This window comes from Micromonospora sp. L32, assembly GCF_052068055.1.
Lineage (GTDB): Bacteria > Actinomycetota > Actinomycetes > Mycobacteriales > Micromonosporaceae > Micromonospora > Micromonospora purpureochromogenes.
The window spans coordinates 616,040-671,941 of the sequence record NZ_JBQHDD010000001.1 but is presented as its reverse complement, the minus strand read 5'-3'; the positions used below and the strand labels follow the sequence as shown (position 1 = coordinate 671,941).

General features: G+C 73.9%; 54 protein-coding genes (2 of these 54 only partly in view). 23 read left to right on the top strand and 31 right to left on the bottom strand.

Annotated features, from left to right (window positions below; genetic code table 11):
• From ACTMTB_RS03340 to ACTMTB_RS03330, 3 genes are all read right to left on the bottom strand, one after another.
• A protein-coding gene (locus tag ACTMTB_RS03340) for a CDP-alcohol phosphatidyltransferase family protein (protein WP_441142628.1) crosses the window boundary here: on the bottom strand, positions 1–408 show its 5' portion. 423 nt of this gene lie to the left of the window's left edge; 408 of the gene's 831 nt are visible here — the first part of the coding sequence; its start codon is at positions 406–408; its stop codon lies off the left edge, out of view.
• Between the two features lie 436 nt (positions 409–844).
• Entirely contained in the window at positions 845–1,756 is a 912-nt protein-coding gene (locus ACTMTB_RS03335; RefSeq protein ID WP_441142381.1) for an NUDIX hydrolase, read from the bottom strand.
• Positions 1,757–1,866: 110 nt separating this feature from the next.
• Positions 1,867–2,814, bottom strand: a complete 948-nt coding sequence (locus ACTMTB_RS03330; protein ID WP_154941892.1) for an NUDIX hydrolase — start codon at positions 2,812–2,814, stop codon at positions 1,867–1,869.
• 144 nt (positions 2,815–2,958) lie between these two features.
• On the opposite strand from ACTMTB_RS03330, the gene ACTMTB_RS03325 reads away from it, so the two are divergent.
• Entirely contained in the window at positions 2,959–3,327 is a 369-nt protein-coding gene (locus ACTMTB_RS03325; protein WP_280836895.1) for a PspC domain-containing protein, read from the top strand.
• A gap of 10 nt (positions 3,328–3,337) precedes the next feature.
• On the opposite strand, the gene guaA is transcribed toward ACTMTB_RS03325, so the two are convergent.
• On the bottom strand, positions 3,338–4,894 hold the full coding sequence (gene guaA / locus ACTMTB_RS03320; protein ID WP_441142380.1) for a glutamine-hydrolyzing GMP synthase: 1,557 nt from the start codon (positions 4,892–4,894) through the stop codon (positions 3,338–3,340).
• Positions 4,895–5,040: 146 nt separating this feature from the next.
• Complete coding sequence (locus ACTMTB_RS03315) at positions 5,041–6,738, bottom strand: FAD-dependent oxidoreductase (RefSeq protein ID WP_441142379.1); 1,698 nt, start codon at positions 6,736–6,738, stop codon at positions 5,041–5,043.
• Between the two features lie 137 nt (positions 6,739–6,875).
• On the opposite strand from ACTMTB_RS03315, the gene ACTMTB_RS03310 reads away from it, so the two are divergent.
• On the top strand, positions 6,876–8,006 hold the full coding sequence (locus tag ACTMTB_RS03310) for an LCP family protein (protein WP_441142378.1): 1,131 nt from the start codon (positions 6,876–6,878) through the stop codon (positions 8,004–8,006).
• Here the strand turns inward: ACTMTB_RS03310 and ACTMTB_RS03305 are convergent.
• From ACTMTB_RS03305 to guaB, 4 genes are all read right to left on the bottom strand, one after another.
• The gene (locus tag ACTMTB_RS03305; protein WP_441142626.1) at positions 8,003–9,451 is read right to left on the bottom strand and encodes a M1 family metallopeptidase; all 1,449 of its coding nucleotides are present in this window, start codon (positions 9,449–9,451) and stop codon (positions 8,003–8,005) included. The genes ACTMTB_RS03310 and ACTMTB_RS03305 overlap by 4 nt on opposite strands.
• A gap of 61 nt (positions 9,452–9,512) precedes the next feature.
• Positions 9,513–10,922 carry a M1 family metallopeptidase gene (locus tag ACTMTB_RS03300; RefSeq protein WP_441142377.1) on the bottom strand — a complete coding sequence of 470 codons (1,410 nt, stop codon included), beginning with the start codon at positions 10,920–10,922 and terminating at the stop codon, positions 9,513–9,515.
• Positions 10,923–10,972: 50 nt separating this feature from the next.
• A complete protein-coding gene (locus tag ACTMTB_RS03295) occupies positions 10,973–12,091 on the bottom strand; it encodes a GuaB3 family IMP dehydrogenase-related protein (protein WP_238451094.1) in 1,119 nt (372 codons plus the stop codon).
• A 28-nt stretch (positions 12,092–12,119) separates the two neighbouring features.
• Positions 12,120–13,682, bottom strand: a complete 1,563-nt coding sequence (guaB, locus tag ACTMTB_RS03290) for an IMP dehydrogenase (RefSeq protein ID WP_357918528.1) — start codon at positions 13,680–13,682, stop codon at positions 12,120–12,122.
• A 196-nt stretch (positions 13,683–13,878) separates the two neighbouring features.
• On the opposite strand from guaB, the gene ACTMTB_RS03285 reads away from it, so the two are divergent.
• Positions 13,879–14,289 carry a DUF5319 domain-containing protein gene (locus ACTMTB_RS03285; protein WP_154941884.1) on the top strand — a complete coding sequence of 137 codons (411 nt, stop codon included), beginning with the start codon at positions 13,879–13,881 and terminating at the stop codon, positions 14,287–14,289.
• A gap of 35 nt (positions 14,290–14,324) precedes the next feature.
• On the opposite strand, the gene ACTMTB_RS03280 is transcribed toward ACTMTB_RS03285, so the two are convergent.
• The gene (locus ACTMTB_RS03280) at positions 14,325–15,149 is read right to left on the bottom strand and encodes a response regulator transcription factor (protein WP_441142376.1); all 825 of its coding nucleotides are present in this window, start codon (positions 15,147–15,149) and stop codon (positions 14,325–14,327) included.
• Between the two features lie 254 nt (positions 15,150–15,403).
• Here ACTMTB_RS03280 and ACTMTB_RS03275 point away from each other — a divergent pair, with 254 nt between their 5' ends.
• A complete protein-coding gene (locus ACTMTB_RS03275) occupies positions 15,404–15,787 on the top strand; it encodes a WhiB family transcriptional regulator (RefSeq protein ID WP_441142375.1) in 384 nt (127 codons plus the stop codon).
• Between the two features lie 274 nt (positions 15,788–16,061).
• On the opposite strand, the gene ACTMTB_RS03270 is transcribed toward ACTMTB_RS03275, so the two are convergent.
• From ACTMTB_RS03270 to groES, 3 genes are all read right to left on the bottom strand, one after another.
• Complete coding sequence (locus ACTMTB_RS03270) at positions 16,062–17,741, bottom strand: molybdopterin-dependent oxidoreductase (protein WP_441142374.1); 1,680 nt, start codon at positions 17,739–17,741, stop codon at positions 16,062–16,064.
• Between the two features lie 129 nt (positions 17,742–17,870).
• Positions 17,871–19,517, bottom strand: a complete 1,647-nt coding sequence (gene groL / locus ACTMTB_RS03265; protein ID WP_350800240.1) for a chaperonin GroEL — start codon at positions 19,515–19,517, stop codon at positions 17,871–17,873.
• Positions 19,518–19,587: 70 nt separating this feature from the next.
• On the bottom strand, positions 19,588–19,902 hold the full coding sequence (gene groES, locus ACTMTB_RS03260) for a co-chaperone GroES (protein WP_088960325.1): 315 nt from the start codon (positions 19,900–19,902) through the stop codon (positions 19,588–19,590).
• Positions 19,903–20,189: 287 nt separating this feature from the next.
• Between groES and ACTMTB_RS03255 the strand changes: the two genes are divergently transcribed.
• The 8 genes from ACTMTB_RS03255 (at position 20,190) to ACTMTB_RS03220 (ending at position 27,756) form a co-directional block, all read left to right on the top strand.
• The gene (locus ACTMTB_RS03255; RefSeq protein ID WP_441142373.1) at positions 20,190–21,377 is read left to right on the top strand and encodes a class I SAM-dependent methyltransferase; all 1,188 of its coding nucleotides are present in this window, start codon (positions 20,190–20,192) and stop codon (positions 21,375–21,377) included.
• 28 nt (positions 21,378–21,405) lie between these two features.
• Positions 21,406–21,885 carry a Cys-tRNA(Pro) deacylase gene (gene ybaK, locus ACTMTB_RS03250; protein WP_441142372.1) on the top strand — a complete coding sequence of 160 codons (480 nt, stop codon included), beginning with the start codon at positions 21,406–21,408 and terminating at the stop codon, positions 21,883–21,885.
• 244 nt (positions 21,886–22,129) lie between these two features.
• Positions 22,130–23,227: a sugar ABC transporter substrate-binding protein gene (locus tag ACTMTB_RS03245; RefSeq protein WP_441142371.1), complete on the top strand. Its 1,098-nt coding sequence runs from the start codon at positions 22,130–22,132 to the stop codon at positions 23,225–23,227.
• Positions 23,228–23,260: 33 nt separating this feature from the next.
• Positions 23,261–24,085: an ATP-binding cassette domain-containing protein gene (locus tag ACTMTB_RS03240; protein ID WP_441142370.1), complete on the top strand. Its 825-nt coding sequence runs from the start codon at positions 23,261–23,263 to the stop codon at positions 24,083–24,085.
• On the top strand, positions 24,082–25,341 hold the full coding sequence (locus tag ACTMTB_RS03235) for a sugar ABC transporter permease (RefSeq protein ID WP_441142369.1): 1,260 nt from the start codon (positions 24,082–24,084) through the stop codon (positions 25,339–25,341). Before ACTMTB_RS03240 ends, ACTMTB_RS03235 begins: the two co-directional genes overlap by 4 nt.
• Before the next feature lie 19 nt (positions 25,342–25,360).
• Positions 25,361–26,542, top strand: coding sequence for an ROK family protein (locus tag ACTMTB_RS03230; RefSeq protein WP_154941874.1), 1,182 nt, complete (start codon positions 25,361–25,363; stop codon positions 26,540–26,542).
• Positions 26,543–26,586: 44 nt separating this feature from the next.
• Positions 26,587–26,883: a DUF1707 SHOCT-like domain-containing protein gene (locus tag ACTMTB_RS03225; protein WP_441142368.1), complete on the top strand. Its 297-nt coding sequence runs from the start codon at positions 26,587–26,589 to the stop codon at positions 26,881–26,883.
• A 135-nt stretch (positions 26,884–27,018) separates the two neighbouring features.
• Positions 27,019–27,756: a DUF4142 domain-containing protein gene (locus ACTMTB_RS03220; RefSeq protein ID WP_441142367.1), complete on the top strand. Its 738-nt coding sequence runs from the start codon at positions 27,019–27,021 to the stop codon at positions 27,754–27,756.
• Between the two features lie 67 nt (positions 27,757–27,823).
• On the opposite strand, the gene ACTMTB_RS03215 is transcribed toward ACTMTB_RS03220, so the two are convergent.
• From ACTMTB_RS03215 to tsaB, 4 genes are read right to left on the bottom strand one after another with little or no spacing between them, the layout of a single operon-like run.
• On the bottom strand, positions 27,824–28,078 hold the full coding sequence (locus tag ACTMTB_RS03215) for a hypothetical protein (protein ID WP_179805953.1): 255 nt from the start codon (positions 28,076–28,078) through the stop codon (positions 27,824–27,826).
• 23 nt (positions 28,079–28,101) lie between these two features.
• Positions 28,102–29,148, bottom strand: a complete 1,047-nt coding sequence (gene tsaD, locus ACTMTB_RS03210; protein WP_441142366.1) for a tRNA (adenosine(37)-N6)-threonylcarbamoyltransferase complex transferase subunit TsaD — start codon at positions 29,146–29,148, stop codon at positions 28,102–28,104.
• Positions 29,148–29,624: a ribosomal protein S18-alanine N-acetyltransferase gene (gene rimI / locus ACTMTB_RS03205; RefSeq protein WP_441142365.1), complete on the bottom strand. Its 477-nt coding sequence runs from the start codon at positions 29,622–29,624 to the stop codon at positions 29,148–29,150. Before rimI ends, tsaD begins: the two co-directional genes overlap by 1 nt.
• The gene (gene tsaB, locus ACTMTB_RS03200; protein ID WP_441142364.1) at positions 29,621–30,298 is read right to left on the bottom strand and encodes a tRNA (adenosine(37)-N6)-threonylcarbamoyltransferase complex dimerization subunit type 1 TsaB; all 678 of its coding nucleotides are present in this window, start codon (positions 30,296–30,298) and stop codon (positions 29,621–29,623) included. The genes rimI and tsaB overlap by 4 nt, the downstream gene beginning before the upstream one ends.
• Positions 30,299–30,564: 266 nt before the next feature.
• On the opposite strand from tsaB, the gene ACTMTB_RS03195 reads away from it, so the two are divergent.
• On the top strand, positions 30,565–30,837 hold the full coding sequence (locus tag ACTMTB_RS03195; protein ID WP_441142363.1) for a helix-turn-helix domain-containing protein: 273 nt from the start codon (positions 30,565–30,567) through the stop codon (positions 30,835–30,837).
• 99 nt (positions 30,838–30,936) lie between these two features.
• Positions 30,937–31,272: a hypothetical protein gene (locus ACTMTB_RS03190; RefSeq protein WP_441142362.1), complete on the top strand. Its 336-nt coding sequence runs from the start codon at positions 30,937–30,939 to the stop codon at positions 31,270–31,272.
• On the opposite strand, the gene ACTMTB_RS03185 is transcribed toward ACTMTB_RS03190, so the two are convergent.
• From ACTMTB_RS03185 to ACTMTB_RS03160, 6 genes are all read right to left on the bottom strand, one after another.
• A complete protein-coding gene (locus ACTMTB_RS03185; protein ID WP_441142361.1) occupies positions 31,261–31,962 on the bottom strand; it encodes a uracil-DNA glycosylase in 702 nt (233 codons plus the stop codon). The genes ACTMTB_RS03190 and ACTMTB_RS03185 overlap by 12 nt on opposite strands.
• A 53-nt stretch (positions 31,963–32,015) precedes the next feature.
• Entirely contained in the window at positions 32,016–32,498 is a 483-nt protein-coding gene (gene tsaE / locus ACTMTB_RS03180; protein ID WP_210775394.1) for a tRNA (adenosine(37)-N6)-threonylcarbamoyltransferase complex ATPase subunit type 1 TsaE, read from the bottom strand.
• Positions 32,495–33,586, bottom strand: a complete 1,092-nt coding sequence (locus tag ACTMTB_RS03175) for an alpha/beta fold hydrolase (protein ID WP_441142360.1) — start codon at positions 33,584–33,586, stop codon at positions 32,495–32,497. Before ACTMTB_RS03175 ends, tsaE begins: the two co-directional genes overlap by 4 nt.
• Positions 33,583–34,701: an alanine racemase gene (gene alr, locus ACTMTB_RS03170; RefSeq protein WP_441142359.1), complete on the bottom strand. Its 1,119-nt coding sequence runs from the start codon at positions 34,699–34,701 to the stop codon at positions 33,583–33,585. The genes ACTMTB_RS03175 and alr overlap by 4 nt, the downstream gene beginning before the upstream one ends.
• Positions 34,702–34,789: 88 nt before the next feature.
• Positions 34,790–36,262, bottom strand: coding sequence for an NAD(P)H-hydrate dehydratase (locus ACTMTB_RS03165; protein ID WP_441142358.1), 1,473 nt, complete (start codon positions 36,260–36,262; stop codon positions 34,790–34,792).
• 55 nt (positions 36,263–36,317) lie between these two features.
• The gene (locus tag ACTMTB_RS03160; RefSeq protein ID WP_088960309.1) at positions 36,318–36,686 is read right to left on the bottom strand and encodes a holo-ACP synthase; all 369 of its coding nucleotides are present in this window, start codon (positions 36,684–36,686) and stop codon (positions 36,318–36,320) included.
• Between the two features lie 145 nt (positions 36,687–36,831).
• Here ACTMTB_RS03160 and ACTMTB_RS03155 point away from each other — a divergent pair, with 145 nt between their 5' ends.
• A complete protein-coding gene (locus tag ACTMTB_RS03155; protein WP_441142357.1) occupies positions 36,832–37,149 on the top strand; it encodes a hypothetical protein in 318 nt (105 codons plus the stop codon).
• Complete coding sequence (locus tag ACTMTB_RS03150; RefSeq protein WP_441142356.1) at positions 37,146–38,861, top strand: alpha/beta hydrolase; 1,716 nt, start codon at positions 37,146–37,148, stop codon at positions 38,859–38,861. The genes ACTMTB_RS03155 and ACTMTB_RS03150 overlap by 4 nt, the downstream gene beginning before the upstream one ends.
• Before the next feature lie 147 nt (positions 38,862–39,008).
• Here ACTMTB_RS03150 and glmS read toward each other — a convergent pair whose 3' ends face one another.
• Positions 39,009–40,922 (bottom strand): glutamine--fructose-6-phosphate transaminase (isomerizing), encoded by a 1,914-nt coding sequence (gene glmS / locus ACTMTB_RS03145; protein WP_441142355.1) that lies wholly within the window; start codon positions 40,920–40,922, stop codon positions 39,009–39,011.
• A gap of 243 nt (positions 40,923–41,165) precedes the next feature.
• Here glmS and ACTMTB_RS03140 point away from each other — a divergent pair, with 243 nt between their 5' ends.
• The 4 genes from ACTMTB_RS03140 to ACTMTB_RS03125 all read left to right on the top strand — a co-directional run bounded on the left by ACTMTB_RS03140 (position 41,166) and on the right by ACTMTB_RS03125 (position 45,922).
• The gene (locus ACTMTB_RS03140; protein WP_441142354.1) at positions 41,166–42,266 is read left to right on the top strand and encodes an MmpS family transport accessory protein; all 1,101 of its coding nucleotides are present in this window, start codon (positions 41,166–41,168) and stop codon (positions 42,264–42,266) included.
• A 30-nt stretch (positions 42,267–42,296) separates the two neighbouring features.
• Complete coding sequence (locus tag ACTMTB_RS03135) at positions 42,297–43,487, top strand: pyridoxal phosphate-dependent aminotransferase (protein ID WP_441142353.1); 1,191 nt, start codon at positions 42,297–42,299, stop codon at positions 43,485–43,487.
• Positions 43,487–44,596, top strand: coding sequence for a threonine aldolase family protein (locus ACTMTB_RS03130; protein WP_441142352.1), 1,110 nt, complete (start codon positions 43,487–43,489; stop codon positions 44,594–44,596). The genes ACTMTB_RS03135 and ACTMTB_RS03130 overlap by 1 nt, the downstream gene beginning before the upstream one ends.
• 366 nt (positions 44,597–44,962) lie before the next feature.
• Entirely contained in the window at positions 44,963–45,922 is a 960-nt protein-coding gene (locus tag ACTMTB_RS03125; protein WP_441142351.1) for an aldo/keto reductase, read from the top strand.
• A 198-nt stretch (positions 45,923–46,120) separates the two neighbouring features.
• On the opposite strand, the gene glmM is transcribed toward ACTMTB_RS03125, so the two are convergent.
• From glmM to ACTMTB_RS03090, 7 genes are all read right to left on the bottom strand, one after another.
• The gene (glmM, locus tag ACTMTB_RS03120; protein ID WP_238449061.1) at positions 46,121–47,476 is read right to left on the bottom strand and encodes a phosphoglucosamine mutase; all 1,356 of its coding nucleotides are present in this window, start codon (positions 47,474–47,476) and stop codon (positions 46,121–46,123) included.
• 113 nt (positions 47,477–47,589) lie between these two features.
• Positions 47,590–48,054 carry a 30S ribosomal protein S9 gene (gene rpsI / locus ACTMTB_RS03115; protein ID WP_088998399.1) on the bottom strand — a complete coding sequence of 155 codons (465 nt, stop codon included), beginning with the start codon at positions 48,052–48,054 and terminating at the stop codon, positions 47,590–47,592.
• Between the two features lie 20 nt (positions 48,055–48,074).
• Entirely contained in the window at positions 48,075–48,518 is a 444-nt protein-coding gene (rplM, locus tag ACTMTB_RS03110) for a 50S ribosomal protein L13 (RefSeq protein WP_154941857.1), read from the bottom strand.
• A gap of 191 nt (positions 48,519–48,709) precedes the next feature.
• Complete coding sequence (locus ACTMTB_RS03105) at positions 48,710–50,092, bottom strand: nitrate/nitrite transporter (protein ID WP_441142350.1); 1,383 nt, start codon at positions 50,090–50,092, stop codon at positions 48,710–48,712.
• Between the two features lie 124 nt (positions 50,093–50,216).
• Positions 50,217–50,510, bottom strand: a complete 294-nt coding sequence (locus ACTMTB_RS03100; RefSeq protein ID WP_088960296.1) for a type II toxin-antitoxin system PemK/MazF family toxin — start codon at positions 50,508–50,510, stop codon at positions 50,217–50,219.
• On the bottom strand, positions 50,500–50,757 hold the full coding sequence (locus ACTMTB_RS03095) for a DUF6364 family protein (RefSeq protein WP_154941856.1): 258 nt from the start codon (positions 50,755–50,757) through the stop codon (positions 50,500–50,502). The genes ACTMTB_RS03100 and ACTMTB_RS03095 overlap by 11 nt, the downstream gene beginning before the upstream one ends.
• Positions 50,758–51,108: 351 nt before the next feature.
• Positions 51,109–51,810: a class I SAM-dependent methyltransferase gene (locus ACTMTB_RS03090; RefSeq protein WP_441142349.1), complete on the bottom strand. Its 702-nt coding sequence runs from the start codon at positions 51,808–51,810 to the stop codon at positions 51,109–51,111.
• Between the two features lie 146 nt (positions 51,811–51,956).
• Between ACTMTB_RS03090 and ACTMTB_RS03085 the strand changes: the two genes are divergently transcribed.
• The 3 genes in view from ACTMTB_RS03085 to nirB are tightly spaced (at most 55 nt apart) and all read left to right on the top strand, a layout consistent with a single transcriptional unit that may run on beyond the window.
• Positions 51,957–54,065 carry a molybdopterin oxidoreductase family protein gene (locus tag ACTMTB_RS03085; protein WP_441142348.1) on the top strand — a complete coding sequence of 703 codons (2,109 nt, stop codon included), beginning with the start codon at positions 51,957–51,959 and terminating at the stop codon, positions 54,063–54,065.
• Positions 54,062–55,492, top strand: a complete 1,431-nt coding sequence (locus tag ACTMTB_RS03080) for an FAD-dependent oxidoreductase (RefSeq protein ID WP_441142347.1) — start codon at positions 54,062–54,064, stop codon at positions 55,490–55,492. The genes ACTMTB_RS03085 and ACTMTB_RS03080 overlap by 4 nt, the downstream gene beginning before the upstream one ends.
• A gap of 55 nt (positions 55,493–55,547) precedes the next feature.
• Positions 55,548–55,902, top strand: partial view of a nitrite reductase large subunit NirB gene (nirB, locus tag ACTMTB_RS03075; protein WP_441142346.1) — the start only. Its footprint extends 2,177 nt past the window's final position; the window shows 355 of its 2,532 coding nt (coding positions 1–355); the start codon lies at positions 55,548–55,550; its stop codon lies beyond the right edge, outside the window.

Genomic DNA, 55,902 nt, shown 5'->3' with positions numbered 1-55,902 from the left:
GGCGGCCAGGCCGAACGAGCACATGTCGGCCAGCGAGTCCATCTGGGCACCGAACGGGCTGGCCACGCCGAGCTTGCGGGCGAGCGCGCCGTCGAGGCCGTCGAAGACGACGCAGGCGATGAGCAGGAGCGCCGCGACCCGGGCCTCGCCGGCCATGGCCACGAAGATGGCGTTGATGCCGAGCATCAGGCTGGCCAGCGTGCAGGCGTTGACCAGCGCGAACTTCATCCGGCGCGACGCGGTGCGCTCGCCGGGGAGCAGCGGGATCGACATCGCCGACGCATCGTCGTCCACCGACGGAGCGGGGGCGAGGGCCGGGCTGACCGGCATGACCGCCTCGATCTCCGCGCGGCGGGCGCGGTCGAAGCCGTACCGGCGGGGCCGGTCGACGAGGTGCTCGGGGACCACCAGCTCGGCGCCGATACGCGGGTCGCCGTCACGGCGGCCCACCCGGACCAGCAGCACCTGCCGGGCGAACGTGCTGCTGCGGCGCAACCGGCCCGCCCAGCGACGCCCGGCGGGGCGCGGACTGTCAGTCGTACGACGCCGGCGCCATAGGGCTCTCGGCACGTTTCCTCCATCACCGGATCGACTGGCCGCCCACGGGGGGCGGGTGTCCGGCTGTCTCGTGCCGGACCGCTCTTGGCCCGGCAGCCCGTTCAAACGGTGTACACCATTGCACAGGGAAGTGGCGGTTGGCGATAGCTGCCGGCGGTACTTATATCTCCGTTAAACCGCGCGAACCGCTGTCTTATTCCCATCTCGGGCGTCATCGCCCGTTTTCTCCGCCAACCTCACTTACGACTGTACCGGAGCACCCTCACGACGGCCCGGCGAGCGAGGGCTATCGCCCCCGACGTCCGGTTGCCAGGGCGGCGACCTCGGTCAGCGACAGCGTCGCCAGCTGCGCGGACGTGAACCAGCCCGCCGCCGCGGTCGACCCGCCGGCCAGCTCGGTCACCTCCGGCTCGGTGGGCGCCGAGACCAGCACCCGGTAGACCACCCGGACGGCATGCCAGTCCAACGGGCGCCCCTCCGGCCCGAGCGCCGCGGGGTTGTGCAGATTGTCGACCGTCAACAGGTCGACAACGGTCCCGAGCTGCCCGGACTCCTCCACCAGCTCGCGCAGCAGCCCGGCGGCCGGCTGCTCGCCGTGATCCGTGCCACCGCCGGGCAGGTGCCACCGGCCCGCGCCCGGGTAGCCCGGTGCGATCCGGGTCAGCAGGATCCGGTCAGCGGGGTCGGTGACCAGCCCGTACGCGGCGAACCGCTGGCGCCGGTCGGCGGGCGGGGCGGCCTGCCCGGCCGGCAGCGCGCCGGGCAGGCCGGCCGGCAGGGGCGTGACGGGCAGGCCGAGCAGCTCGGCGGTGAACGGCATCAGCGGCAGCGCGGCGGCCTCGTCCGGCGTGCACCAGGCCAGCTCGTCGCTGCCGCCGGCCGGCTCCGGGCGCAGCCCGCCGCCGTGCTGCTCGACGTCGTAGACCAGCCGGTCGGTGTGCACGGCGACGCGCTCGGCGCGGAAACTGGTGACGTCGGCCAGGGCGGCCCGCACCCCGGTCACCTCGACGGCCAGCCCGGTCTCCTCGGCGAACTCGCGGACCACCGCCCGCGCCGGGTGCTCCGCGTGCTCGACGCCACCCCCCGGCACCTGCCACACGCCGGGAAACGGACAACGGGCGGATCCCCGGGCCAGCAGCACCCGCCCCGAGGCGTCCCGCAGCACCCCGTACGCCCCGACCCTGCGCCGCTGTTCCACGCCCACCACGCTCCCCCGCCGCCCGGCCAACCGGCCGTCGATCATGAGGTTAGCGGCAGGAGGGAGCGGTATCAGGCGGTCGACGCCCAGGATCGACGGCGGAGCGAGCGTCAGGTGAGGCGGGCGGCCTGGACGGCTTCGGCGGTGACCTCGGTGAGCCGGTCGGTGGGGAGGGCGCCCAGCTCCTCCCGGGCGAACCAGCGGGCCTCGCAGGTGGAGCCGCCGACGTCGGCGACGGTGGGCGGGGCGGGCTGGTCGACCACCACCCGGTAGAAGGCGCGCACCCCGTGCCAGTCGATCGGGTAACCCTCGGGGCCGAGCGAGGCGGCGTCCCGGTGGCTGGCCACGCCGAGCAGCTCGACCAGGCGGCCGGTCTGGCCGGTCTCCTCCACCAGCTCCCGGATCAGCGCGGCGCCGGGCTGCTCGCCGTAGTCGGTGCCGCCGCCGGGCAGGTGCCAGCAGCCGGCCCCCGGGTACCCGTCGGAGACCCGGGTCAGCAGCACCCGGTCGTCGGGGTCGGTCACCACCGCGTACGCGGCGAAGCGCTGCGCCCGGTGCAGGCCGTCCGGGCCGGGGACGGCGTAGAAGGAGGGGAACTCCGGCGGCTCGTCCGGGACGACGTCGGCGGAGGAGGCGGGCAGGCCCAGGGCACGCGCGGTGAACGAGCGCAGCGGCAGCGCGCGGGCCTCGTCGAGGGTGTACCAGCGGGCCAGGTCGGTGGGACGCTCCACCCGGTCGGTGAGGGTGCCACCGCGCACCGAGACCCGGTAGAGCAGGCGGTCGGTGTGGATGGTGATGCCCCGCTCCGGCAGGGCCCGCATGTCGGCGAGGACGTCCTCCAGCCCGGAGACGGCGACCGAGAGCCCGGTCTCGGCGGCGGTCTCCCGGACGACGGTGTGCTTCGGGTCCTCACCGTGGTCGACCGCCCCGCCGGGCAGGGACCACACGCCGGGGGTGCCGGAGCGCTCCGATGCGCGGACCAGCAACACTCGGCCGACTGAATCAGCACAGACTGCGTATGCCGCGATCCTGCGGAGCGGCTCCAGCAAGGTGGTCACGGAGCCAAATTCTCCCCGCCCAGGGTTACCTGGATCGAAAAGAGTCAGATTCCTGACTCATGACTGGCAGGTCAGGGATCGGTCAGGGTAGGGATCCGGGCGGTCACCGAGGTCGCCCGGCCGCCCCGCGCGGAACGTGGAGACATGACCTCGACGAGCACCCCCCAGGCCCCGTACAAGCAGCTCCGCCGACCCACCACCGACCGGATGGTGGCCGGCGTCGCCAGCGGCCTCGGCCGCTACTTCGCCGTCGATCCCACCCTGGTCCGGGTGGTCTTCGCCGTGGCGACCCTGCTCACCGGCGGCTTCGCCGCGCTGGCGTACCCGATCATGTGGTTCCTGATGCCGGAGGAGCCGGCGGGCGCGCCCGCCTGGCCGCACCCGACGGGCGCCGCGCCGCACGGCACGCCGCCCACCCCGGGGTACGTCCCGCCGCCGGCCCCGACCACGCGGCCCGAGCCGCCGACGGTCGCGCAGCCGACCTACCCGCCGCAGCAGCCGCCGACGGCGTGAGCCGACCGGCTCACTCCCACTCGATGGTGCCCGGCGGCTTGCTGGTCACGTCCAGGACCACCCGGTTGACCTCGGCGACCTCGTTGGTGATCCGGGTGGAGATCCGGGCGACCACCTCGTAGGGCAGCCGGGACCAGTCGGCGGTCATCGCGTCCTCGCTGGAGACCGGGCGCAGCACCACGGGATGCCCGTAGCTGCGCCCGTCACCCTGCACGCCGACGCTGCGCACGTCGGCCAGGAGGACCACCGGGAACTGCCAGACGCCCCGGTCCAGGCCGGCGGCGGAGAGTTCCTCGCGGGCGATCAGGTCCGCCTGCCGGAGCAGGTCCAGCCGCTCCTGGTCGACCGCGCCGATGATCCGGATGGCCAGACCCGGGCCCGGGAACGGGTGCCGCCAGACCATCGCCTCGGGCAGGCCGAGCTGGAGGCCGAGCGTCCGGACCTCGTCCTTGAACAGCGTGCGCAGCGGCTCGACCAGGGCGAACTTCAGGTCCTCCGGCAGGCCGCCGACGTTGTGGTGGCTCTTGATGTTGGCGGTGCCGGTGCCGCCGCCGGACTCCACCACGTCCGGGTAGAGGGTGCCCTGCACCAGGAACTCGACGTCGCCGTGCGAGGCGATCTCGCGGGCGGCGGCCTCGAAGACCCGGATGAACTCCCGGCCGATGATCTTGCGCTTCTGCTCCGGGTCGGTGACCCCGGCCAGCGCGCCGAGGAACCGCTCCTGCGCGTCGACCACCTTCAGCTTGATGCCGGTCGCCGCGACGTAGTCCTTCTCCACCTGCTCGGCCTCGCCGGCCCGCAGCAGGCCGTGGTCGACGAAGACGCAGGTGAGCTGGTCACCGACCGCCTTGTGCACCAGCGCCGCGGCCACCGCGGAGTCCACGCCGCCGCTCAGGCCGCAGATGACCTCCTTGTCGCCGACCTGCTCGCGGATCCGGGCGACCTGCTCGTCGATGATGTTCTCGGGCGTCCAGGTCGGCTCGATGCCGGCGATGTCGTACAGGAAGCGGGTCAGCATCTCCTGGCCGTGCGCGGTGTGCCCGACCTCCGGGTGGAACTGCACGCCGGCCCGGCGGCCGGCCAGGTCCTCGAAGGCGGCGACCGGGGCGCCGGCCGACTCGGCGGTCACCGTGAAGCCCGCCGGGGCCTCGGTCACGCAGTCGCCGTGGCTCATCCAGACCGGCAGGTCGGCCGGCAGATCGCGGAGCAGCACACCGGGATCGAGGAGGCGGGGGCGCAGCGGGGTGCCGCCGTACTCGCGGTTGCCGGTCTTCGCGACCGTGCCGCCGAGCGCCTGGGCCATCGCCTGGAAGCCGTAGCAGATGCCGAAGACCGGCACGCCGGAGTCGAACATCCCCGCGTCGATCTGCGGGGCGTCGGGCGCGTAGACGCTGGACGGGCCGCCGGACAGGATGATCGCGGCCGGGTCCTTCGCCAGCATCTCGGCGACCGGCATCGAATGCGGGACGATCTCCGAGTAGACCTTGGCCTCGCGCACCCGGCGCGCGATGAGCTGGGCGTACTGGGCTCCGAAGTCCACCACCAGGACGGGGCGAGGCGTGCTCATGTGCAGAAAGCCTACCGACAGTCACCCCCGGCCCGGGCACTGGCCGGGCTCCGGGCGTGCCGCGTCACGTCCGGAGCCGGTCAACCGGCCCGCCCGCGCGCCACCGGCCGGCCGCGCTCCCGGTGCCCGCGGTCCGGCCGGGGCGGTCAGCCGCGCAGCGCGGCGGGGGCGTCCGCCGGCACCGCCGGGCGCCCCGGGGGTACGGGCGCCACCCGCCGGTACGCCTCGCCGAGCGGCGGACGGGGATCGTCCTCGCCCTTGTTCGGCCAGAAGGACATCGCCCGCTCCGCCTGGGCGGTGATCGTCAGCGACGGGTTCACGCCGAGGTTCGCCGAGACCGCCGCCCCGTCCACCACGTGCAGCCCCGGGTGGCCGTAGATCCGGTGCCACGGGTCGATGACCCCGTCGGCCGGGGACGCCCCGATCACCGCCCCACCGAGGATGTGCGCGGTCATCGGGATGTTGAACGGCTCGGTGAGCGCGCCGCCCGGCGTACCGCCGATCTCCTCGGCGAGCAGCCGGACCGCCTGGTTGCCGGCCGGGATCCAGGTCGGGTTGGGCGCGCCGTGACCCGGCCCGGAGACCAGTCGCCGGCCGAAGAGGCCGCGCCGGAACCGGGTGGTCAGCGAGTTGTCCACCGACTGCATCACCAGGGCGATCACCGTCCGCTCCGACCAGCCGCGCACCGACAGCATCCGGGCCGCCAGCCCGGGTTGCCGGACGATGCTGCCCAGCCAGCGTCGGACCCGGTGCGGGCCGCCGTCGACCAGCAGCGACTGGAGCAGCCCCATCGCGTTCGAGCCACGGCCGTAGCGCACCGGCTCGATGTGGGTCTGCGGGTCGGGGTGGAAGGAGCTGGTGATCGCCACCCCCTCGGTGAAGTCCACCCCCTCGGCGCGGGCCCGCGCGCGGGGCACCGAGGCGCCGAGGATGGCCTCGGAGTTGGTGCGGGTCAGCTCGCCGAGCCGGTCGGAGAGGCCGGGCAGCGCGCCGGTCGCCTTCATCTCGTGCAGCAGCCGCTGGGTGCCCAGCGCCCCGGCGGCGAGGACCACCTGGTCGGCGTGGATGACCTGCCGGCGCCGCCGCAGCCAGGCGCCGGTCCGCTCGGTGTGCACCTCATACCCGCCGTCGGGGGCCGGCCGGACGGCGGTCACCGTGGTCAGCGGGTGGACCTCGGCGCCGAGCCGCTCGGCCAGCCAGAGGTAGTTCTTGACCAGCGTGTTCTTCGCGCCGTGCCGACAGCCGGTCATGCAGGAGCCGCAGTGCGTGCAGCCGGTGCGCTCCGGGCCGACCCCGCCGAAGTACGGGTCGGGCACCCGTTGGCCGGGGCGGCCGATGTGCACGCCCACCGGGGTGGCGTGGAAGGTCCGGCCGACCCCCATCCGCTCGGCGACCGCGCGCATCGCCCGGTCCGCACCGGTGTCGACCGGGTACGTGGTGACGCCGAGCATCCGCTTCGCCTGGTCGTAGTGGCGGGCCAGCTCGTCGCGCCAGTCGGTGATGCCGCGCCACTGCGGGTCGTCGTAGAAGGCGTCCAGCGGCTCGTAGAGGGTGTTGGCGTAGACCAGCGAGCCGCCGCCCACTCCCGCCCCGGAGAGCACCATGACCCCGCCGCCGGCCCTGCGATCGACGGAGCGGAGCAGCGTGATCCGTTGCAGGCCGTAGCAGCCGAGCTTCGGCGCCCAGAGGAAGCGCCGGGCCCGCCAGGACGTCTGCGGGAACTCGTCGTCGGCGAACCGCCGACCGGCCTCCAGAACGCCGACGGTGTAACCCTTCTCGGCCAGCCGGAGCGCGGTGACGCTGCCGCCGAAACCGGACCCGATGACGACCACGTCGTACCGCATGAACGCATCATTACCGCTGAGTAGCCATCGCGCCAGCGGCAGTTTTCGCGCGATCATGATCGCGTCCACCGATCCGTCCGGCCACGCCCGCAACTCCGGGCCCCCGTCGGAGCGTTGTCCCAACGGGGGTGTCGAGCATGGCTCACGAGACAGGGGCGCGACGACCGCGCCGGGCGCTGCTGCTGGCCGCCCTCGCCGCGGTGGTCCTGGTCGCCGGGGGCGCCCTGGTGGTGAACCGGCTGGTCAGTGACGACGGGCCGCAGCGCCGACCGGGCGCGGTCGCCGCCACCGCCACCGCGACCGCCACACCGGGCGCCGCCCCGGAGCCCAGCCCGACCACCCCGCCCGGGGCCGGCATCACCGGCCCGCTCAACCTGCTGCTGGTCGGGGTGGACACCCGGGTCAGCGTCCCCGGGTGGGAGCCGCACAGCGACGCGGTGCTGGTGCTGCACGTGCCGGCCGGGCTGGACCGGGCGTACCTCTTCTCGCTCCCCCGCGACCTGCTGGTGGACATCCCGGCCTTCCCCAAGGCGGGCTACAAGGGCGGGAAGACCAAGCTCACCCACGCGATGAGCTACGGCAGCCGGGTGCCGGGCAAGCCCAAGGAGCATCGCGTCGCCCAGGGGTACGAGCTGCTGCGCAGCACGGTCAGCGGATACACCGGGCTGCGGATCGACGCCGGCGCGGTGATCACCTTCAACGGCTTCGACAAGCTGGTGGACACCCTGGGCGGGGTGGACATCCACGTCGACCAGCGGGTGGTCTCGCTGCACCGCCGGCCGGACGGCAAGCACCGTGACCCGGCGCCCTCCGGCGGCGGCTACGTCGGGCCGCAGATGGTCTACGAGAAGGGCCAGCGGCACCTCAACGGCTGGCAGGCGCTGGACTACGCCCGCCAGCGCTACATCACCGGCGGCGACTACGCCCGGCAGCGCCACCAGCAGCAGCTCCTCCGGGCGCTGACCGCCAAGATCCTCGACGAGAACCTGGCCCGCCAGCCGGACCGGGTCCAGCAGGTGGTCGACGCGCTCGGCGACACCCTGATCTACGCCGGCGGTCCCCGCATCGTCGACCTCGCGTACGCCCTCGGCGGGCTGAGCGTCGACCGGTTCACCCCGGTCGCGCTCCCCGGCAGCGGGGTGGGCAAGGGCAGGGCCTACCGGGGTGAGGAGCTCAAGGCGGTCGGCCGGCAGTTCCTCACCGCGCTCAAGGCCGGCGACGCCGAGCAGTTCCTCGCCGCCCACCCCGAGCTGCGGGTGAAGAACTAGAGACGCTTTGGCGCCGGCGGGCGCTCGGTGCCGTGCAGCCAGGCGGCGAAGAGCTTGTCCAGTTGCTTGCCGGAGACCCGCTCGGCGACCGCGACGAACTCGTCGGTGGTGGCGTTGCCGTTGCGCTTCTCCGCCGCCCAGGTCTTGAGGATCTTGAAGAACGCCGGGTCGCCGACCGCCACCCGCAGCGCGTGCACGGTCATCCCGCCGCGCTGGTAGACCGACTCGCTGAACAGGTTCTGCCGGCCGGGCTCGGCCGGCGGCGTCTGCCAGAGGCGGCTGGACGAACCGGCGTACCGCCGATCGAAGGCCGCCTGGGCGGTGCCGGTGCCCCGGTGCTCGGCCCAGAGCCACTCGGCGTAGGTGGCCAGCCCCTCGTTGAGCCAGATGTCCTGCCACTTCGCCAGCGAGACGCTGTTGCCGAACCACTGGTGGGCCAGCTCGTGGGCGACCACGCCGGTGTTCTCGCCGCCCCGGAAGAAGCCCGCGCCGTAGACCGGGCGGCTCTGCGTCTCCAGCGCGTACCGGATCCGCTCGTCGGCGACCACCACCCCGCCGTACGCGGCGAACGGGTACGGCCCGAAGACGCTCTCCAGGTAGTCGGCGACCTCGGTGGTGCGGGCCATCGACGCGTCGGCGGCCCCCTTGCCGAGCTTGGTGCTGACCGCGCTGAACACCGGCCGTCCCTTGTGCTCGCCGGTCTCGACCCGGTAGTCCCCGATCACCACGGTGCTCAGGTAGCTGGCCATCGGGGCGGCCTCGGACCACTTCCAGGTGGTCCAGCCGTCGGCGTCCGAGCGCCCCTTCGGCACCCCGTTGCTGACCGCGGTCAGCCCCTTCGGGACGGTGATCTCGACGTCGTAGGTCGCCTTGTCCGAGGGGTGGTCGTTGACCGGGAACCAGGTGCTCGCCGACTCCGGCTGGCCGAGCGCGATCGCGCCGTCGGTGGTGTGCAGCCAGCCGCCCTCGCCGAGCACCTCGTTGGCCAGCGGCTCCGGCTTCCCCTCGTAGCTGATCTCGGCGGTGAAACCGTTGCCGGCGGTGAGCCCGGCGGCCGGGGTGACCACCAGCTCGTCGGCCTCGCGGGCGTGCCGGGCCGGCGCGCCGTCCACGGTCACCTTCCGCACGGTCAGCCCGGCCAGGTCCAGGTGGAACGCGGACAGGTCGGCGGTGGCCGTCGCCTGCACGGTGGCGGTGCCGGTGAGCCGGTCGGTCGCCGGGTCGTAGCGGACCTTGACGGTGTACCGCCCGACGTCGTACCCGCCGTTGCCGTAGCTCGGGAAGTAGGCGTCGCCGACGCCGGCCGCGCCCGGCGCGAACTGCCGCCCGGCCGTCGGGGCCGGAGCCGCGGCCGGCGCCGGCCGCGGCTCCGGCTCGGACCCGCACCCGGCGAGCCCGAGGGCCGCCACCGTCACCAGACCGACGCCCCGCCGCATCCGCGCCATGGCCACCCGGCACCTCCCCGTGTCGTCGGCGGCAGCCTACCGACCGGCGGTCACCCGCGGGTCACGGAAGGGCGGGCGCGACGCCGCCGGCCAGCCAGGCGTCCAGCAGGGGGCGCAGCGGGCGGCCGGCGACCCGCTCGGCGTACCCGGCGAAGTCGGCGGTGCTGGCGACGCCGCCGCGCCGCTCCTCGGTCCAGCCGCTCAACAGGCGGAAGAACGTCTCGTCGCCGACGGTCCGGCGCAGCGCGTGCACCGCGAGGGCACCCCGCTGGTAGACCCCGTCGCCGAACATCGCCGCTCGGCCGGGATCGACCGCCGGCTGGGACCAGTCGGTGACGGCGTGCCGCAGCTCGAAGGCACGCTGCGCGGTCCGGCCGCCGTCGTGCTCCGTCCACAGCCATTCCGCGTACGTGGCGAAGCCCTCGTTGAGCCAGATGTCCTGCCAGCTCGACAGCGAGACGCTGTTGCCGAACCACTGGTGGGCCAGCTCGTGGACCACCACGGACGGGTTGGGCCGGCCGCCGGAGAAGAAGCCCGGCCCGTAGACCGGGCGGGACTGGGTCTCCAACGCGTACCCGATCCGGCTGTCGGTCACCACGATGCCGCCGTAGGAGTCGAACGGGTACGGCCCGAACCGGCTGGCGAGGAAGTCCGCTATCTCGCCGGTACGGGCCAGCGAGGCCGCCTCGGGGCCGGTCGCCGGCAGGCCGGCCGGCACCGCCGTGACCATCGGTCGGCCGCCGTGCGTGCCGGTCTCGACCCGGTAGTCGCCGATCACCAGGGTGGTCAGGTAGCTGGCCATCGGCGCGCGCTCGGCCCACCGCCAGGTGGTCCAGCCGCCGGTGCTGCTCCGCTCCCCCGGCACCCCGTTGCTCAGCGCGGCCAGCCCGTCGGGGACCGTCACCTCGACGTCGTAGGTGGCCTTGTCGGACGGGTGGTCGTTCACCGGGAACCAGGTGGCCGCCGACTCGGGCTGGCCGAGCACGATCGCCCCGTCGGCGGTGTGCAGGAACCCGCCGCTGCCCAGCTCGCCGTCAGGGACGGCGGTCGGCACCCCGGCGTAGTCGACGTCGACGGTGAACCCGGTGCCGCGGGGCAGCCCCCGCGGCGGCGTGATCACCAGCTCGCTGCCGTCGCGGCGGTGCCGGGCCGCCGCCCCGGAGACGGTCACCCGCGAGACGTCCAGCCCGATCAGGTCCAGGTTGAACCGGGAGAGGTTGCCGGTGGCGGTCGCGGTGACGGTGGCCCGGCCGGTCAACCGGTCGGTCGCCGGGTCGTACCGCACCCGCAGCCGGTAGCCGGAGACGTCGTAGCCGCCGTTGCCCCGACCCGGGACGTACGGGTCACCGGCGTCGGCGGCGCCGGGCCGGAACTCATTGCGGTCGTCGCGGTCGGACGTACAGCCGGCGGTCGCCACGGTCGTCGCCGCCACGACGGCGGCGAGCAGAAACCTGGACCGGATACGACGCACCGGCCGAGCCTAATCGGCGCGACCGGTGCGTAGGGGTGGTTTTGTCCGGGTCAGCGGTCCAGGACCAGGCCGACCTTCTGGAACTCCTTGAGGTCGCGGTAGCCGCACTTGGCCATCGCGCGGCGCAGCCCGCCGAAGAGGTTGAGCTGGCCGTCCGGCTCGTCGGCCGGGCCGAAGAGCAGCTGTTCCATCGAGCCCAGCGGCTCGCCGGCGATCTCGAACGCGCCGCGCGGCAGCGACGGGTGGCTGGCGGCCGAGTGCCACCAGGCGCCACCGGCCGGCGCCTCCTCGCAGAGCGACAGCGCCTCGCCGAGCATCACCGCGTCCGCGCCGCAGCCCAGCGCCTTCGCGATGTCGCCGGAGGTCTGGATGTCGCCGTCGGCGATCAGGTGCACGTACCGGCCGCCGGTCTCGTCCAGGTAGTCGCGGCGGGCCGCGGCGGCGTCGGCGATCGCGGTCGCCATCGGCACCCGGATGCCCAGCACCGACTCGGTGGTCGACCAGTCGTCGCCGCCGATACCGACGATCACGCCGGCCGCGCCGGTCCGCATCAGGTGCAGCGCCGTCTTGTAGTCGGTGCAGCCGCCCACCACGACCGGCAGGTCGAGGTCGGCGATGAACTCCTTGAGGTTCAGCGGCTCGTCGGTGGTCGAGACGTGCTCGGCCGAGACGATGGTGCCCTGGATGACCAGGATGTCGACGCCGGCGTCGAGGATCACCGGGGCCAGCGCCAGGGTGTGCTGCGGGGAGACCCGGACGGCCACCGTGCCGCCGCCGGCGCGCAGCTCGCGCACCCGCTCGGCGATCAGGTCGGGGCGGATCGGCTCGGAGTAGACCTCCTGGAGCCGCTTGGTCGCCCGCGCGTCCTCGCCGAGGCCGGCCAGCTCCTCCAGGACCTTGGTCGGGTTCTCGTACCGGGTCCACAGGCCCTCGACGTTGAGCACGCCGAGCCCGCCGAGCTGGCCGAGCCGGACGGCGGTGGCCGGGCTCATCGTGGCGTCCGACGGGTGCCCGACGCAGGGAATGCCGAACTGGTACGCGTCGAGCTGCCAGCTGGTGGAGACGTCGTCGACGTCCCGGGTCCGGCGGCTCGGCACGATGGCGATGTCGTCCAGGTGGTAGCCGCGCTGCGCGGTCTTGCCCAGCCCGATCTCGACCACGTCACGCATGGGGACTCCAGGTGGTTGGGGGTGATGGTCAGCGGGAGTGGTAGTTGGGCGCCTCGACGGTCATCTGGATGTCGTGCGGGTGGCTCTCCTTGAGCCCGGCCGCCGTGATCCGGATGAGCTGGCCGCGGCGGTGCAGCTCGGGGATGCTCTCCGCGCCGACGTACCCCATCGCGGCGCGCAGCCCACCGATGAGCTGGTGGGCGACCGCGGAGAGCGGCCCCCGGTAGGGCACCTGGCCCTCGACGCCCTCGGGGACGAGCTTGTCCTCGGCGAGCACGTCCTGCTGGAAGTAGCGGTCCTTGGAGTAGGACTTGCCCTGGCCGCGAGACTGCATCGCGCCGAGCGAGCCCATCCCCCGGTACGCCTTGTACTGCTTGCCGTTGATGAAGATCAGCTCGCCGGGGCTCTCCTCGCAGCCGGCCAGCAGGCTGCCGAGCATCACCGTGTCGGCGCCGGCGACCAGCGCCTTGGCGATGTCCCCGGAGTACTGGATGCCGCCGTCGCCGATCACCGGAACACCGGCCGGGCGGGCGGCCCGCGCGGCCTCCATGATCGCGGTGATCTGCGGTACACCCACCCCGGCGACGATCCGGGTGGTGCAGATCGCGCCCGGGCCGACCCCCACCTTGACGCCGTCGGCGCCCGCGTCGACCAGCGCCTTCGCCCCGGCGTACGTGGCGATGTTGCCGCCGACGATGTCGATGCCGACGTCCTTCTTGAGCTGGCGGACCATGTCCAGCACCGCCCGCTGGTGGCCGTGCGCGGTGTCCACGATGATCACGTCGACGCCGGCGTCCACCAGCGTCCGGGCCCGCTTGTACGCGTCGTCGCCCACGCCGACCGCCGCGGCGACCCGGAGCCGGCCCGCCTCGTCCTTGGTGGCGTTCGGGTACTGCTCGCTCTTGGTGAAGTCCTTGACCGTGATCAGCCCACGCAGCCGGCCCGAGTCGTCCACGATCGGCAGCTTCTCCACCTTGTGCCGGCGGAGCAGGTCGAGGGCCTCGTCCTTGCTCACCCCGACCGGAGCGGTGATCAGCGGGGTGCGGGTCATGATCTCGTGGACCGGGGTCTCCGGCGCGGAGACGAACCGCATGTCCCGGTTGGTGACGATGCCGACCAGCTGCCCGTCGCCGTCGACCACCGGCACGCCGGAGATGCGGTAGCGGCCGCAGAGCTCGTCGACCTCGCGGAGGGTGTCGTCCGGGCTGGCGGTCACCGGGTTGGTGATCATGCCGGACTCGGAGCGCTTGACCAGGTCGACCTGGAGCGCCTGGTCCTCCAGCGAGAGGTTGCGGTGCAGCACCCCGATGCCGCCCTGGCGGGCCATCGCGATCGCCATCCGCGCCTCGGTGACCGTGTCCATCGCACTGGACAGCAGCGGCACGGTCAGCTCGATGTTGCGGGTGAGGCGGGTGCGGGTGTTGACCCGGCTGGGCACCACGTCCGACTCGCCCGGCTGGAGCAGCACGTCGTCGAAGGTCAGACCGAGCGGCACCACCCGTGCCGAGCCGGCCGGCAGCTCCGGCAGGTGACCACCCGGCTCGCCGTCGCCGACGCCGCCGGGAAGATCAGTGCTGGGCGAATTCTCCACGATTGCTCTCCTGAGCTGCTTGGACGGGCTTCAGCGAGGTGGCGCGCGCGGGCACCGGCGCACGCCGAGGTGACGGCGCGTCGTTTCATCGTACCCATTGAGCTGAGCCGGCCCCGGCGGTGCCGGCGCGGGTCGGCGAGGCCACAGGGGTGGCCGGGGGGACGCGTCCGGCGAGCGTTGGGACTACGGTGAGGGGGTGCACGACGAGCCCATCGACCCGTTCAACGGCGACCCGGCCGATCCGGCTGCTGGCCTGCACGATCCCCGTGAGGACGATCCGCTCGACCCGCTGACGGAGGTCGAGCGCCAGGACGTCCTGGAGGACCTGGCCGACCTGGAGATCTACCAGGCCCTGCTGTCGCCGATCGGGGTGCGCGGGCTGGTGATCGAGTGCGAGGACTGCCGGGAGCCGCACTACTTCGACTGGGACCTGCTCCGGGGCAACCTGCGCCACCTGCTCAGCTCCGGCCGGCCGCGGGTGCACGAGCCGGCCTACGACCCCGACCCCGACCACTACGTCACCTGGGACTACGCCCGTGGCTACGCCGACGGGGTGCACGACACGCTGACCGAGGCGGCCGAGGAGGAGTCCCCCTCCGACGACTGAGCCCGGACGACTGGGCCCGACCGCGAGCGGCCGGCTCAGGCGACCAGGCCGGCGCGGAAACCGGCGGCCACCGCGTGCGCGCGGTCTCGGGCACCGAGCTTGCGGAACAGCCGTCGGGCGTGCGTCTTGACGGTGTCCTCCGAGACGAACAGCTCCCGCCCGATCTCGGCGTTGCTCTTCCCCTCGGCCATCCCGAGCAGCACCTGGAGCTCCCGCTCGGTCAGTCCGACGGCGCCGCGCCCGCTCCGCGCGCCGGGCGCGCCCCGCCGACCGGTGGGCGCGGGCACCTCCGGCTCGGCGGCGGCCTCCGGCTCTGCTTCGTCGTCGCCGCGCTGCACCGGTACCACCGACGGTCCCCCGGGCACCTCGGCCGGTCCGGCGGACCAGCCCGGGCCCGGCTTGCCCGGGGTAGGCCCGGCCGAGGGCCGGGGCGGCGCGCCGACCGCGGCGGTGTCCCGGGCCGGGTCGGTGACCCGGTTCCGGGTCGTCCGGCCGGGGGCCGAGAGCAGCAGCAGGGCCTTGGCCACCGCGCTGGTCAGGTCGTGGTCGGTGCCCTGGATCAGGCCCCGGGCCCCGGCGTTGATCGTCGCCGCGGCGGCCTCGGACTCCTCGGCGCCGAGCAGCAGCACGGCGGCCTGCGGCGCGCGGGCGAGCACCCGGCGGACGAAGCCGGCACTGTCGGGTCGGGTGAGCGCGGTGTCGGCGAGCACGACGTCGACGGGGCGCTCGGCCAGCCGCAGCATCACCTCGGGATCGGAGACGGCGGTCCGCACGACCGCGGCCAGGCCGAGCCGGGCCGCGGCCGAGGTCAACTGCTGCGCGGCGAGCGGTGTCCGGACGCAGACGAGAACGGTACGCACGGTGGTCTCCTCTCCGCAGAGAGCAGACCATGGCCGGCTGGGCCGGGGTGGAGGTTCCCGGCAATCCTCCGAACTTTTCCGACATCCAGGGCATATGCCGCGACTCGTCCGAGGTTTTCGATCACAGAAGTGTGAGTCGGGGAAAGGTCGGGTACCGAGACGCCAGGCCGGAAACGGTGCGCCTGCGCGGACCGCCGCCCGGACACCGGATGCGAACGAGACCTCCGCGGTGCCGCGCGGGAGGAGGGGTGCTGATGTCGAACGTACGTAGACTGCCCGGACCCATCGTCGACCTGTGGGACTGGCAGCGGCTCGGTGCCTGCCGGGGCCGCGACAGCGCGCAGTTCTTCCACCCCGACGGCGAGCGCGGCTCCTCACGGCTGCGCCGCGAGTCCGGCGCCAAGGCCGTCTGCCGGGCCTGCCCGGTCCGGGCCGAGTGCGCCGCCCACGCGCTGTCCGTCCGCGAGCCGTACGGCGTCTGGGGCGGCTTCAGCGAGTCCGAGCGGCTGCGGCTGCTCGCGCTGGGCTGGGAGGACCTGGCCGACCGCCGGCAGACCCGGGTCGACATCGGCCGGCTGGAGGCCCGCCTGGGCCGCCCCCACAAGTCCGCCGTGCCGGACCAGCGCAAGGTCGCCTGACCCGCCGAGAGACCCCGACCGACGCCGCGCTCCGCAATCGGAGCGCGGCGTCGGCGCATTCCGGTCCCGGCCTGGTCCCGGTTTGGGCGGCAGGTGGGTCGGAGACGCTACGGAGCTGATGACGTGAACGGATCAGCCACGCCTGCCACCGGGGCGACTCCGATTGCGGAGTGTCGCGGCGTCGCAGTCGTCGGACACCGCGACACACCGCAAACGGCGAACTCGCGTGGACGAACCGGGCGGGACCGGCTCACCTGGGGTGGCCTGGGCGGGGTCAGCGGACGGTGACCTTGACCGTGTGCCAGCCGGTGGCGCCGTCCGGCTCGACCGGCTGTTCCCGGCCGGTCTGCGTCTCGCCGGTGGCATCGGTCGCCCGCACCTGGAGGGCGTGCTCGCCCGGGGTGGCGTCCCAGCGCCAGGACCACTGCACCCAGGTGTCCACCGACACCGTCGGGGCGAGCGCCGCCTCCCGCCACGGGCCGCCGTCGACGCGTACCTCCACCCGGCTGATTCCACGGTGCTGGGCCCAGGCCACCCCGGCCACCATCACCGGGCCGGTGGTGAGCCGGTTGCGCGGGCGGGGCGTGTCGATTCGGGACTGCGTCTTGACCGGTCCCTGCGCCGACCAGCCCCGCGGCACCCAGTACGCGTCGAAGTCGGCGAAGCTGGTCAGCTCCAGCTCGGTCACCCACTTGCACGCCGAGACGTAGCCGTACAGGCCGGGCACCACCATGCGGACCGGGAAGCCGTGCTCGACCGGCAGCGGCTCGCCGTTCATCCCGACCGCCAGCAGGGCGTCCCGCCCGTCCCGCAACACCGCCGTCGGGGTGCCACAGGTCCAGCCGTCGACCGAACGGCCCACCACCTGGTCCGCGCCCTCCTCCGGGTCCGCCTCGTCCAGCAGCTCCTTGAGGGGTACGCCCAACCACCGGGCGTTGCCGATCAGGTCCCCGCCCACCTCGTTGGAGACGCAGGCCAGGGTCACGTACCGCTCCACCATCGGCCGGGCGAGCAGGTCGGCGAAGCTCAGCTCGATCGGGTTGCGGACCCGTCCGTGGATGCGCAGCCGCCAGGTCTCCGGGTCGACCTGCGGCACCACCAGGGCGGTGTCGATCCGGTAGAACCCGCTGGTCGGGGTGATGTAGGGGGCGAGCTGCGCCAGGGACAGATCGGCACCGGCCGGTACCGCGGGCGCCGCCGCCGACGGGGCGGGCAGCGTGACCGCCTCCCGGGCCGCCGACACGCCCCGGCGCCCGGCGAGCCAGTGCCCGCCCAGCCCGGCCACGGCGGCCGCGCCGGCCAGCACGCCCACCCCGCGCAGGAACCGGCGCCGCGACTCCGGGTCGCTGCTCTCCAACGGCTCCCACCCGACCGGCGGACGGCTCACCGGATCCGGGCCGGGTGCGGCCTCCACGCCGCCGGCCAGGCCGGGTGCGGCCTCCACGCCGGCGGCCGGTTCGGGCGCGACGGGCGTCGACGGGTCGAGCGGGGGTGTCGGCGGGGTCCAGGGCCACGGGTCGACCTCCAGCGGGCCGGCGAGGAAGGCCCAGAGCACCAACCCGCCCAGCCCCGCCCCGACCAGCGAGGGCAGCGCGTCAGCGGCGTCCGCGCCGGCCCGGGTGAGGGCGGCGGCCACGCCGAGACCGGCGAAGGCCGCGATGCCGGTCAGGCCGATCCACAGCCGGCGGACCGCCAGCAGCCCGAGCAGCGCGGCGAACGCGGCGAGCAGCAGCGCCGTCCCGACCAGCAGGGCGATCTTGTCGTACGTGCCGAACAGGGTGATGGCGAACTGCTTCAACGGCTCGGGTACGACGTCCACGACCAGCCCGCCGACCGCGATCAGCGGGGCGGACCGGGGGCCGGTGAGGACCGCGACCGGCTCGGCGACGCCGATGGCCACGGCGGCGGCCGTGATCCCGGCGAGCGCGGCGAGGCCGCGGGGCGTGGTGCTCATCGGACCAGTGTTGTCGATCAACCGGACCGACCGCCAACCACGTCAGCGTTCCGTAATGCCCGCCGCAGAACGCGTCAGGGCGCACCGTCTGGCGAAGACGGTGCGCCCTGAGTCGGCGTACGCCGTGGGTCAGAAACCCGGGCCGTGCTGGTGGCCGTGACCGTGGCCGTGGCCGTGCCCACCGGCGGCGGCCGGCTCGGCCTTCTCCGGCTTCTCCACCACGAGGCTCTCGGTGGTGAGCAGCAGGCCGGCGATCGAGGCGGCGTTGGTGACCGCGTTGCGGGTCACCTTCACCGGGTCGATGATGCCGGACTTCACCAGATCGACGTACTGGCCGGTGGCGGCGTCGAGGCCGTTGCCCCACTCCTTGCCGGCGACCTTCTGCACCACCACGTAGCCGTCGTGGCCGGCGTTCTGGGCGATCCAGCGCAGCGGCTCGACCAGCGCCTTGCGGACGATCGAGACGCCGGTCTTCTCGTCACCGGTCAGGCCCAGGTCGTCGGCGAGCACCGGCAGGATCTGCGCCAGGGCGGCACCACCACCGGGCACCGTGCCCTCCTCGACGGCGGCCTTGGTCGCGGCGATGGCGTCCTCGATGCGGTGCTTGCGCTCCTTCATCTCGACCTCGGTCGCCGCGCCCACCTTGATGACCGCGATGCCACCGGAGAGCTTCGCCAGCCGCTCGGCCAGCTTCTCCCGGTCCCACTCGGAGTCCGAGGCCTCGATCTCCTTGCGGATCTGCGCGACCCGGTCGGCCACCTCGGAGGACTGGCCGCCACCGTCGACGACGGTGGTGTTCTCCTTGTCGACCACGACGCGCCGGGCGGTGCCGAGCACCTCCAGGCCGACCTGGTCGAGCTTGTAGCCCAGCTCCGGGGCGACCAGCTCGGCGCCGGTCAGGATCGCCATGTCCTGGAGCATCGCCTTGCGGCGGTCGCCGAAGCCGGGGGCCTTCACCGCGCAGACCTTGAGGGTCTTGCGGATCGAGTTGACCACCAGGGTCGACAGCGCCTGGCCCTCGACGTCCTCGGCGATGATCAGCAGCGGCTTGCTGTTCTGGAGGACCTTCTCCAGCAGCGGCAGCAGCTCCTCGATCGCCGAGATCTTCTGCGTGGTGATCAGGATGTACGGGTCCTCCAGGACCGACTCCTGCGACTCCACGTCGGTGACGAAGTTCGGCGAGATGAAGCCCTTGTCGAACTGCAGACCCTCGGTCACCTCCAGCTCGGTGGTGAGCGCGGAGCCCTCCTCGACGGTGATGACACCGTCGCGGCCGACCTTCTCCATCGCCTCGGCGATCAGCTCGCCGATGGTGGCGTCCTGCGCGGAGATGGTCGCGACGTTCGCGACCGCCTCCTTGCTGGAGACCTCGACGGCCCGGTCGAGCAGCGCCTCGGAGACCTTGGCCGCCGCCGCGTCGATGCCCCGCTTGAGACCGGACGGGTTGGCCCCGGCGGTCACGTTGCGCAGGCCCTCGCGGACCATGGCCTGGGCCAGCACGGTCGCGGTGGTGGTCCCGTCGCCGGCGACGTCGTTGGTCTTGGTCGCCACCTCCTTGACCAGCTGCGCGCCGAGGTTCTCGTAGGGGTTGGTGAGCTCGATCTCCTTGGCGATGGTCACGCCATCGTTGGTGATCGTGGGCGCACCGAATTTCTTGTCCAGGACGACGTTGCGCCCGCGCGGGCCGAGGGTGACCTTGACCGTGTCCGCGAGGGCGTTGACACCGTGCTCGAGCAGGTGCCGGGCGTCGTCCGAGAAGCTCAGGATCTTCGCCATGAATGTCCCTTCGAAGCGCCGTTGCCCCGGCCCGGCGAGCCGGACCGGGGCAACGACACTGATCGGTTGCTTACTTCTCGATGACCGCGAGGACGTCGCGGGCGGAGAGCACCAGGTACTCCTCGCCGGCGTACTTGACCTCGGTGCCGCCGTACTTCGAGTAGATGACGGTGTCGCCGACGTTCACGTCAACCGGGATCCGGTTGCCCTTGTCGTCGATGCGGCCCGGGCCGACAGCGAGGACGGTGCCCTCCTGCGGCTTCTCCTTGGCGGTGTCGGGGATCACGATGCCCGACGCCGTGGTGGTCTCAGCCTCGTTCGCCTGGACCAGGATCCGGTCCTCGAGCGGCTTGATCGCAACCTTGGTCGCGGTAGTCACGGGCATACCCTCCTGGGGTACTGGTTTCGTTGCCGGTCGACCGGGGCCGACCAGCGTCAATCTGCCACATGCCACCGGGCGGGGCCGTCGTCGCGGGTGCCGGTCCGCCTGGCGTTCAGCGCCCGCGCCGGATGGCCCGGGAGCTGGCACCCTCGGGGTGAGAGTGCTAATCGCAGGTTATTCCTCGGCTAGCACTCCGTCAAGGAGAGTGCCAGCGCGTCGCGCCCGAACGGCCGCGATCGACGCGGCAGGGGCCGGTCGGACGGCGCGAGGCGGGTCGGGAGAATGGGCGGGTGGACATCGACCAGCTCGCCGCGCTGCGTACCCCCGAGGGGTCGGCCGCGCTCGCCGCGGCGGCCGAGCTGGCCGGCGGTGACCCGCTGGCCTCGGCCGCCGCGCTGCGCGCCGCCGGGCTGCCGGCCGGACTGGCCGCCGCCGCGCTGACCCAGGCCGAGCTGCGCCGCCGGGCGGTGGCCAAGTTCGGACCCGAGGCCGCTGGAATGTTTTTCACCCGGGCCGGGCTGGAGCAGGCCACCCGCCGGCCGGTCGCGGACCGGCGCGCCGCGCGGCTGCGCGCCGCCGGCGTGCGCACCCTCGCCGACCTCGGGTGCGGCCTCGGCGCCGACTCGCTCGCCGCCGCCCGCGCCGGCATCCGGGTGTACGGGGTGGAGGCCGACCCGGTGACCGCCGCGATGGCCGCCGCGAACGCCGAGTCGGCCGGGCTGGCCGAGGAGTTCACCGTGGAGTGCGGCGACGCCACGGCGTTCGACGTGACCCGGGTGGACGGGGTGTTCTGCGACCCGGCACGACGCCGGGCGGGCACCGGCCGGCGGATCTTCGACCCGAACGCCTACTCGCCACCCTGGGACTTCGTCATCCGGCTGGCCGAGCGCGTGCCGTACACGGTGGTGAAGGTGGCCCCCGGCATCGACCACGCGCTGATCCCGGCGGGCGCCGAGGCGGAGTGGGTGAGCGCGGACGGCGACCTGGTCGAGGCGGCGCTCTGGTGCGGCCGGCTGGCCGAGGTGCCCCGCCGGGCCACCGTGCTGCGCGGCGACGTCGCGCACCGGCTCACCGGCTCGGGCGCGGCGGAGGCGTCCGTCGGCCCCACCCGCCGCTTCCTGTACGACCCGGACCCGGCCGTGGTCCGCGCGCACCTGGTCGCCGAGCTGGCCGACACCCTCGGCGCGACGATCGCCGACCCGAGCATCGCCTACCTGTACGCGGACACCCCGACCGCGACCCCGTTCGCCCGCTGCCTGGAGATCACCGACGTGCTGCCGTTCTCGCTCAAGCGGCTGCGCGCGCTGCTGCGGGAGCGCCGGGTCGGCCGGGTGGAGATCCTCAAGCGCGGCTCGGCGCTGGAGCCGGAGAAGCTGCGCCGGGACCTGAGGCTGGCCGGCGACGCGCCGGCCAGCCTGGTGCTCACCCGGGTCGCGGGGGCGCCGACCGTGCTGGTCTGTCGGCCCGTCGCGAGCTGACGTCCGGCGTCCGGTTAGCGTGACCGGCATGGCGGGACAGGGCACTCCGGCGACGGCGCTGCTGGCGAAGCGGAAGATCCGGCACAGCACCCACCCGTACGACGTCTCCCCCGACGCGCCGAACTACGGCGCGCTGGTCGCCGAGGCGCTCGGGGTGCCGCCGGAGCGGGTGTTCAAGTCGCTGGTCACCGAGGTGGACGGGGGGCTGACGGTGGCCGTCGTCCCGGTCACCGGCGAACTGGACCTCAAGGCGCTGGCCGCGGCCGTCGGCGGCAAGCGGGCGACGATGGCCGACCGGGCGGCCGCCGAGCGGGCCACCGGTTACGTCCGGGGCGGGATCAGCCCGCTCGGCCAGCGCAGGCGGCTGCCCACGGTGCTGGACTCCTCTGCGCTGGCGTACGACACCATCTACGTCTCGGCCGGCCGTCGCGGCCTCCAGCTCCAACTGGCCCCGGCCGATCTGGTCGCGCTGACCGACGCCACCATCGCCGCCCTCGCCGCCCACTGATCAGTTCCGGCCGCCGGAAAAGGAAACGGCACCGGTGTGGAAACGATTCTCCACGCCGAAACTGGTCGAGCGGCAGAGCGGATCGGACCTGCGGAGATCGCGCCTTTTCCCGCGTTACGGGATCGTTACGGCGGTCCGCCAAACTCGTGAGCTCGGCAGCCTTGCGCCGCCGACACGGGTGGCAATACGTTGCCGCTCACAACAAACCAGCCTGCCACCACCCACCCCGAAAGGACCCGTGCAGATGCGCAAGGGCCTCCTCGCACTCACCGTCGTCGGCCTGCTGGCCGCCAACGGCGTGGCCGGTTGCGGCGACCAGCTAACCAGCGGCAGCGCGGCCGATGGCGCCAGGAAACCGAAGATCGGCGTGATCCTGCCCGACAGCAAGTCCTCCGCCCGGTGGGAGGGCGCGGACCGCAGGTTCCTCGAGGAGGCGTTCGACGCCGCCGGAATCGACTCCGACATCCAGAATGCGCAGGGTGACAAGAGCCAGTTCTCGAACATCGCGGAGCAGATGATCACCAATGGGGCAACGGTCCTGATGATCGTCAATCTCGATTCCGGCACCGGCAAGGCGGTGCTGGAGAAGGCGCGGTCGCAGGGCATCGCCACCATCGACTACGACCGGCTCACCCTCGGCGGCTCGGCGCAGTACTACGTCAGCTTCGACAACGAGGCGGTGGGCAAGCTCCAGGGCCAGGGCCTGGCCAGGTGCCTGACCGAGAAGGGCGCCCGGAAGCCGGTCGTCGCCTTCCTCAACGGTTCACCCACGGACAACAACGCCACCCTGTTCAAGAGCGGCTACGACGCGGTCCTCAAGCCGAAGTTCGACGCCGAGGAGTTCCGCAAGGGCCCGGACCAGTGGGTGCCCGACTGGAACAACGCCCAGGCCGGCGTCATCTTCGAGCAGATGCTCACCCAGACCGAGGGCCGGATCGACGGCGTCCTCGCGGCCAACGACGGCCTGGGCAACGCGGCCATCTCGGTGCTGAAGAAGAACAAGCTCAACGGCAGGATCCCGGTGACCGGCCAGGACGCCACCACCCAGGGACTGCGCAACATCCTCGCCGGCGACCAGTGCATGACCGTCTACAAGGCGATCAAGGACGAGGCGAAGGCCGCTGCCGACCTGGCCATCGCGCTGGCCAACGGGGAGCGGAAGGAGACCGGCCAGACGGTCCGGGATCCGGAGAGCGGCCGCGCCGTCGACGCCATCCTGCTCACCCCCAAGGCCATCTACGCCGACGACGTCGCCGAGGTGATCGCCGACGGCTTCGTCACCAAGGACGAGGTCTGCTCCGGGGAATACGCCAAGCTCTGCGCCGCCGCCGGCGTCAACTGACGGCACCCCTGCCGACGCGCAAAGGAGAACCCCGTGTCCGCGACCCCCCTGCTGGAACTGCGCGGGATCGACAAGAGCTTCGGTCCCGTGCAGGTCCTGCGTGACGTCGCTCTCTCCGTTCACCCGGGCGAGGTGACCGCGCTGGTCGGCGACAACGGCGCCGGAAAGTCCACCCTGGTCAAGTGCATCAGCGGGATCCACCCGACCGACTCCGGCGAGTTCCTCTTCGAGGGCCGCCCGGTCACCGTCAGCAGCCCCCGCGACGCCGCCGCGCTGGGCATCGACGTCGTCTACCAGGACCTCGCGCTCTGCGACAACCTCGACATCGTGCAGAACATGTTCCTCGGGCGGGAGAAGCGCCGCGGGATCGTGCTCGACGAACCCACCATGGAGCAGATGGCCGCCGAGACGCTCGCCGGGCTGGGCGTGCGGAACGTCAAGTCGCTGCGCCAGCACATCTCCAGCCTCTCCGGCGGCCAGCGACAGACGGTCGCGATCGCCAAGGCCGTGCTCTGGAACAGCCGGCTGGTCATCCTCGACGAGCCGACCGCCGCGCTCGGCCTCGCGCAGACCGCGCAGGTCCTGGAGATAGTCCGCCGACTGGCGGACAACGGCCTGGCCGTGGTGCTCATCTCGCACAACATGAACGACGTCTTCGCCATCTCCGACCGGATCGCCGCGCTCTACCTCGGCCAGATGGTCGCCCAGGTGAGGACCACCGACATCACCCACTCGCAGGTCGTCGAGCTGATCACCACCGGCCGCTCCCGCCACCTCGGCCTGGGCGCCGGGCCGGACGCCGGCGGCACGCGCGACGGCAGCGAGCCAGCCCACCTGACCCCGGGAGCAGTCCGATGACCACCACCCTCCTGCCGCGGGACGGGCTCGGGGCCGGCACCCCGGCGCCGACCGTCGGCGACCACGTCCGCGACTACCTCGCCCGGGTACGCGGGGGCGACCTCGGCTCGCTGCCGGCCGTCATCGGCCTCACCGTGCTCTGCCTGGCCTTCGCGACCGTCCGGCCGGTCTTCTTCTCGGCGGCCAACTTCGCCAACCTGTTCACCCAGGGCGCCGCGGTCACCGTGATCGCGATGGGCCTGATCTTCGTGCTGCTGCTCGGCGAGATCGACCTCTCCGCCGGCTTCGCCAGCGGCGTCTGCGCCACCGTGCTGGCCAACGTGCTCAGCGTGCTCGGCTACCCCTGGTACGTCGCGGTCCTCGCGGCCATCGGCACCGGTGTCCTCATCGGCCTGACCATCGGCTTCCTGGTGGCCAAGGTCGGCATCCCGTCCTTCCTGGTCAGCCTGGCCGGCTTCCTCGCCTTCCAGGGCATCGTGCTGCTCCTGATGAAGGAGGGCACCAACATCTCGATCGATGACCAGGTGATCATCGCGATCGAGAACAACTACGTGCCGCCGGCGATCGGGTGGCTGCTGGCCGGCGTCGCCGTCGCCGGGTACGGCGCCGTGCAGTTCCTGCGCCACCGCAACCGGGCCACCCGGGGCCTGGTCACCGAGCCGGTCGCCGTGGTGGCCGCCCGGGTCGCCGGGCTGGCCCTCCTGCTCGGCTGCGCCGTCCACGTCCTCAACCAGGAACGCAGCATCAACACGGCGATCAGCTCCACCAGGGGGATGCCCGTGGTCGTACCGCTGATCGGGGCCCTGCTGGTCTTCTGGAGCTTCGTGCTCAACCGCACGGCGTACGGCCGGCACCTGTACGCGGTGGGCGGCAACCCGGAGGCCGCCCGGCGGGCCGGGATCAACGTGGACCGACTGAAGATCTCCGCCTTCGTCATCTGCTCCAGCATGGCGGCCGTCGGCGGCATCATCGCGGCCAGCAAGGACCGCTCGGTCGACCCGAACACCGGTGGCAGCAACGTCCTGCTCTACGCGGTCGGCGCGGCGGTCATCGGCGGCACCAGCCTCTTCGGCGGCAAGGGGCGGATGATCCACGCGGTACTCGGCGGCGCGGTGGTGGCTGTCATCATCAATGGGATGGGCCTGCTGGACCTCAGCTCCGGCCTCAAGTACACCTCGACCGGACTGGTGCTGCTGCTGGCCGCGGGCGTCGACGCGCTGTCGCGCCGCCGTTCCGTCGCCACCGGCACGCGCTGACCACGGAGTACCAGGAACGATGCGGGTAGGACCGAGCCAGGACGAGATCCGGCGGCAGAACCTCGGGGCTCTGCTGCGGCACGTGCACGTCCACGGCGCGACCTCCCGCGCGGAACTGACCACCACCCTCGGGCTCAACCGCAGCACCATCGGCGCACTCACCGCCGACCTGGCCGGCGCCGGGCTGGTCAGCGAGGGGACGCCGAAGGAGACCGGTCGCGCCGGCCGGCCGTCGCTGGTCGTCCGGCCCGAGTCGGCCCGGGTCTACGCGTACGCGTACAGCATCGAGGTGGACCGGCTGCGGGCCGCGCGGGTCGGTCTCGGCGGTGAGGTGCTCGACCGCCGGGACCTGGACCGGCCGCGCGGCCTGGACGCCGGGGAGACCGCGCCGCTGCTGGCCGGCGCGCTCAAGGAGATGCACCAGCACGTGGCGCCCGGCTCGCTCTGCGTCGGCGCCGGGGTGGCGGTGTGCGGGATGGTCCGCCGCGACGACGGGCTGGTCCGGCTCGGCCCGGCCACCGGCTGGGTGGACGAGCCGATCGGCACGGTGCTCGCCACCGAGCTGGGCATCGACGTACCCGTCACGGTGGGCAACGTGGCGGACATGGCCGCCTTCGCCGAGCACGCCCGGGGCGTCGCCGCCGGCTGCGACAACGTCATCTACCTGTACGGCGACGTCGGCGTCGGCGCCGGCATCATCGCCGGCGGCCGGCGGCTCACCGGCCACGGCGGGTACGGCGGCGAGGTCGGACACATGGTGGTGGTCCGCGACGGCGCCCCCTGCGAGTGCGGCTCCCGGGGCTGCTGGGAGACCGAGATCGGCGAGCACGGGCTGCTCCGCGCCGCCGGTCGTTCGGACGCCCGCGGCCGCGACGCGCTGCTGGCCGTCTTCGACGCCGCCGACCGGGGCGACGCCCGGGCCCAGACGGCGGTACGTCGAGCCGGCGACTGGCTCGGCTTCGGGGTGGCGAACCTGGTCAACATCTTCAACCCGGAGATGGTCATCTTCGGCGGCACCATGCGCGACCTCTACCTGGCCGCCGCCGCCCAGGTCCGCAGCCGGCTCAACTCGATGGGGCTGCCCGCCTGCCTGGAGCACGTCCGGCTGCGCACTCCCAAGCTCGGCGCGGACGCGGCGCTGATCGGCGCGGCGGAGCTGGCCTTCGAACGGCTTCTCGCCGACCCGCTCGACGCCGGCTGACCGGCGGCTCCCGCCGACGCCCCGGCCTGCGTACCCTGTCGCACGTGGACGTCCAGCTGCGCGCCTCCGACGACGACCGGCACCGGGTGGTCGCCGAGCTGCAACGGCACACCGGCGCCGGGCGGCTCACCCTGGACGAGTTCTCCGATCGCGTGGCCGCGGTCTGGACGGCGCGCACCCTGGGCGAGCTGGCCGACCTGACCCGCGACCTGCCCACGGCAATCGCGCCGGCCGCCGCGGGCGACGCCACCGGGCACGGCCGGCGCGAACTGCTGGTGCTCTTCGCGGTCGCCGCGGCCACCCTGCTGCTGCTCGGGATCTTCATGGCGCTGTCCCGCTGACCGGCATCCCGGGCTGACTTGTCGCTCAGCATCGGTGAACTGATCGGGTCGGTGGTCCGTACCAGTGGACGGACGGGCAGCCGGGTGCGCTGCCCGGCGTGACACGTACGGCCCGGACCGAGGAGGCACCGCAGGATGGCACCGCTGGAATCCGCACGTCGTCGGCCAGGGCACCGGACCCACCGGGTGGCGGTGCTGCTCATCGCGCTGGTGGCAGGGCTCGGCGTCCTGCCCGGCGTGGCCGTGGCCGCACCGGGCAACCAGATCAACGCCGCCGACATGACGCTGCTCAACGGGGTACGGCTGGCCGGGCTCTGGGAGATGCCGGCCGGGCAGATGGCCGCCGAGAAGGGGGTGTCCCCCCGGGTGCGGGAGATCGGGGCCGAGATCGCCCGCCAGCACGGGGTGCTCGACCAGTTGGTCGTCAACGCCGCCAACAAGCTTGGCACCACCCTGCCGACGGATCCCACCGCCGAGCAGAAGGGGTGGCTGACCGAGATGCAGGAGGCGAACGGCAACCAGTTCGACCAGATCTTCGTCACCCGGCTCCGGGTGGCGCACGGCAAGATCTTCCCGGTGATCGGCGCGGTCCGGGCCAGCACCCGGGACGCCACCGTCCGCAAGCTCGCCGACGAGGCCAACAAGTTCGTCACCGACCACATGGCGATGCTGGAGAGCACCGGGCTGGTCCGCTGGCAGCAGATGCCGCCGGCCGCGCTGCCGCCCGCTCAGAGCGACTCGCTGATCGCCGCCGCCAAGGCCGGCGCCCCCGCCCCGTCGGTCGGGGTCAGCACCACCATCGTCTGGGCGGTCTTCCTGCTCGCCCTCGGCGTCGGGGGCTTCTCCACCTGGCGCATCCTGCGCCGCAGCTGACCGGCGGAGCGCCGACGGCGGCCGGGGACGGGGCATGCCCGTCCGGACCGGCGGCCGTCGGCGTCCGTCAGCGGTCGACCTGGGTGAAGTCCCAGGAGTGCGGGGGCCGGGCGACCAGCATGGCCGGCGGCTCGGGCAGCGGCCGGGGGCTGCTCCGCCACTTGGAGACGACCACCACCCGGTGATCGGTGGAGGAGAAGACCTCGCTGGACAGGTGCAGCGGGTCGTGTTCCAGCTCCGGCAGGGCGGTGTCGCAGACCCAGGTGATCAGGTCGGCGAAGCCGTACGGCTCCGCGCGCGCCTCCCACATCCGCACGATCACGTCGGCGCTCCCCTTCCGTGCCGTCACACGCTGACCGTGGTCAACGGCAGGGCCGAGTCGGCCGGCAGGTCCAGCCGGCTCGGCGTCACCCCCGCCGCGACCAGGTGCGAACCGAGCGCCGCGACCATGGCGCCGTTGTCGGTGCAGAGCTTCGGCCGGGGTACGCGGACCCGGATGCCGTGCTTCGCCGCGCGGTGCTCGGCCATCGCCCGCAGCCGCGAGTTGGCGGCCACTCCCCCGCCGATCACCAGCGTCTCGATCCCGTTGGCCCGGCAGGCGTCGAGCGCCTTGGCGGTCAGCACGTCACAGACCGCCTCCTGGAAGGAGGCCGCCACGTCGGCCACCGGCACCGGCTCACCGGCCCGCTGGCGCGCCTCGACCCAGCGGGCGACGGCGGTCTTCAGGCCGGAGAAGGAGAAGTTGTACCGGTGGGCGGCGAGGTCCTTGGCGGCGGTGAGACCGCGCGGGAACCCGATCGCCGCCGGGTCGCCGGCCCGGGCCTCCCGGTCGATGTACGGTCCGCCGGGGAAGGGCAGTCCGAGCAGGCGGGCGACCTTGTCGAAGGCCTCCCCCGCCGCGTCGTCGATGGTCGCGCCGAGCGGGGTGACCCCACGGGCGAGGTCGTCGACGAGCAGCAGGGAGGAGTGCCCGCCGGAGACCAGCATGGCGACCGCCGGCTCGGGCAGCGGGCCGTGTTCCAGGGTGTCCACGGCGACGTGCGCGGCGAGGTGGTTCACCCCGTACACCGGCTTCTCGGCGGCCAGCGCGTAGCCCTTGGCGGCGGCCACGCCGACCAGCAGCGCGCCGGCCAGCCCCGGGCCGGAGGTGACCGCGATCGCGTCGATGTCGGCGAGCGTCACGCCCGCCTCCCTCAGCGCCCGGTCCATGGTGGGCACGATCGCCTCCAGGTGCGCGCGGCTGGCCACCTCGGGCACCACGCCGCCGAACCGGGCGTGCTGCTCGACGCTGGAGGCGATCGCGTCGGCGAGCAGGGTGTGCCCGCGCACGATGCCGACACCGGTCTCGTCGCAGGAGGTCTCGATCCCCAGGACCAAAGGCTCGTCAGCCATCAGTCGTCCGTCCCGTCCTCGGTCGGGGCCGCGACGCGCCGCATGACCAGCGCGTCGGTGTTGCTCGGTTGGTAGTACCCGCGGCGGACGCCGATGGGCTCGAAGCCGTACGTGGCGTAGAGCTTCTGGGCGGGGGCGTTGTCCGCCGCCACCTCCAGCAGGACGGTGCGGACGTCGCGCCGGGCCGCCTCGGCGAGCAGTTCCTCCAGCAGCAGCCGGCCGACGCCGCGCCGCTGGGCGTCCCGCCGGACGGCGATGTTCTGCACCCAGGCCTCGTCCGGCTGGACGGTCAGCCCCGCGTACCCGAGCACGGTGCCGTCGACGTCGGTGGCGACCCGGTACCAGTGGCCGCTGGCCAGTTCGTTCCAGAACATCGCCGGGGACCACTGCTCGGCGCCGAAGAGGTCCGCCTCGATCGGCAGCACCTCGTCGACGTGCCACCAACGGAACCGGGTCAGTCGTACCGGCGCGCTCACGGCAGGACCGACTTGCGGGCGGTCGCCGCCACCGCGTCCGGCCGGCGCAGGTACAGCGGGGTGAGCGTCTCCGTCGGCGCGCCGGCCCGGATCCGCTCGGCGGCCAGCGCGGCCAGTGCGGTGGCGTCGGGGTAACGCGGCTCGACCCGCAGCGGCAGGTCGAGCACGTCGGCGTACCGGTGGGCGCCGTCGCCCACCGCGGCGGTGACGGCGAGGCCCCGGGCCCGTTCGGCGGCGACCGCGGGGGTGTCGACGTTCGGCCCGGCGATTCGCTGGCCGGCGCCGTCGTAGACGGCCCAGTAGACCTCCCGGCGGCGGGCGTCGCTGGCCGCCAGGACCGGTTCGCCGAGCGCCGCCGGGTAACCGATGGCGTCCAGCGAGCAGACGCCGTACGTGGGGACGCCGAGCACCTGGCCCATCGTGGCGGCGGTGACCAGACCGACCCGCAGCCCGGTGAACGGGCCGGGACCGAGGCCGGCGACGATCGCGGCCAGGTCGCGCGGCCGCGCCTCCGCGTCGGCGAGCACCGCGTCCACCTGCGGCGCGAGCAGTTCGCCGTGGGCCCGCGCGTCAATCGTGCAGCGGTGCGCCCGCGGCACGACCCCGTCCGCCGAGACCTCCACCAGCGCCGCGGTCACCGCGGGGGTCGAGGAGTCCACCACCAGTACGAGCACGGTATGCCAGCCTAGTCGCCCTACCGGTCATCCCCGGTCACACCCCGTCGGCCCGGGCGCCGCGGGGCGGTCCTCCGGGCGCGAGCGACCGGTCAACCGCCCACGGCCGCCACGAGTGCCGCGTGGTGGACCGGTTGACCACTGGAACGGCCGCCGTCACCGACGGTAACGTCAGCCCCCCACACCCCGCAGTGAGCGATATGCCTGTGAGGCATAAATATGACTGACAGGCATATCGCTCACTGCCGTTAGGCCATCATCCGTGGATGCCTGAGAGTAGTCGCCTCGCCACCCAGATCGCCGCCATCCTGCGTCGGGAACGGGGCGCGCGGTCGCTGACGCAGCAGGAGCTGGCTGACCTGGCCGGGGTGAGCCAGGGGGCGGTGGCGCGCGTCGAACGGGGTGAGCGGGTACCCAGCGTCCCGCTGATCGAGCGACTCCTCGCCGCGTTCGATCTCCAGCTCGCCGTCGCGGTCGAGCCACTGGACTGCCACCTCGACGCCCGGATGGACGCCCTGGCCGCCCGGCCACTCGCCTAGCGGGTCGATGAGCTGGGGCTGGACCGAATCCTGGACCGGCTGAGCGACCTACCCCATCTGCTGACCGGCAGTACCGCAGCGCTACTCCAGGGCGCCCCGGTGCCAACCGACGCGGTCGAGATCGCCGTTCGCTGGCGTGACTCGGCCCGCTTCACCGCCTGGCTGGACGCGGCCTACGGACAACGGTGGAACGCCCGGTGGAGCGAGTTCGGCGGGCTCCGCCTGGAACCGGAGGAGCCCGGCGAGCACCGCTGGCAGACCCGGTACGGCCAGCTCCGCGCGCAGATGTGCGAAGAACTGCCGGAGGCGATCGAGGTGCGGCACGGGCACCGGAGCTACCGGGTGGTGCCGCTGGTCGCGGTGGAGCTCACCGACCCCCGCGCCGCCGAACTGCTGCGTCGCCACCGCCAGCGGACGCCCGGGTCAGTCGGCTGAGCGCTCCCAGTCGACGGTGGGCAGGCCGGCGTCGGCGAGCGCCTTGTTCGCGGCGCTGAACGGCCGGCTACCGAGGAAGCCACGCGGGTTCATCGGGCTGGGGTGCCCGGCCTCCAGCACCACGTGCTGCGGGTTGGTGACCAGGGCCGCCTTCTTGCGGGCGTAGCCGCCCCAGAGCAGGAAGACCACCCGCTGCTCCATCGCGTCGAGCGCCCGGATGGTGGCGTCGGTGAACTCCTCCCACCCCTGGTTGCCGTGGGAGCCGGGGGTGGCCTGGCGGACGGTCAGCACCGCGTTGAGCAGCAGCACGCCCTGCGCCGCCCAGCCGTTGAGGTTGCCGCTGCGCGGCTTGGGCACGCCGAGGTCCTCGCCCAGTTCCTTGAAGACGTTGCGCAGGGACGGCGGCACCGTCACCCCGTCACGGACGCTGAAGCTGAGCCCGTGCGCCTGCCCGGCCCGGTGGTAGGGGTCCTGCCCGAGGATCAGCACCCGGGTCTCCCGCGGCGCGCACAGCCGGTAGGCGGAGAAGAGGTCCTCCACCGGCGGGAAGACGGTCTGGGTGGCGTACTCATTGGCGACGAACTCGGCCAGCGCCGCGGTGCGGGCCGGGTCGAGGTGCGGGGTGAGCACGGCACGCCACTCCTCCGGCAGCAGCGCCAGCAGGTCGAGGGCAGGGGTGTCGTCGGGCATCGGCAACCTTTCGCAGTCTGTGCCGGCACTCTAGGCAGCTGGTACGACAGCCCTCAGCGCAGGGCTGCCAGGCGCCGCGCCCAGTCGCCCCCCACCGGCTCCAGCTCGACCAGCCGGGTGTCGTCCTCCCGCCGGTCGAGGCGTACCCGCAGGTGGGCGTCGACCAGCTGTTCGACCAGCCCCTCGCCCCACTCGACCACGGTCACCGAGTCGTCCACCGAGGCGTCCAGGTCCAGGTCGTCGATCTCGGCCCGCGGGTCGGCCGCGTCGCCCAGCCGGTACGCGTCGGCGTGCACCAGGGCCACCGTCCCGCCCCGGGCCGGGTCCGGCCGGTGCACCCGGGCGATCACGAAGGTCGGCGAGGTGATGGCGCCGAGCACCCCCAGCCCGGCGCCGATGCCCTGGGTCAGCGCGGTCTTGCCGGCACCCAGCGGGCCGGTGAGCAGCAGCAGGTCGCCGGCGCGCAGCACCCCGGCCAGCCGGCGGCCGAACGCGTGGGTGTCCTCGACCGTCGGCAGCGTGACGGTCAGCGTCACAGCCCCTCCAGGAAGTCCCAGAGCGCCTTGTTGACCTCGTCGGCGTGTTCCAGCATCACCACGTGCCCGCTGTCGTTGACCTTGATGTACCGGGCGTGCGGCAGTCGGCGCACGATCTCCTCCGAATGGGTCACCGGCGTGATCATGTCCTTGTCACCGACCACGACCAGCACCGGCGTGCCGCTGAGCGCGGCCAGCGCCGGGAAGCGCGAGTGCGTGGCGAGGGTACGCAGGTAGCGGGTGACCGTGTCGGCGGAGGTCCGCGAGTTCATCTCCTCCACATAGGAGACCAGGGCCGGGCTCGGCTTGCGGGTGCCGAAGCCGTACTTGCGGGTCAGCAGCCAGGCGACGTTGGAGGTCGACTTCCGGGCCCGGTCGATGACCGTCCCGCCGTACCGGGTGGCGTTGCTCATCATGTAGAGCACCGGCGCGCCGACCCGGCCGATCAGCGCCGGGGCCACCAGCTTGGTCTCCGCGATCAGACCGCCCGAGGTGGCCATCAGCACCGTGCCGACCACCCGGTCGCCGAACATCTCCGGGTACAGCTCGGCGAAGGCCATGATGGTCATTCCGCCCATCGAGTGGCCGACCAGCACCAGCGGCCCCTCCGGGGCGGTCCGGTCGATCACCCGGCGCAGGGTGCGGCCCAGCGCGGCGAGGTCGTACTCGCCGCTCTCCAGCCGCCCGGAGCGGCCGTGACCGGGCTGGTCGTACGCGACGATCCGGTGCTCGCCCCGCTCGGCGAGCAGCTTGCGCTGGAAGTGGAACGTCCCCATGTCCAGGCAGAAGCCGTGCACCAGCACCACGGTCGGCCGCCCCGGCGCCGGACGGGTCGGCTCGACCACCTCGACATGGATGTCGGTGCCGTCCGGCAGCTCCAGCCGGAACGCGTCGTCGTACCGCTGCTCGCCGAAGACCTCGTGCGCGTACCGGTCGGTGGGGTCGGCCTTGAGCCGGCGGACCAGGACGCGCTCGCTCACCATGCCCGCGGCGAGCCCCGCGGCGGCGACGCCGACCGCGGCCCCGACCACGCCGGCGACCTTGCCGGCGGCGGTGCGCGGTCGCGGGATCCGGAAGCGCTGGCTCACGGCCGCTCACCGTCGTAGGCCCGGGGCACCCGGCTGCTGCCGAAACGGGTGACGATCTCGTAGTTGATGGTGCCGACCGCCTCGGCCCAGTCGTCGGCGGTGGGCTCGCCGTCCGCGCCGCTGCCGAACAGGGTGGCGACGTCCCCGGCGGCCACCGCGTCCTCGCCGCAGTCGAGCACGAACTGGTCCATGCAGACCCGGCCGGAGATGGTGCGCCGCTTCCCGCCGAGCTGCACGGGCCCGACGTTGGAGGCGTGCCGGGGCACCCCGTCGGCGTAGCCGAGCGGCACCACGGCCAGGTTCGCCTCCCGCCCCGTGGTGTAGGTGTGACCGTAGGAGACGCCGGTGCCCTCGGGCACCCGCTTGGTCAGCATCACCCGGGCCCGGCCGGTCATCGCCGGACGCAGCCCGAAGCGCTCCCCCGCCACCGGCGAGAGGCCGTAGACGGCGATCCCCGGGCGGACCAGGTCGAAGTGGGTGTCCGGGCGGGTCAGCGTGGCCGCCGAGTTGGCCAGGTGCCGGTAGCGCGGGCGCAGCCCGGCCCGCTCGACCATGGCCAGCCCCTCGTGGAAGACCGCGAGCTGGCGGTCGGTGGTGGGGTGGCCGGGCAGGTCCGCGTACACGAAGTGGCTCCACACGCCGACCACCTCGACCAGGCCGTCGGCCTGGGCCTTCGCGGCGGCCTCCAGCAGGGTCGGCCAGTCGGCGACGGTGGCCCCACCCCGGGACAGCCCGGTGTCGATCTTCAGGTGCAGCCGGGCCGGGCGGTCCACCCGGCGACTCGCCTCGATCATCTCGTCCAGCTGCGGCAGGCTGGCGGCGCCCAGGTCGACCCCGGCCGCCACGCCCTCGTGCAGCGGCAGCCCGGGGGCGAGCAGCCAGGCCAGCACCGGCGCGGTGATCCCGGCCCGGCGCAGGGTCAGCGCCTCGTCCAGCGTGCAGACCCCGAGCCAGTCCGCCCCGGCGTCCAGCGCGGCCAGGGCCGACGGGACCATGCCATGGCCGTACCCGTCGCCCTTCACCACCGCCATCAGCTCGGCGCTCGTACCCGACCGGAGCCGGGCCACGTTGTCACGGATCGCGTCGAGATCGACGCGTACCTCGGCCTGCCACATACGCCCAGCCTACTTGCGCCGGTGATCACACGACCGGGCTCCCGCCCGCGTCGGCGACCCGCGCCACGCCGGGGAGCGCGACCGCGGCTCAGTCCACCAGCGGGGCCAGCACCGGGCGCAGGGCTGCCGCCACGTCGGACGCGGTCACCGGCCCACCCCGGGCCGCCTCCCGTCCGGCCAGCCCGTGCAGGTACGCGGCCGTCGCCGCCGCCCGCTCCGGGGCCAGCCCGGCGGCGAGCAGCGAGCCGAGCAGCCCGGCCAGCACGTCCCCGGTGCCCCCGGTGGCCAGCGCGGAGGTGCCGGTCGGGTTGACGTACGCCCGGCCGTCCGGCGTGCCGATCACCGTGCGGTCCCCCTTGAGCAGGACCGTCGCGTTCATCCAGGCGGCCAGCCGCAGCGCGGCGGAGACCCGGTCGGCCCCCGGCTCCTCCCCGCAGAGCCGGGTGAACTCGCGGTCGTGCGGGGTGATCACGATCGGGGCGTCCCGGTTGCGCAGCCGGTCGGCGAGCGAGCCGTCCACCAGCAGGGTGAGCGCGTCCGCGTCGAGCACCACCGGCACCGGCGCGGAGAGCACCGCGCGCAGCTCGCCGGCGGCGTCCTCGCCGGTGCCCAGCCCGGAGCCGCAGACCCAGGCCTGGACCCGGCCGGCGTCGGCGACCCGCCCGGTGGCGATCACCGACGGGTGCTGGTGCAGCACCTCCGCGCGGGCCCCGCCGGCGTAGCGGACCATGCCGGTCGGCCCGGCCAGGGCGCCACCCACCGAGAGCACCGCCGCGCCCGGATACGTGGCCGACCCGGTCGCCACCCCGACCACGCCCCGGCTGTACTTCTCCGTGGCCGGGCCGAGCCGGGGCCACCACTCGACCATGTCCGACCACTCGGTCACCCGCAGCGCCGGTGACCCGCGCAGCCACGGCTCCAGCCCGATGTCGACCAGCTCCACCTGCCCGGCGAGGGGGGCGGCCGGCCCGACCACCAGGGCGGGTTTGAGCGCGCCGAAGGCCACCGTCACGTCGGCCCGCACCGCGCTGTGCCGGCCGGAGGCGGTCAGCGGCACGTGGCCGGTGTCCACCGCCACCCCGCTCGGCACGTCCACCGCGACCACGGTCGCCCGCGCGCCGTCGCGCCCGCAGTACCGGACCAGGCTGGCCGCGAGCTGCTCGGCGGTCTCCCGCAGCCCGCCGGTGCCGCCGATTCCGACGATGCCGTCGAGCACCAGGTCGACCATGGCCGGGGGCCGGTCGACCAGCCGCCCGCCGGCGGCGCGCAGCGCCGCCACCCCCTCGGCGTGCGCCCGGCCGGGGGTCAGCAGCAGCGCCGACACGGCCACCCCGCGCCGGGCCAGCAGCGCCCCGGCGTAGAGCGCGTCACCGCCGTTGTCGCCGGTGCCGACCAGCAGCAGGACCCGCGCGCCGTACACCCCGCCCCGGTCGGCGAGGAGCAGCGCGCAACGCCGGGCCAGCCCGGAAGCGGCCCGCTTCATCAGCGTCCCGGGCGGGAGGGTGGCCATCAGGCCGGCCTCCGCCGCGCGTACGTCCGCGACCCGCCACACCGGTTTCATGCCACACCGTCCCGTCTGTCACCTCGCGGGCCGGCCCGGGGGCCCGCCCGGCCGATCAGCGTTCCGCGACCACCATGGCCGAGGCGATCCCGCCGTCGTGCGACAGCGAGAGATGCCAGCGGTTGATCCCGCGCTCCACCGCGGCGGCGGCCACGGTGCCGGAGACGGTGAGCCAGGGCCGGCCGTCCGGGTCCGGCACGATTTCGCAGTCGTGCCAGCTCAGGCCGGCCGGGGCGCCCAGCGCCTTGGCGACCGCCTCCTTGGCGGCGAACCGGGCGGCCATCGACTCCGGGGAGCGCGGGTTGCCGGAGCGGGTGTACCGCTCCGCCTCGGTGAAGAGCCGGTCGGCGAGCAGCGGAGTGCGGGCCAGCGCCCGGGCGAACCGGTCCACCAGCACGACGTCGATGCCGACCGCGACGATCACGACGCTCACCCTACCGGCGGGAAGGGCGGCAGATTAGCTGCCTGCTCGGCTGTGGGCAACGCCTGTGGAAAACCCTCGGGTACGACCACCGTCCGCCGTCCACAGGCCCTCCCGGTGACCGGTGCCGCTGCCTAGCGTCGACGTGGTGCTGACGGAGGGGGCGCGGGTGGACGGGGAGCCGGTGCAGGTGCGGGCCGCGGTGCTGCGCGAGGTGGCGGGCGGGCTCGCCGACGGGGCGTACGCGCTGGCGCACGGGCTGGTCGGCGTGCCGGGGCTGGTCGTGGTGGCGGCCGAGTGGCGGGCGGCGGCCGCGCTGACCCGGCTGGAGTCCGCGGTGCACGACTGGCACGGCGCGCTCGCCGCCCGGGTGGCGGAGGCCGGCTCCGCGCTGCGCGCGGCGGCGGACGGGTACGACGCGGCCGACGACCGGGCGGCCGGCCGGCTCGCCGGGCTGCCCCGATGACCGGGTACGGGCAGCTCTGGCGCGCCGCCCCCGGCAGGTGGGGTGCGGCCGGCGCGGCCTGGCGCGGGCTGGCCGACCCGGTGCGGCGCCGCCGGGCGGCGCTGAACGAGCGCGCGACGACCCTGCGCGCGGGCTGGTCGGGTGGGGCCGCCGGGGCGGCCGACGGGCGGCTCGGCGCGCTCCGGGGCGAGCTGACCGCGCTGCTGCCCGCCCTGATCGAGGCCGACCAGGTGCTGGCCGAGTTCGCCGGCCGGCTGCGGGTGGCGAAGGCCCGGCTGGCGGAGGCGGTGGCGCTCGCCGACCGCACCGGCGTGCTCGTCGACCGCCACGGCGGGGTCAGCGCGGCTCCGCCCAGCGCGCCGACCTGGGCCGGCCCGGAGGCCGGTGTCCTGCCCGGCGCCGGGCTCCGCTCGGGCGCACCGCCGGGCGGCCGGTCCCTGCCCGGCGGACGGACCGGGTCGGGCCCGGCCGCGATGCCGAGCGCGGACGTCGGCGCGGCAACCGGCCCGGCGGCGCTGGACCAGGTGGCCGCCGCGGTGCGGGACGCGCTGGCGCTGGCCGACGCGGCGGACCGGGAGGCGGCCATCCGACTGGACGAGCTGAGCGCGGCGGCCCGCGGCGGCTGGGCCGACCCGCCACCACCGGGCCGTCCACCGGCCGACGCCGATCCGGCGACCGTCCGGGCCTGGTGGGCGGGGCTCACCCCGGCCCAGCGCCGCTGGCTGGTGCGGTACGAGCCGGGCCGGGTCGGGCGGCTCGACGGGGTGCCGGTCGCCGCCCGGGACCAGGCCAACCGGCTGCTGCTCGACGACCGGCGGGAGGCGCTGCTCGCCGCGCGGCGGGAGTTGCTGGGCCGGCCGGCCCCCGGCCCGGCGGAGCTGGCCGGGCTGCGCCGCCTCGACGCGGGACTGGCCGGCCTCGACGGGCTCGCCGGGCAGCTGGCGACGGCGGAGCCGCCCCGGTCGTACCTGCTGGGGCTGGATCCGACCGGGGACGGGCGGGCCATCGTGGCGCTCGGCAACCCGGACCGCGCCGACCGGGTGCTGACCTACGTGCCGGGGATGACCGCCGACCTCGCCGACGCCCCGGCCGAGCTGGGCCGGGCCGGTCGGGTGCTGTCCCGCTGCGCCGGCCTCGCGCCGGGGCGGGAGACGGCGGCGGTGCTCTGGCTGGACTACGACGCGCCGGACTTCCTGCCCGAGGCGGCCCGGTCCAGCCAGGCCGAGGTCGCCGGGCCGGCGCTGCACCGCTTCCAGGAGGGGCTGCGCGAGACCCACGAGGGCCCGCCGGCCCGGCAGACGGTGCTGGGGCACAGCTACGGGTCGCTGGTGGTGGGCGCCGCCGCCCGGGACCACGGTCTCGACGCGGACGCCCTGGTCTTCGTGGGCTCGCCGGGAGTCGGGGTGGACCGGGCCGAGGCGCTGCGCCTGCCACCGGAGCGGGTCTGGGCGAGCACCGCGCCGGACGACGTGATCCGGCTGGTCGAGCCGCCCGGGCAGCTCACCGGCCGGGCGGTCCTGGCGGCGTCGCCGCTGGCCACGGCGGTGTCGCTGCTCCGCCCCGACGACCACGAGCTGTGGTTCGGCCACGACCCCAGCGACCCGGGCTTCGGCGGGCGCACCTTTCCCAGCGGCCGGTACGGCCACACCGGTTACTGGGAGGCCGGCAACCCGGCGCTGGAGGGGATGGCCCGGATCGTGCTCGGCCGGTGACCGGCCCCACCCGTGCCGTCGGTCGTCCCGCCGGCGGGCGGCCCCGGTCTTCCGGGTCGGCCGGGCCACGGCCGCGGGCGGGCGGAACGACCGGACCCCGCCGGCCGTGGTCACGGCGGGCGGGGTCCGGTGGACGCTGGCGTCAGGTCACTCCACGGTGACCGACTTCGCCAGGTTGCGCGGCTGGTCCACGTCGTGTCCCCGGGCCGCGGCGATCTCGGCGGCGAGCACCTGGAGCGGCACGGTGGTGACCAGCGGGGCCAGCAGGGTCGGCGTCCGCGGCACGTAGATCAGGTGGTCGGCGTAGCGGACGACCGCCTGGTCGCCCTCCTCGGCGATCACGATGGTCCGGGCGCCCCGGGCGCGGACCTCCTGGATGTTGGAGACGACCTTGTCGTGCAGCATGCCCCGGCCGACCGGCGACGGCACCACGCAGATCACCGGGGTGCCCTTGTCGATCAGGGAGATCGGGCCGTGCTTCAGCTCGCCGGCGGCGAAGCCCTCGGCGTGCATGTACGCCAGTTCCTTGAGCTTGAGCGCGCCCTCCAGGGCCACCGGGTAGCCGACGTGCCGGCCGATGAAGAGCACGGTCGGCTCGGACTTCAGCTCGCGGGCCAGCTCGCGGACCGGCTCGATCCGGTCGAGCAGCTCGCGCAGCTTGCCCGGCATCTCCTGGAGCTGCGCGACCACCGCGCCGACCTCGTCGGCGAACTTGATCCCGCGCACCTGGGCCAGGTGCAGGCCGATCAGGTAGCAGGCGACCACCTGGGTGAGGAACGCCTTGGTGGAGGCGACCGCGATCTCCGGCCCGCCGTGCGTGTAGAGCACGGCGTCGGACTCGCGCGGGATGGTCGAGCCGTTGGTGTTGCAGATGGCCAGCACCCGGGCCTTCTGCTCCTTGGCGTGGCGCAGCGCCATCAGGGTGTCCATGGTCTCGCCGGACTGCGAGATCACCACGATCAGCGTGGACCGGTCGAGGACCGGGTCGCGGTAGCGGAACTCGCTGGCCAGCTCCACCTCGCAGGGGATCCGGGTCCAGTGCTCGATGGCGTACTTGGCGACCAGGCCGGCGTGGTAGGAGGTGCCGCAGGCCACGATGAAGATCTTGTCGACGTCGCGCAGGTCCTGGTCGCTGAGGCGGACCTCGTCGAGGGCGATCTCACCGGTCTCGGTGAGCCGGCCGAGCAGCGTGTCGGCGATCGCCTGCGGCTGCTCCTCGATCTCCTTGAGCATGAACCAGTCGTAGCCGCCCTTCTCCGCGGCGGAGGAGTCCCAGTCGATGTGGAAGTCCTTGCCGGTGGCGGGCTGACCGGCGAAGTCGGTGATCTCGATACTGTCGCCGGTGATCAGCACGATCTGGTCCTGGCCCAGCTCGACCGCCTCGCGGGTGTGCTCGATGAACGCGGCCACGTCGCTGGCCAGGTAGTTCTCCCCGTCGCCGCGACCGACGACCAACGGCGAGTTGCGCCGGGCGCCGACCACCGCGCCGGGGATGCCGGCATCGACGGCCAGCAGGGTGAAGGCGCCCTCCAGCCGCTGGCAGACGACCCGCATGGCCGAGGCCAGCAGCTGCGGGTTGTCGGCCTCGCCGGCCCCGCGCAGGTCGGCCAGCGCCGCCGACAGCAGGTGGGCGGCGCACTCGGTGTCGGTGTCGCTGGTGAACTGGACGCCGTCGGCCTCCAGCTCGGCCCGGAGCTTGGCGAAGTTCTCGATGATGCCGTTGTGGATCACGGCGACCCGGCCGTCGGGGGCCAGGTGCGGGTGGGCGTTGCGGTCGGTCGGACCGCCGTGGGTGGCCCAGCGGGTGTGCCCGATGCCGGTGGTGCCGTCCCCGATGCCGATCGGGCTGGCGGCGCAGTCGTCGGGGTTGCTGGCGGCGCGCTCGGAGAGCACCTTCTCCAGGTTGGCCAGCTTGCCGGCCTTCTTCTCGGTCAGCAGTTCGTCATCGCAGACGATCGCCACGCCGGCCGAGTCGTAGCCGCGGTACTCCAGCCGCCGCAGTCCGTCGAGCACGATGCCGAGCGCCGGGCGCGAGCCGGCGTAACCCACGATTCCACACATGGTCCGCAGCCTAACCCAGTTTCGCTCATCGCGCGTGCGCGGAAGTCGGGTAAACAATCACTGAATCTGAGCGATCGGCCGGTAACGGGCGTCCTGCGGACAACCCTGCCCCGCCGTCCGTGCGGGCCACGGGGCCCGACGGGGTTGCGGGCCCGCCGCCGGTACGACAGTCTCTCGGCGGATCCGGCACGTCCCTCGGGCGGCCCGTTCGTCCCGTTCCCCCTCGCCCGCTCCGGAGCAGCCATGTCCGACCCGTCCTCGCCCGAGCCGTCGCCGCCAGCACCGCAGGCCTCCGAGCCGTCGCCCGCCGCCCCGGTCGAGCCGTCGACCCCGACGGCCGGCTCCGCCCCGGCGGACCCGACCGCCCCACCGGCCCCCTCGCCGTCCACCTGGACGCCGCCGGACCCGCTGGCCGCGCCGCAGCCCTGGACGGCGCCGGACCCGTGGGCGGCCCCGTCGACCCCCGCGACGCCGCCGGCTCTCCCCGCCGACCCGGCCACATCTCCGGGCGCGTCAGGGCCCGACGGCTCCGCCGCCTGGGGCGTGGGGGTCCGGCCGCCGGTCCCGCCGGCCGCACCCCGGCCCGCAACGCCCGCCGCCGGGCCGCACGCCGCACCCCGGCCCGCGACGCCCGCCGCCGGGCCGCACGCCGCACCCGCCGGACCCTTCGCCGCGCCCGGCGGCGCTCTCAGCGGCGCACCCGGCGGCCCGGCCGGACCGGGTACGCCGCCCGTCGGCTGGCCGCCGGCCGGGTACCCGTCGCCCTACCCGCCGTCCGGCTACCCGCCGCCCTACGCGTACCCCGGGTACCGGCCGCCACCCGACCCGGCCCAGGGACGTCGGGTCGTGGGCATCGTCATCGCCGTCGTCGCGGTGCTCGTCCTCGGCGTGTGCGGGTGCCTGGGCGTGGGCAGCGTGCTGGTCGGGCGGTACACCCCGACCGCCGACGATCCGTACTACGACGACCCGGACCCGTACTACGACGGCGACTACGACGAGGAGAGTCCGTTCCCCACCTGGACGCCGCCCACCCCCAGCGAGCCCGCGACGGCAGCCGCCACGCCCTCGACCGGTCGCGGCCGGATCGTCGTGTCCTACGAGGTGACCGGAAAGGGGCGCGGCGACATCCAGTACTACGACGCCAACGGCGAGTTCATCCGCCTCGAGGCCGTGTCGCTGCCCTGGCGTCAGAAGATCCGCACCGACGACCCGAACCGGGTGCTGGTGATGGCCGGCAACACCGACGACGAGGGGAGTGTCGCCTGCTCGACCAGGGTCGGCGACCGTGCGCCGGTGACCGACGCGGGGGCGCCGGGATACCAGGTGACCTGCGGGAGCAGGTGATGCCGGCGGCGCGCCCGTAGGCTGGCCGGCGTGACGACGCCAGATGTCGACCCGCTCGTGGCCCGGATGCGTCCGTTCGGCACCACGATCTTCGCCGAGATGTCCGCGCTGGCCGTCCGCACCGGCGCGGTCAACCTCGGGCAGGGCTTCCCGGACAGCGACGGCCCGCCGGAGATGCTGGCCGCGGCGGCCGAGGCGCTGCGCGGCGGGCAGAACCAGTACCCGCCGGGCCCGGGCATCCCCGCGCTGCGCCGGGCCGTCGCCGACCACCAGCGCCGTTTCCACGGACTGGAGTACGACCCGGACGGCGAGATCGTGGTCACCGCCGGCGCCACCGAGGCGATCGCCGCCAGCATCCTCGCCCTCTGCGAGCCCGGCGACGAGGTGGTCTGCTTCGAGCCGTACTACGACTCGTACGCGGCCTCCATCGCGCTGGCCGGCGCGGTCCGGCGGCCGGTGACCCTGCGTCCCGGCGACGACGGCCGGTACGCCTTCGACCCGGCGGCGCTGCGCGCCGCGTTCGGCCCGCGGACCCGGCTGGTGCTGCTGAACTCCCCGCACAACCCGACCGGGAAGGTGTTCACCCCCGACGAGCTGGCCCTGGTCGCCGAGCTCTGCCAGGAACACGACGCGTACGCGGTCACCGACGAGGTGTACGAGCACCTGGTCTTTCCCGACGCCGCCGCGCCGCACGTGCCCCTGGCCACCCTGCCCGGGATGCGGGAGCGGACGCTGCGCATCTCGTCGGCGGGCAAGACCTTCTCCTGCACGGGTTGGAAGGTCGGCTGGGCGAGCGGCCCGGCCCCGCTGGTCTCGGCGGTGCTGCGGGTCAAGCAGTTCCTGACCTTCGTCAACGCGGCGCCGCTGCAACCGGCGGTCGCCGTGGCGCTGGCCCTGCCGGACGCCTACTTCACCGACTTCCAGGAGGGCATGCGCCGGCGCCGGGACCAGCTCGTCGCCGGGCTGACCGACGCGGGCTTCGACGCGCTGAGCCCGGAGGGGACGTACTTCGTCACCGCCGACGTGACCGCGCTGGGCGGGCGGGACGGGGTGGAGTTCTGCCGGTCGCTGCCCGAGCGGTGCGGCGTGGTCGCGGTGCCCACCCAGGTCTTCTACGACGACCCCGAGGCGGGCCGGCGGCTGGTCCGGTTCGCCTTCTGCAAGCGTCCGGACGTGCTCACCGAGGCGGTCACCCGCCTGCGCCGACTGAAGGAGGCCTGATGACCGACGGGTACGCCGATCGGGTCCGCCGGCTCAGCGCGCTGCGCGGCTGCGACACCGTGCTCTCCGGGGCCCGGCCGCCCTCGGTCGTCGAGCAGCTCGACACCATCCGCGCCGCCGCCTCCGACGAGCTGCTGCCGGACTTCTACGGCGAGGGCGGCGCGGTCGAGGCGGTGGAGCGCCGGGTGGCGGACCTGCTCGGTACCGAGGCGGCCGCCTTCTTCCCGAGCGGCACGATGGCCCAGCAGGTCGCCATGCGCTACGGCGCCGAGCTGACCGGGCGCAGCGCGGTCGGCCTGCACCCGCTGAGCCACCCGCTGGTGCACGAACGGGACGCGTACGCGGTGCTCGGCGGGCTGCGGGCGGTGCTCACCACGGCGGCCCCACGCAACCCGACCGCCGCGGAGGTCGCCGCGCTCGACGAGCCGGTCGGCAGCCTGCTGCTCGAACTGCCGCTGCGCGACGCCGGTTTCCTGCTGCCGACCTGGGACGAGCTGGTGGCGGTGGTCGGGGCGGCCCGGGACCGGGGCGCCCGGGTACACCTCGACGGTGCCCGGCTCTGGGAGTCCACCGTCCACCTCGGTCGGTCCCTGGCCGAGATCGCGGCCCTCGCCGACAGCGTCTACGTCTCGTTCTACAAGTCCCTCGGCGGCCACTCCGGCGCCGCACTGGCCGGCCCGGCCGATCTGATCCGCTACGCGCGGGCCTGGCGGCACCGGTACGGCGGCACCGTCTTCCAGCAGTGGCCGGCGGCGCTGGCCGCCCTCGCCGGCCTGGACCGGGAGCTGCCGCGGCTGGCCGGCTACGTCGGGCACGCGAAGGTGGTTGCCGCGGCGCTGGCCGGCCTGCCCGGCGCGCGGGTGTACCCTGCACCGCCGCACACCCACCAGTTCCGGCTGTGGCTGCCGCATCCGGCGGGCGCGCTGAACGACGCGAACCTCGCCCTCGCCGAGGAGGAGAAGGCGTGGTTCGTCGGCGGCTGGCAGGACACCGAGGTGCCGGGGCTGGCGATGGCTGAGGTCACGGTGGCCGGGCCGGCGACCGAGCTGGACGCCGACCAGGTGGTCGAGCTGGGCGGGCAGTTCCTCCGCCGGCTCCGCACGGCCTGACGGCCGGCGGCCGGCCGCGCCGGGGAAGGTGGAGCGCGCAACTCAGCCGGGCCGTGCACACCCGGCCCCAGCACCTGTATCTCGGCTCCGTCCATTTTCCCCCGTTGTTCATTTCCGGTTGGCCCGCCGAGGTGTGTGCGCGGTCCACCGCGGCACACCCGGCGCATCGATCGGCGGACAACATCGGCCGACCCGACAATCGCGCCGCTCACCAGCGCAGATCCACTGCGTGCGAGAATTCCCCCGGCCACAAATGACCATTCCCCGTCACGAGTGGCTGACGTCAATACCCTGTCACATTCTCACACCCGCATCCAATGACGGCGGGTGATAGGCTGACCCGAGCCCGATTGCAACCAATTCGGCATGGGGGAGAAGATGCGCTACACACGGCTCGGCGGCGACGGTCCGCAAATACGAGCCATCGGCCTCGGCTGCATGGGAATGTCGTGGGGATACGACGAGGACGGGCGCGACGACGACCATTCCGTCGCGGTCATCCACCGGGCGATCGAGCTGGGCTGCAACCTTCTCGACACGGCGGACCTGTACGGCCCGTTCACCAACGAACGCCTCGTCGGCCGGGCGCTGCGCGGGCACCGTGACCAGGTCGTGCTGGCGACCAAGGGCGGCCTGCTGGCCGACGGCAGCCGGGTGCACCGCAACGGACGCCCCGAACACCTGCGGGCGGCGTGCGAGGCGAGCCTGCTCAGGCTGGGTGTGGACCATGTCGACCTCTACCAGTTGCACCGCGTCGACCCGGCCGTTCCGATCGAGGAGAGCTGGGGGACGCTGTCCGAGCTGGTGACCGAGGGCAAGGCCCGGATGATCGGGTTGTCCGAGGTGTCGGTCGACGAGATCCGGCGGGCCGAGGAGATCCACCCGGTCGCGAGCGTCCAGTCCGAGCTGTCCCTGTGGACGCGTGAGCCGCTGGATTCGGTCCTGCCGTACTGCACCGCGAAACAAATCACATTCTTGCCGTTCGCGCCGCTCGGCCGCGGTTTCCTCACCGGTCGTTTCGCCAGCACCGCCGATCTGCCGGTCCGGGACGCCCGGCGCAACCTGCCACGTTTCCAACCGGATACAATTTCCGCAAATCAAGAAATCGCCCGGCGGATTGTTCGTATTAGTTCCGAAATGGGTTCGCCACCTGCGCAGGTGGCGCTCGCCTGGCTACTGGCGCTCGCCGACAACGTGCTTCCCATTCCGGGCACGAAGACGCTCAGTCATTTGGAAGACAACATGGCCGCGGATTCGATCACGCTGACTGCGGACGCGCGTTCGGCACTCGACGCCCTCCCCGAGCCCGTGGGCAACAGGTACTGAGCCGGCACACATTCCGCGACGCAATTCGACGACGGTCGCCCGCCCCACATCATCGGGGCGGCAACCGTCGCGTCGTGGAGGACGTCACCTCAGCGACGGCGAGGACCCCGCCGACACCTTCGAGCGGGCCACCCGGCTGCGCCTCTGAACGGCGCCGGGCCCGGCCGCGAGCCCTGGGCGCGCGGCCGAGCCGACCCGTCAGGCGGTCGGGCTGGCGGCGCGTACGTGCTCGGCGATCCGCTCGGCGACCGAACGGGCGGTCGCCTCGGTGGCGGCCTCCACCATCACCCGCACCAGCGGCTCGGTGCCGGACGGGCGTAGCAGCACCCGGCCGGTCTCGCCCAGCTCGGCCTCGGCGCGCTCCACCTCGGCCCGCACCTCCGGCGCGCTGGCGCCGACGGTGCGGTCACCGACCGGCACGTTGATCAGCACCTGCGGCAGCTTCGTCACGACCGAGGCCAGCTCGGCCAGCGACTTGCCGGTGGCCGCGAGCCGCGACATCAGGTGCAGCCCGGTGAGCACGCCGTCGCCGGTGGTGGCGTACGCCGGCATGACGATGTGACCGCTCTGCTCGCCGCCGAGGGCGAGGCCGGAGGCGCGCAGCTCCTCCAGGACGTACCGGTCGCCAACCTTGGTCTCGATCAGCCGGATGCCCTCCGCGGACATCGCCAGGCGCAGGCCGAGGTTGCTCATCACGGTCGCGACCAGGGTGTCCTGGGCGAGCGTGCCGGCCTCCCGCATGGCGAGGGCGAGGATCGCCATCACCTGGTCGCCGTCGACCTCGTCACCGTCGGCGGTCACCGCGACGCACCGGTCGGCGTCGCCGTCGTGCGCGATGCCCAGGTGGGCGCCGTGCTCGACGACGGCGGCGCGCAGCCCGTCGATGTGGTTGGAACCGCAGTCGTCGTTGATGTTGAGCCCGTCCGGCTCGGCGTGGATGGCGATCACCTCGGCGCCCGCCTCCCGGTACGCCACCGGGGCCACCTCGGCGGCGGCGCCGTTGGCGCAGTCCACCACCACCTTGATCCCGTCCAGCCGGTGCGGCACCGTGCCGACCAGGTGCTGCACGTAGTGGTCGGCGCCGTCGAGCAGGTCGTGCACCCGGCCGACGCCGGCGCCGATCGGCCGGTCCCAGGCGGTGGTGGCGTTCGCCTCGACGGCCGCCTCGATCCGCATCTCGATCTCGTCCGGCAGCTTGTGCCCGCCGGCGGCGAAGAGCTTGATCCCGTTGTCCGGCATCGGGTTGTGCGAGGCGGAGAGCATCACGCCCAGGTCGGCCTTGGCCTCGGCGGTGAGGAAGGCGACCGCCGGGGTCGGCAGCACGCCGACCCGGACCACGTTCGCCCCGGCGCTGGTGAGCCCGGCGACCACGGCCGCCTCCAGCATCTCGCCGCTGGCCCGGGTGTCCCGGCCGACCACGGCGAGCGGGGGATGCGTCTTGTCCGACTCGGCCAGCGTGTGCGCGGCGGCCACCGCCACCGCCAGCGCCAACTCGGGGGTGAGATCCGCGTTCGCCCGCCCGCGTACGCCGTCCGTGCCGAACAACCGGCCCATACCCGCCAACCTCCGATGAAAGGGTCCCAGGGGAAACGGCGAACGGCCGGGCCACCTCCCGTGTGGGGAGGCGATCCCGGCCGTCCGTCAGAAGTACAACGTGTCGCTGATGATCAGCGCTTCGAGTACTGAGGAGCCTTACGGGCCTTCTTGAGGCCGTACTTCTTGCTCTCCTTGACCCGGGCGTCCCGGGTCAGGAAGCCGGCCTTCTTCAGGGCCGGGCGGTCGTCCGGCTCGTTGACGATCAGCGCCCGGGCGATGGCCAGCCGCAGCGCACCGGCCTGGCCGGTGGTGCCGCCGCCACGCAGGTTGGCGATGACGTCGAACGCCTCGGGCTTCTCGGCGGTGACCAGCGGGTCCTTGATGAGCTGCTGGTGCACCTTGCTCGGGAAGTAGGCCTCGAGGTCCCGGCCGTTGCAGGTGATCTTGCCGCTGCCGGGGACGATGCGCACCCGGACGATGGCCTCCTTGCGCCGACCCACGGTCTGGATCGGGCGGTCACCACGAGGCGCGCGGGCGACGGGCGCCGGCGCCTCGGTGGCCTCGGGGGCGACCTCGGTCTCGGTGATGTCGGTCATGCTGCTTCCTTCGCCCGCGCTCACTGCGCGATCTGCTTGATCTCGAACGGCACCGGCTGCTGCGCGCCGTGCGGGTGCTCGGCACCGGCGTAGACCTTCAGCTTCTTGATGAGCTGACGGCCGAGCTTGTTGTGCGGGAGCATGCCCTTCACGGCCAGCTCGATGGCCCGCTCGGGACGCTTGGTCAGCAGCTCGTCGTAGCCGACCTGCTTCAGACCACCCGGGTAACCGGAGTGGCGGTAGGCAATCTTGGTCTGACGCTTGTTGCCGGTCAGCGCAACCTTGCCCGCGTTCACGATGACGACGAAGTCGCCCGTGTCGACGTGCGGCGCGAAAGTCGGCTTGTGCTTGCCGCGCAGCAGCGTGGCGGCGTGGGTGGCCAGGCGGCCCAGCACGACATCAGAGGCGTCGATAACGTGCCACTGACGCTCGATCTCACCCGGCTTCGGGCTGTACGTACGCACAGGTCTACCTTGTCTCGTCGTCGGTCTGGGGTCGCGCGCCGAGGTGACCAGGCGCGCACGAACGACCAAGCGTACCTGATGCGGCACGCCTCTGGATGTCGTACAACAGCAGGCAACGATACCCGGCGCCCCGTCGGCAGGTCAAAACGGGGGGTCACCCAGCGTGGCTTGCGACATGGCGATGGTACAGGTCACACCCCGGCCAGCCGGCGCGGGCCCGGGCGCAGGTACACCGCCCAGGTCAGGGCGAAGCAGAGCGCGTACCAGCCGATGAAGGCCAGGTACGCCGCGTCGGCGTTGCCGGAGGTCAGGAACGACTGCCGGAAGGCGATGTTGACCAGCACCCCGCCGGACGCGCCGACCGCCCCGGCGATGCCGATCAGCGACCCGGAGAGCCGGCGGGCCCGCCGCTCGGCCGCCTCGGGGTCGCCGGTCAGCTCGCCCTCGGCCGCCGCCTTGGCGCGGAAGATCGCCGGGATCATCTTGTACGTCGACCCGTTGCCGATCCCGGAGAAGACGAAGAGCGCCAGGAACCCGGTCAGGTAGAGCGGGAACGACTGCTCCCGGGCCGCGTACAGCACCAGCCCGGCGCCGGCGGCCATGGCCACGAAGTTCCAGAAGGTGACCCGGGCGCCGCCGAGCCGGTCGGCCAACTGGCCGCCGAGCGGCCGGATCAGCGACCCGACCAGCGGGCCGAGGAAGGTCAGCCAGGCGGCGTCGACCGGGGTCGGGAAGCGCTCGGCGAACTGGAGCTGGAGCACCTGCCCGAAGGCGAAGCCGAAGCCGATGAAGGAGCCGAAGGTGCCGATGTAGAGCAGCGACATCACCCAGGTGTGCGGTTGGCGGGCCGCCTCGCGCAGCGCGCCCGGCTCGTTGTGGGCGTTGGGGAGGTTGTCCAGCCAGCGCGCCGAGGCCAGCGCGGCCAGCACGATCAGCGGCAGGTAGACCGCCGGCACCAGCCGGGGGTACGCCGCCCCCGCGGTGGCCAGCACGGCGAGCCCGACCAGCTGCACCGCCGGTACGCCGAGGTTGCCCCCGCCGGCGTTGAGCCCCAGCGCGCGGCCCTTGAGCCGGTCCGGGAAGAAGAGGTTGATGTTGGCCATCGAGGAGGCGAAGTTGCCCCCGCCGACCCCGGTGAGGCAGGCCAGCACCATCAGCGTGGTGTACGACACTCCCGGTTCCAGCAGCACCGTCATCGGCACCGCCGGCACCAGCAGCAACAGCGCGCTGACGATGGTCCAGTTCCGGCCGCCGAAGCGGGCCACCGCCAGCGTGTAGGGCAGCCGCAGCACCGCGCCCAGCGCGGCCGGCACGGCGGTGAGCAGGAACTTCCCCGCCGGGTCGATGCCGTACGCGGGACCGAGGAAGAGCACGGTGACCGACCAGAGGCTCCACACGGAGAACCCGATGTGCTCAGCGAAGATCGACACCCAGAGGTTCCGGCGGGCGATCGGCGCCCCGGTCGTACGCCAGAACGTCGGGTCCTCGGGGCGCCAGTCGTCGATCCGGTGCCGGCGCCCGGCGGCGGCCGTGGGGTCGGCGGGGGCTGATGTCGTGGGGGCGAGCGTGCTCACGGCGGCTCCTCCTGGTCGATGTGACGCTCAGGAGATTAGGAACGGCCGGTTACCCGACGGTACCTGTCGCGGGTCGTTCCGGAAACGGAGATCGCACGTCGGCCGCAGGGCGGTGGTGAGGCGGTCAGAGCTGCTGGAGGATGCGCAGCGCCCGCCCCACCCGCTGCATGGTCTCGGTGTCGGCGACGTCGACGCACTCGGTGAACCACTTCTTCATCGGCGAGGAGAGCCGGTCGGGCATCACCACGTACCCGCCCATCGGCACGGCGAGCGGGGAGTCCCGCAGCAGCGCCGTCTCGACCACCTCCGCCACCATCACGATCGGCACGTCGGTGGAGTTGTAGACGTCGGTGCTGATCACCAGCCCGAGCCGTTCCCGGGCGCCCTCGATCCGCCAGATCTCGCCCCTACGCAGCACGCGGACGTCCGCCGAAGAGCGCGTCGTCGACCATGCCGACCTCCCGGGCGTCGGCGAGCGCGGCGGTCTCCAGGTCGAGCCCCGCCCGGCCGACCGCGGCGGCGTGCGCGGTGAAGACCTCGCGCAGCGCCTTCTCCCGGGCCGCCTGGTCCATCCAGGCGGAGAGCGACAGCCCCTCGCGCTTGGCGAACCGGCGTGCCTCCTCGATCGTCTCGTCGGAGAACGACAGGGTCACCTTGGCAGTCATGCCGCTGAGACTACCCGCTGGTATGACCAGCAGTCATCCCACTTCGCGCCGGTCGGCCAACGGCTCAAAACGCCCTCGTCCGGGGTCGGGCCACCCGGCGTGTCACGCCCTCCGTTCCCCGCGCGTCCCATTCGCGGCGTCTCGCGGCACCGTTGGGCCACGCCTCCCGCTTTGCGGCGTGTGGCGGTATCCGGCTGCCCTGACACCGCGACACGCCGCAAACGGTGTCGCAGCGCGCGGCGCGCGGCGGGCAGTCCGGGGGACTGGGAGGGTCGTGGGAGCGGGACACCGACCGGGCCGACGGGGTCGGGCCGGCGCCCGGGCGATCCGGCTAGCGGCGGCGCGGCGGGTTCAGGCGGGCGGGCGGGTGCCGCCGAAGACGGCGAAGCGCCACGCCTTGAAGAAGCAGTCCACGTCGACCAGCCCGGCCTCGGCGAGCCACCGGCACTGCGCGTCCACCGGCGCCGGCCGGTCGTGCCGCATCCGCTCCCGGGCGGCGGCCAGCTCCGCGTCGTCGGACCCGAGCGCGGTGGCCTGGGCCACCCAGACCTCGTCGTAACGACGGTCCAGCGCGGGGGTCGGGCCGGCAACCTGCTCGGCGTTGACGAACACCCCGCCCGGCGTCAGCGCCGCGGCGGCGCGCCGGTAGAGGGCGCGCTTGCCGTCGTCGTCGAGGTGGTGGACGGCCAGGGCGGAGACCACCGCGTCGTACCGGCCGGCGGGGAGCGGATCGGCCAGGTCGGCGACCACCGTCCGGTGCGGCACGCCCCGGGCGGCCAGCGCGTCGGCGGCCACCGCGAGCATCCGCGGGGCGCCGTCGAGCAGGGTCACCCGGACCCCGGGCAGCGCCGCGGTGAGCAGCAGCGAGAGCAGCCCGGTGCCCGCGCCCAGGTCCAGCACCTCGGGGGTACGCCCCGCGGCCAGCGCGGCCCGCAGCGGCACGGTCGCCACCTCCACCGCGGTGCCGTAGAAGTCGTCGAAGCGCGGCACCAGGCGCCGTCTGGCCTGGTCGTAGCTGCCGGCCATCGCGTCGAACGCCGCCGTCACGCTCATCGTCGTCTCCCATATTTCAGGACGGTTGTCCCAAATCATAGACCCACCGACCAGCCGGCTGCCCCGGTGCGGTGTGAGGCGCTCTTGACAGGACCGAAACAGACGGGACCCGGACCGGAAACCGCCCCCCGGCACGCTTCACTGGCATGACACACCGTGCCCGCTCCGCGACCCGATCGGGGGGCGACCCCCGGCAGGCGGAGACGCACTGCCCGTACTGCGCCCTGCAGTGCGGGATGGTCCTGCGCGAGACCGGCGATCGGGTGGAGGTGCTCCCCCGCCAGTTCCCCACCAACCGGGGTGGGCTGTGCCAGAAGGGCTGGACCGCCGCCGAGCTGCTGGACCACCCGGACCGGCTGACCACCCCGCTGGTGCGCGACCCGGCCACCGGCGAGCTGCGCCCGGCGACCTGGGCGGCCGCGCTCGACCGGATCGCCGCCGGCATCCGCGCCGTCCAGACCGGATACGGCCGGGACGCGGTCGCGGTCTTCGGCGGCGGCGGGCTCACCAACGAGAAGGCGTACGCGCTCGGCAAGTTCGCCCGGGTGGCGCTGCGTACCCGGCACATCGACTACAACGGCCGGTGGTGCATGTCCTCGGCCGCCGCGGCCGGGATCCGCGCCTTCGGCGTCGACCGAGGGCTGCCCTTCCCGCTGGCCGACCTCGGCCGGGCGGAGACCCTGCTGCTGGTCGGCGCCAACCCGGCGGAGACCATGCCGCCGCTGATGCGCCACCTCGCCGACCAGCGGGAACGCGGCGGACGCCTGATCGTCATCGACCCCCGGGTCACCGCCACCGCCCGGCAGGCCGACCTGCACCTGCAACCGCTGCCCGGCACCGACCTGGCGGTGGCCAACGCGCTGCTGCACATCGCGCTCACCGAGGGCCTCATCGACAAGGACTACGTCGCCGCCCGGACCACCGGCTTCGACGAGGTACGCCGTACCGTGGCCGGCTACTGGCCGGCGGAGGTGGAACGGCTCTCCGGAGTGCCGATGGCCGACCTGGAGGCGACCGCCCGCGCGCTGGGCACCGCACGCAGCGCGATCATCCTCACCGCCCGCGGCGCGGAACAGCACGCCAAGGGCGTCGACACCGTCAGCGCCTTCGTCAACCTGGCGCTCGCCCTCGGCCTGCCCGGCCGCCCCGGCTCCGGCTACGGCTGCCTGACCGGCCAGGGCAACGGCCAGGGCGGGCGGGAACACGGGCAGAAGGCCGACCAGCTCCCCGGGTACCGGAAGATCGACGACCCGGCGGCCCGGGAGCACGTGGCGGGGGTCTGGGGCGTCGACCCCGACGACCTGCCCGGGCCGGGCGTGCCGGCATACCAGCTGCTGGAGTCGCTCGGCACCCCGGGCGGCCCCCGGGCGATGCTGGTCTTCGGCTCCAACCCGGTGGTCTCCGCACCCCGGGCCGCCCTGATCGAATCCCGGCTGCGCGGGCTCGACCTGCTGGTGGTGGCCGACTTCCTGCTCTCCGAGACGGCCGCCCTCGCCGACGTGGTGCTGCCCGTCGCGCAGTGGGCCGAGGAGGAGGGCACGATGACCAACCTGGAGGGTCGGGTGCTGCGCCGCCACGCGCTGCGCCAACCCCCACCCGGGGTCCGGACCGACCTGGCGGTCCTCACCGAGCTGGCCGCCCGGCTCGACGCCCCGGCGTCCTTCCCGGCCGACCCGGCCGAGGTCTTCACCGAGCTGCGCCGGGCCTCGGCCGGCGGCGTCGCCGACTACGCCGGGGTGAGCTGGGAGCGGATCGACGCCGACGAGGGGGTCTTCTGGCCCTGCCCGGACCCCGACGGGCCGGACACGCCCCGGCTCTTCGCCGACTCCTTCGCCACCCCGGACGGCCGGGCCCGGTTCCAGCCGGTGACCCACCGGCCCGCCGCCGAGCAGGTCTGCGTCGACTACCCGCTGCACTTCACCACCGGCCGGGTGCTCGCCCAGTACCAGTCCGGCACCCAGACCCGCCGGGTCGCCGCGCTGCGCCGGGCCGCCCCCGGCGGCTTCGTCGAGCTGCACCCCGACCTGGCCGCCCGGCTCGGGGTGGTCGAGGGCGACGAGGTGCGGGTCGCGTCCCGCCGGGGCGAGCTGCGGGCGCCGGCCCGGCTCACCCCGACGATCCGGCCGGACACCGTCTTCGCGCCGTTCCACTGGGGCGGCGCGGCCCGGGCCAACTCCGTGACCAGTGACGCGACGGACCCGGTCTCCGGGATGCCCGAATTCAAGATCTGCGCCGTACGGGTGGAGAAGGCATGAACGTAGTCATCGTGGGATACGGCATGGCCGGGTCCCGGCTCGCCGCCGAACTGCACGCCCGGGACGGGGACCTGAAGGTCGTCGTGCTCGGGGCGGAGCCGCACCGGGCGTACAACCGGATCATGCTCTCCACCCTGCTGGCGGGGAAGGTCGCCGAGCCGGACGTGGAGCTGGCCGAGGTGGCCGGGCAGGGCGTCGACGTGCGTACCGGCGTGCAGGTGACCGCGATCGACCGGGACGCCCGCGTGGTCCACACCGACGACGGCGACCGGATCCCCTACGACCACCTGGTGCTCGCCACCGGCAGCCGGGCCATCGTGCCGCCGCTGCCCGGCCTGGACCCGGCCGACCTGCCGGAGCGGGTGGTCCCGTTCCGCACGCTGGACGACTGCCGGCGGATCCTCGCCGCCGCCGAGGGCGCCCGCAGCGCCCTGGTGCTCGGCGGCGGGCTGCTCGGGCTGGAGGCGGCGCGCGGGCTCGCCGCCCGGGGGCTCGACGTCGGCGTGGTGCACCCGGTGCCGTACCTGATGGAACGCCAACTCGACCCGACCGGCGCGGCCGTGCTGGCCGGCACCCTCGCCGGCCTCGGGGTGACCACCCACCTGGCCGTCGCGGCCACCCGGGTGGCGGCGGACGCCGACGGGGTCCGCCTCGACCTGGCCGACGGCCGGTCGCTCTCCGCCGACCTGCTGGTGATCTCCTGCGGAGTACGCCCCGACACCGCGCTGGCCGCCGCGGCCGGGCTGAGCGTGGACCGGGGCGTGGTGGTCGACGACCAGCTCCGCACCGACGACCCCCGCATCTCGGCGATCGGCGACTGCGCCCAGCACGACGGCATGCTGACCGGGCTGGTCGCGCCGGCCTGGGCGCAGGCCCGGGTGCTGGCCCAGGCGCTCACCGGCGAGGACCCGGCCGCCCGTTACCGGCCCCGGCCGGTGGTGACCCGGCTCAAGGCGGCCGGCATCGACCTCGCCGCGATGGGCGACCCCGCCGACGGCCCGGGCGAGGAGCTGACCTTCGCCGACCCGGCCCGGGGCACGTACGCCCGGCTGCGCATCCACGAGGAGCGACTGACCGCCGCGATCCTGCTCGGGGACAACCCGTCGGTCGGCACGGTGGTGCAGCTCTTCGACCGGGGCGCGCCGGTGCCGGCCGACCGGCGGGCGCTGCTGCTGGGCCGCGCGCTGGGCGGCACCGCGGCGGCGCCGGCGGAGTCCCCGGCGCTGATGCCCGACGCGGCCACCGTCTGCCAGTGCAACGACGTGCGCAAGGGCGCGCTGGTCGCCTGCTGGCGGGCCGGGGCCCGGACGGTGGACGAGGTGGTGGCGACCACCCGGGCCGCCACCGGCTGCGGCGGCTGCCGGGACGCGGTCGCCGGCATCGTCGACTGGCTGTCCGAGGCGGACTCGGTGGGGGCGACCCGATGACCGGGCGGAATGCGATCGACGGAATTGACGCGACGGACCGCGAGGAGGTGACGCGATGACCGGCGGACGATTGGTCGTCGTCGGCAACGGCATGGTCGGACAACGGTTCGTCGAGGCGCTGCGCGCCCGCGACCACGACCGGCGGTGGCGGGTGACGGTGCTCGCCGAGGAACACCGGGCGGCGTACGACCGGGTGCGGCTCTCGGCGTTCTTCGACGGGGTGGGTGCCGACGAGCTGAACCTGCACACCCCCGACGACGGGGTCGAGCTGCGCCTCGGCGAGGCCGTCACCGGCGTCGACCGGGAACGCCGGGTGGTGACCACCGCGGCCGGCGAGCACCCGTACGACGCGCTGGTGCTGGCCACCGGCTCGTACCCGTTCGTCCCGCCGGTGGACGGCGCGGCGCTGC

Bases quoted from the DNA above. Each gene is read 5' to 3' on its own strand.
- ACTMTB_RS03325 (WP_280836895.1), top strand. From the start codon at position 2,959: ATGACCTCGACGAGCACCCCCCAGGCCCCGTACAAGCAGCTCCGCCGA.
- guaA (WP_441142380.1), bottom strand. From the start codon at position 4,894: ATGAGCACGCCTCGCCCCGTCCTGGTGGTGGACTTCGGAGCCCAGTAC.
- ACTMTB_RS03315 (WP_441142379.1), bottom strand. From the start codon at position 6,738: ATGCGGTACGACGTGGTCGTCATCGGGTCCGGTTTCGGCGGCAGCGTC.
- ACTMTB_RS03310 (WP_441142378.1), top strand. From the start codon at position 6,876: ATGGCTCACGAGACAGGGGCGCGACGACCGCGCCGGGCGCTGCTGCTG.
- ACTMTB_RS03305 (WP_441142626.1), bottom strand. From the start codon at position 9,451: ATGGCGCGGATGCGGCGGGGCGTCGGTCTGGTGACGGTGGCGGCCCTC.
- ACTMTB_RS03295 (WP_238451094.1), bottom strand. From the start codon at position 12,091: ATGCGTGACGTGGTCGAGATCGGGCTGGGCAAGACCGCGCAGCGCGGC.
- ACTMTB_RS03275 (WP_441142375.1), top strand. From the start codon at position 15,404: ATGTCGAACGTACGTAGACTGCCCGGACCCATCGTCGACCTGTGGGAC.
- ACTMTB_RS03270 (WP_441142374.1), bottom strand. From the start codon at position 17,741: ATGAGCACCACGCCCCGCGGCCTCGCCGCGCTCGCCGGGATCACGGCC.
- groL (WP_350800240.1), bottom strand. From the start codon at position 19,517: ATGGCGAAGATCCTGAGCTTCTCGGACGACGCCCGGCACCTGCTCGAG.
- groES (WP_088960325.1), bottom strand. From the start codon at position 19,902: ATGCCCGTGACTACCGCGACCAAGGTTGCGATCAAGCCGCTCGAGGAC.
- ybaK (WP_441142372.1), top strand. From the start codon at position 21,406: ATGGCGGGACAGGGCACTCCGGCGACGGCGCTGCTGGCGAAGCGGAAG.
- ACTMTB_RS03245 (WP_441142371.1), top strand. From the start codon at position 22,130: ATGCGCAAGGGCCTCCTCGCACTCACCGTCGTCGGCCTGCTGGCCGCC.
- ACTMTB_RS03235 (WP_441142369.1), top strand. From the start codon at position 24,082: ATGACCACCACCCTCCTGCCGCGGGACGGGCTCGGGGCCGGCACCCCG.
- ACTMTB_RS03230 (WP_154941874.1), top strand. From the start codon at position 25,361: ATGCGGGTAGGACCGAGCCAGGACGAGATCCGGCGGCAGAACCTCGGG.
- ACTMTB_RS03220 (WP_441142367.1), top strand. From the start codon at position 27,019: ATGGCACCGCTGGAATCCGCACGTCGTCGGCCAGGGCACCGGACCCAC.
- tsaD (WP_441142366.1), bottom strand. From the start codon at position 29,148: ATGGCTGACGAGCCTTTGGTCCTGGGGATCGAGACCTCCTGCGACGAG.
- ACTMTB_RS03195 (WP_441142363.1), top strand. From the start codon at position 30,565: ATGCCTGAGAGTAGTCGCCTCGCCACCCAGATCGCCGCCATCCTGCGT.
- ACTMTB_RS03185 (WP_441142361.1), bottom strand. From the start codon at position 31,962: ATGCCCGACGACACCCCTGCCCTCGACCTGCTGGCGCTGCTGCCGGAG.
- alr (WP_441142359.1), bottom strand. From the start codon at position 34,701: ATGTGGCAGGCCGAGGTACGCGTCGATCTCGACGCGATCCGTGACAAC.
- ACTMTB_RS03165 (WP_441142358.1), bottom strand. From the start codon at position 36,262: ATGAAACCGGTGTGGCGGGTCGCGGACGTACGCGCGGCGGAGGCCGGC.
- ACTMTB_RS03150 (WP_441142356.1), top strand. From the start codon at position 37,146: ATGACCGGGTACGGGCAGCTCTGGCGCGCCGCCCCCGGCAGGTGGGGT.
- glmS (WP_441142355.1), bottom strand. From the start codon at position 40,922: ATGTGTGGAATCGTGGGTTACGCCGGCTCGCGCCCGGCGCTCGGCATC.
- ACTMTB_RS03140 (WP_441142354.1), top strand. From the start codon at position 41,166: ATGTCCGACCCGTCCTCGCCCGAGCCGTCGCCGCCAGCACCGCAGGCC.
- ACTMTB_RS03130 (WP_441142352.1), top strand. From the start codon at position 43,487: ATGACCGACGGGTACGCCGATCGGGTCCGCCGGCTCAGCGCGCTGCGC.
- ACTMTB_RS03125 (WP_441142351.1), top strand. From the start codon at position 44,963: ATGGGGGAGAAGATGCGCTACACACGGCTCGGCGGCGACGGTCCGCAA.
- glmM (WP_238449061.1), bottom strand. From the start codon at position 47,476: ATGGGCCGGTTGTTCGGCACGGACGGCGTACGCGGGCGGGCGAACGCG.
- rpsI (WP_088998399.1), bottom strand. From the start codon at position 48,054: ATGACCGACATCACCGAGACCGAGGTCGCCCCCGAGGCCACCGAGGCG.
- ACTMTB_RS03095 (WP_154941856.1), bottom strand. From the start codon at position 50,757: ATGACTGCCAAGGTGACCCTGTCGTTCTCCGACGAGACGATCGAGGAG.
- ACTMTB_RS03090 (WP_441142349.1), bottom strand. From the start codon at position 51,810: ATGAGCGTGACGGCGGCGTTCGACGCGATGGCCGGCAGCTACGACCAG.
- ACTMTB_RS03085 (WP_441142348.1), top strand. From the start codon at position 51,957: ATGACACACCGTGCCCGCTCCGCGACCCGATCGGGGGGCGACCCCCGG.
- ACTMTB_RS03080 (WP_441142347.1), top strand. From the start codon at position 54,062: ATGAACGTAGTCATCGTGGGATACGGCATGGCCGGGTCCCGGCTCGCC.